This window comes from Streptomyces sp. IBSBF 3136 (assembly GCF_036815105.1).
In the GTDB taxonomy this organism is placed as follows: domain Bacteria; phylum Actinomycetota; class Actinomycetes; order Streptomycetales; family Streptomycetaceae; genus Streptomyces.
On the sequence record NZ_JAJSZC010000025.1, the window covers coordinates 1 to 54,369 of the forward strand.

The 54,369-nt window shown below is 73.2% G+C and carries 52 protein-coding genes; 25 read left to right on the forward strand and 27 right to left on the reverse strand.

Annotation, left to right across the window (positions count from 1 at the left end; translation table 11 throughout):
- Nucleotides 1-58 precede the first annotated feature (58 nt).
- The 3 genes from ureG (at nt 59) to V7E45_RS08150 (ending at nt 3,222) form a co-directional block, all read left to right on the forward strand.
- On the forward strand, nt 59-736 hold the full coding sequence (gene ureG, locus V7E45_RS08140; RefSeq protein ID WP_333773411.1) for an urease accessory protein UreG: 678 nt from the start codon (nt 59-61) through the stop codon (nt 734-736).
- On the forward strand, nt 733-1,512 hold the full coding sequence (locus tag V7E45_RS08145; RefSeq protein ID WP_333773412.1) for an urease accessory protein UreD: 780 nt from the start codon (nt 733-735) through the stop codon (nt 1,510-1,512). Before ureG ends, V7E45_RS08145 begins: the two co-directional genes overlap by 4 nt.
- Before the next feature lie 114 nt (nt 1,513-1,626).
- Nucleotides 1,627-3,222 carry an alpha/beta hydrolase gene (locus V7E45_RS08150; RefSeq protein ID WP_333773413.1) on the forward strand — a complete coding sequence of 532 codons (1,596 nt, stop codon included), beginning with the start codon at nt 1,627-1,629 and terminating at the stop codon, nt 3,220-3,222.
- A gap of 50 nt (nt 3,223-3,272) precedes the next feature.
- On the opposite strand, the gene V7E45_RS08155 is transcribed toward V7E45_RS08150, so the two are convergent.
- The 3 genes from V7E45_RS08155 to V7E45_RS08165 all read right to left on the reverse strand — a co-directional run bounded on the left by V7E45_RS08155 (nt 3,273) and on the right by V7E45_RS08165 (nt 5,734).
- Nucleotides 3,273-4,292: an NAD-dependent epimerase/dehydratase family protein gene (locus V7E45_RS08155; protein WP_443055979.1), complete on the reverse strand. Its 1,020-nt coding sequence runs from the start codon at nt 4,290-4,292 to the stop codon at nt 3,273-3,275.
- An 81-nt stretch (nt 4,293-4,373) separates the two neighbouring features.
- Nucleotides 4,374-5,096: a lysophospholipid acyltransferase family protein gene (locus tag V7E45_RS08160; RefSeq protein WP_333773415.1), complete on the reverse strand. Its 723-nt coding sequence runs from the start codon at nt 5,094-5,096 to the stop codon at nt 4,374-4,376.
- Between the two features lie 179 nt (nt 5,097-5,275).
- Complete coding sequence (locus V7E45_RS08165; RefSeq protein ID WP_333773416.1) at nt 5,276-5,734, reverse strand: hypothetical protein; 459 nt, start codon at nt 5,732-5,734, stop codon at nt 5,276-5,278.
- Between the two features lie 420 nt (nt 5,735-6,154).
- Between V7E45_RS08165 and V7E45_RS08170 the strand changes: the two genes are divergently transcribed.
- From V7E45_RS08170 to V7E45_RS08180, 3 genes are all read left to right on the forward strand, one after another.
- The gene (locus V7E45_RS08170) at nt 6,155-7,384 is read left to right on the forward strand and encodes a sensor histidine kinase (protein ID WP_333773417.1); all 1,230 of its coding nucleotides are present in this window, start codon (nt 6,155-6,157) and stop codon (nt 7,382-7,384) included.
- Entirely contained in the window at nt 7,381-8,085 is a 705-nt protein-coding gene (locus tag V7E45_RS08175; RefSeq protein WP_333773418.1) for a response regulator transcription factor, read from the forward strand. The genes V7E45_RS08170 and V7E45_RS08175 overlap by 4 nt, the downstream gene beginning before the upstream one ends.
- A gap of 155 nt (nt 8,086-8,240) precedes the next feature.
- Nucleotides 8,241-8,561 carry a zf-HC2 domain-containing protein gene (locus V7E45_RS08180; protein ID WP_333773419.1) on the forward strand — a complete coding sequence of 107 codons (321 nt, stop codon included), beginning with the start codon at nt 8,241-8,243 and terminating at the stop codon, nt 8,559-8,561.
- A 15-nt stretch (nt 8,562-8,576) separates the two neighbouring features.
- Here V7E45_RS08180 and V7E45_RS08185 read toward each other — a convergent pair whose 3' ends face one another.
- The gene (locus V7E45_RS08185; protein WP_333773420.1) at nt 8,577-9,113 is read right to left on the reverse strand and encodes a DUF4396 domain-containing protein; all 537 of its coding nucleotides are present in this window, start codon (nt 9,111-9,113) and stop codon (nt 8,577-8,579) included.
- A gap of 152 nt (nt 9,114-9,265) precedes the next feature.
- Between V7E45_RS08185 and V7E45_RS08190 the strand changes: the two genes are divergently transcribed.
- From V7E45_RS08190 to V7E45_RS08200, 3 genes are all read left to right on the forward strand, one after another.
- Nucleotides 9,266-10,453, forward strand: a complete 1,188-nt coding sequence (locus V7E45_RS08190) for a hypothetical protein (RefSeq protein ID WP_333773421.1) — start codon at nt 9,266-9,268, stop codon at nt 10,451-10,453.
- The gene (locus tag V7E45_RS08195; RefSeq protein WP_333773422.1) at nt 10,450-10,944 is read left to right on the forward strand and encodes an RDD family protein; all 495 of its coding nucleotides are present in this window, start codon (nt 10,450-10,452) and stop codon (nt 10,942-10,944) included. Before V7E45_RS08190 ends, V7E45_RS08195 begins: the two co-directional genes overlap by 4 nt.
- A gap of 81 nt (nt 10,945-11,025) precedes the next feature.
- On the forward strand, nt 11,026-11,211 hold the full coding sequence (locus V7E45_RS08200; protein WP_333773423.1) for a DUF305 domain-containing protein: 186 nt from the start codon (nt 11,026-11,028) through the stop codon (nt 11,209-11,211).
- 74 nt (nt 11,212-11,285) lie between these two features.
- On the opposite strand, the gene rocD is transcribed toward V7E45_RS08200, so the two are convergent.
- The 8 genes from rocD to V7E45_RS08240 form a co-directional block, all read right to left on the reverse strand.
- Nucleotides 11,286-12,512: an ornithine--oxo-acid transaminase gene (gene rocD / locus V7E45_RS08205; RefSeq protein WP_333773424.1), complete on the reverse strand. Its 1,227-nt coding sequence runs from the start codon at nt 12,510-12,512 to the stop codon at nt 11,286-11,288.
- Nucleotides 12,512-13,321, reverse strand: a complete 810-nt coding sequence (ddaH, locus tag V7E45_RS08210; RefSeq protein WP_333773425.1) for a dimethylargininase — start codon at nt 13,319-13,321, stop codon at nt 12,512-12,514. The genes rocD and ddaH overlap by 1 nt, the downstream gene beginning before the upstream one ends.
- Nucleotides 13,322-13,475: 154 nt before the next feature.
- On the reverse strand, nt 13,476-13,961 hold the full coding sequence (locus tag V7E45_RS08215; protein WP_333773426.1) for an Lrp/AsnC family transcriptional regulator: 486 nt from the start codon (nt 13,959-13,961) through the stop codon (nt 13,476-13,478).
- 37 nt (nt 13,962-13,998) lie between these two features.
- Complete coding sequence (locus tag V7E45_RS08220) at nt 13,999-14,178, reverse strand: hypothetical protein (RefSeq protein WP_333773427.1); 180 nt, start codon at nt 14,176-14,178, stop codon at nt 13,999-14,001.
- A 96-nt stretch (nt 14,179-14,274) separates the two neighbouring features.
- Entirely contained in the window at nt 14,275-15,225 is a 951-nt protein-coding gene (locus V7E45_RS08225; protein WP_333773428.1) for a cytochrome c oxidase assembly protein, read from the reverse strand.
- A 103-nt stretch (nt 15,226-15,328) separates the two neighbouring features.
- The gene (locus tag V7E45_RS08230) at nt 15,329-16,354 is read right to left on the reverse strand and encodes a 6-phosphofructokinase (protein WP_333773429.1); all 1,026 of its coding nucleotides are present in this window, start codon (nt 16,352-16,354) and stop codon (nt 15,329-15,331) included.
- 254 nt (nt 16,355-16,608) lie between these two features.
- Complete coding sequence (locus V7E45_RS08235; protein ID WP_133920895.1) at nt 16,609-17,337, reverse strand: type 1 glutamine amidotransferase; 729 nt, start codon at nt 17,335-17,337, stop codon at nt 16,609-16,611.
- A 21-nt stretch (nt 17,338-17,358) separates the two neighbouring features.
- Entirely contained in the window at nt 17,359-18,597 is a 1,239-nt protein-coding gene (locus tag V7E45_RS08240; RefSeq protein WP_133920894.1) for a MurT ligase domain-containing protein, read from the reverse strand.
- A gap of 150 nt (nt 18,598-18,747) precedes the next feature.
- On the opposite strand from V7E45_RS08240, the gene def reads away from it, so the two are divergent.
- A complete protein-coding gene (def, locus tag V7E45_RS08245) occupies nt 18,748-19,287 on the forward strand; it encodes a peptide deformylase (RefSeq protein ID WP_333773430.1) in 540 nt (179 codons plus the stop codon).
- Between the two features lie 510 nt (nt 19,288-19,797).
- Here the strand turns inward: def and V7E45_RS08250 are convergent.
- The gene (locus tag V7E45_RS08250; protein ID WP_333773431.1) at nt 19,798-20,442 is read right to left on the reverse strand and encodes a TetR family transcriptional regulator; all 645 of its coding nucleotides are present in this window, start codon (nt 20,440-20,442) and stop codon (nt 19,798-19,800) included.
- Between the two features lie 183 nt (nt 20,443-20,625).
- On the opposite strand from V7E45_RS08250, the gene V7E45_RS08255 reads away from it, so the two are divergent.
- Nucleotides 20,626-21,852, forward strand: coding sequence for an acyl-CoA dehydrogenase family protein (locus V7E45_RS08255; protein WP_333773432.1), 1,227 nt, complete (start codon nt 20,626-20,628; stop codon nt 21,850-21,852).
- 97 nt (nt 21,853-21,949) lie between these two features.
- Here V7E45_RS08255 and V7E45_RS08260 read toward each other — a convergent pair whose 3' ends face one another.
- The 7 genes from V7E45_RS08260 to V7E45_RS08290 all read right to left on the reverse strand — a co-directional run bounded on the left by V7E45_RS08260 (nt 21,950) and on the right by V7E45_RS08290 (nt 28,862).
- The gene (locus V7E45_RS08260) at nt 21,950-22,447 is read right to left on the reverse strand and encodes a cupin domain-containing protein (protein ID WP_333773457.1); all 498 of its coding nucleotides are present in this window, start codon (nt 22,445-22,447) and stop codon (nt 21,950-21,952) included.
- Between the two features lie 118 nt (nt 22,448-22,565).
- A complete protein-coding gene (locus V7E45_RS08265) occupies nt 22,566-23,792 on the reverse strand; it encodes a cytochrome P450 (RefSeq protein ID WP_333773433.1) in 1,227 nt (408 codons plus the stop codon).
- Nucleotides 23,789-24,853, reverse strand: a complete 1,065-nt coding sequence (locus V7E45_RS08270; protein ID WP_043474887.1) for a type III polyketide synthase — start codon at nt 24,851-24,853, stop codon at nt 23,789-23,791. The genes V7E45_RS08265 and V7E45_RS08270 overlap by 4 nt, the downstream gene beginning before the upstream one ends.
- 283 nt (nt 24,854-25,136) lie before the next feature.
- The gene (locus V7E45_RS08275) at nt 25,137-25,367 is read right to left on the reverse strand and encodes a DUF6213 family protein (protein WP_043477773.1); all 231 of its coding nucleotides are present in this window, start codon (nt 25,365-25,367) and stop codon (nt 25,137-25,139) included.
- 25 nt (nt 25,368-25,392) lie between these two features.
- Nucleotides 25,393-26,778, reverse strand: coding sequence for an NADP-dependent succinic semialdehyde dehydrogenase (locus V7E45_RS08280; protein ID WP_333773434.1), 1,386 nt, complete (start codon nt 26,776-26,778; stop codon nt 25,393-25,395).
- Between the two features lie 75 nt (nt 26,779-26,853).
- Nucleotides 26,854-27,327 carry an NUDIX domain-containing protein gene (locus tag V7E45_RS08285; protein WP_333773435.1) on the reverse strand — a complete coding sequence of 158 codons (474 nt, stop codon included), beginning with the start codon at nt 27,325-27,327 and terminating at the stop codon, nt 26,854-26,856.
- Nucleotides 27,324-28,862: an ATP-dependent DNA ligase gene (locus tag V7E45_RS08290; RefSeq protein WP_333773436.1), complete on the reverse strand. Its 1,539-nt coding sequence runs from the start codon at nt 28,860-28,862 to the stop codon at nt 27,324-27,326. Before V7E45_RS08290 ends, V7E45_RS08285 begins: the two co-directional genes overlap by 4 nt.
- Nucleotides 28,863-29,112: 250 nt before the next feature.
- On the opposite strand from V7E45_RS08290, the gene V7E45_RS08295 reads away from it, so the two are divergent.
- The 4 genes from V7E45_RS08295 (at nt 29,113) to V7E45_RS08310 (ending at nt 32,667) form a co-directional block, all read left to right on the forward strand.
- The gene (locus V7E45_RS08295) at nt 29,113-30,084 is read left to right on the forward strand and encodes an NADPH:quinone oxidoreductase family protein (protein WP_333773437.1); all 972 of its coding nucleotides are present in this window, start codon (nt 29,113-29,115) and stop codon (nt 30,082-30,084) included.
- Nucleotides 30,081-31,262, forward strand: a complete 1,182-nt coding sequence (locus tag V7E45_RS08300) for an acyl-CoA dehydrogenase family protein (RefSeq protein WP_333773438.1) — start codon at nt 30,081-30,083, stop codon at nt 31,260-31,262. The genes V7E45_RS08295 and V7E45_RS08300 overlap by 4 nt, the downstream gene beginning before the upstream one ends.
- Complete coding sequence (locus V7E45_RS08305; protein ID WP_333773439.1) at nt 31,259-32,341, forward strand: acyl-CoA dehydrogenase family protein; 1,083 nt, start codon at nt 31,259-31,261, stop codon at nt 32,339-32,341. The genes V7E45_RS08300 and V7E45_RS08305 overlap by 4 nt, the downstream gene beginning before the upstream one ends.
- A gap of 131 nt (nt 32,342-32,472) precedes the next feature.
- On the forward strand, nt 32,473-32,667 hold the full coding sequence (locus V7E45_RS08310; RefSeq protein WP_020938562.1) for a hypothetical protein: 195 nt from the start codon (nt 32,473-32,475) through the stop codon (nt 32,665-32,667).
- A gap of 42 nt (nt 32,668-32,709) precedes the next feature.
- Here V7E45_RS08310 and V7E45_RS08315 read toward each other — a convergent pair whose 3' ends face one another.
- From V7E45_RS08315 to V7E45_RS08325, 3 genes are all read right to left on the reverse strand, one after another.
- Nucleotides 32,710-33,945, reverse strand: a complete 1,236-nt coding sequence (locus tag V7E45_RS08315; protein WP_333773440.1) for a phosphodiester glycosidase family protein — start codon at nt 33,943-33,945, stop codon at nt 32,710-32,712.
- 75 nt (nt 33,946-34,020) lie between these two features.
- Entirely contained in the window at nt 34,021-34,380 is a 360-nt protein-coding gene (locus tag V7E45_RS08320) for a DUF779 domain-containing protein (protein ID WP_333773441.1), read from the reverse strand.
- A 76-nt stretch (nt 34,381-34,456) separates the two neighbouring features.
- On the reverse strand, nt 34,457-34,822 hold the full coding sequence (locus V7E45_RS08325; RefSeq protein WP_333773442.1) for a VOC family protein: 366 nt from the start codon (nt 34,820-34,822) through the stop codon (nt 34,457-34,459).
- 143 nt (nt 34,823-34,965) lie between these two features.
- On the opposite strand from V7E45_RS08325, the gene V7E45_RS08330 reads away from it, so the two are divergent.
- Entirely contained in the window at nt 34,966-35,712 is a 747-nt protein-coding gene (locus V7E45_RS08330) for a DUF3592 domain-containing protein (RefSeq protein WP_333773443.1), read from the forward strand.
- Nucleotides 35,713-36,118: 406 nt separating this feature from the next.
- Here the strand turns inward: V7E45_RS08330 and V7E45_RS08335 are convergent, their stop codons facing one another.
- On the reverse strand, nt 36,119-38,047 hold the full coding sequence (locus V7E45_RS08335; RefSeq protein WP_333773444.1) for an N-acetylmuramoyl-L-alanine amidase: 1,929 nt from the start codon (nt 38,045-38,047) through the stop codon (nt 36,119-36,121).
- Nucleotides 38,048-38,304: 257 nt separating this feature from the next.
- Entirely contained in the window at nt 38,305-39,852 is a 1,548-nt protein-coding gene (locus V7E45_RS08340; RefSeq protein WP_333773445.1) for a M1 family metallopeptidase, read from the reverse strand.
- 255 nt (nt 39,853-40,107) lie between these two features.
- Between V7E45_RS08340 and V7E45_RS08345 the strand changes: the two genes are divergently transcribed.
- The 3 genes from V7E45_RS08345 (at nt 40,108) to V7E45_RS08355 (ending at nt 43,692) form a co-directional block, all read left to right on the forward strand.
- Nucleotides 40,108-41,586: an exopolysaccharide biosynthesis polyprenyl glycosylphosphotransferase gene (locus V7E45_RS08345; protein WP_333773446.1), complete on the forward strand. Its 1,479-nt coding sequence runs from the start codon at nt 40,108-40,110 to the stop codon at nt 41,584-41,586.
- Between the two features lie 214 nt (nt 41,587-41,800).
- A complete protein-coding gene (locus tag V7E45_RS08350; protein WP_333773447.1) occupies nt 41,801-42,391 on the forward strand; it encodes a putative colanic acid biosynthesis acetyltransferase in 591 nt (196 codons plus the stop codon).
- A complete protein-coding gene (locus V7E45_RS08355) occupies nt 42,388-43,692 on the forward strand; it encodes a glycosyltransferase (protein ID WP_333773448.1) in 1,305 nt (434 codons plus the stop codon). Before V7E45_RS08350 ends, V7E45_RS08355 begins: the two co-directional genes overlap by 4 nt.
- Nucleotides 43,693-43,745: 53 nt before the next feature.
- On the opposite strand, the gene V7E45_RS08360 is transcribed toward V7E45_RS08355, so the two are convergent.
- Together V7E45_RS08360 and V7E45_RS08365 are read right to left on the reverse strand one after the other, a co-directional pair.
- Nucleotides 43,746-44,945: a glycosyltransferase family 4 protein gene (locus tag V7E45_RS08360; protein ID WP_333773449.1), complete on the reverse strand. Its 1,200-nt coding sequence runs from the start codon at nt 44,943-44,945 to the stop codon at nt 43,746-43,748.
- 32 nt (nt 44,946-44,977) lie between these two features.
- Entirely contained in the window at nt 44,978-45,958 is a 981-nt protein-coding gene (locus tag V7E45_RS08365; protein WP_333773450.1) for an NAD-dependent epimerase/dehydratase family protein, read from the reverse strand.
- A 282-nt stretch (nt 45,959-46,240) separates the two neighbouring features.
- On the opposite strand from V7E45_RS08365, the gene V7E45_RS08370 reads away from it, so the two are divergent.
- The 6 genes from V7E45_RS08370 to V7E45_RS08395 all read left to right on the forward strand — a co-directional run.
- Nucleotides 46,241-47,707, forward strand: a complete 1,467-nt coding sequence (locus tag V7E45_RS08370) for a hypothetical protein (RefSeq protein WP_333773451.1) — start codon at nt 46,241-46,243, stop codon at nt 47,705-47,707.
- A complete protein-coding gene (locus tag V7E45_RS08375) occupies nt 47,704-49,290 on the forward strand; it encodes a hypothetical protein (protein ID WP_333773452.1) in 1,587 nt (528 codons plus the stop codon). The genes V7E45_RS08370 and V7E45_RS08375 overlap by 4 nt, the downstream gene beginning before the upstream one ends.
- Nucleotides 49,287-50,831, forward strand: a complete 1,545-nt coding sequence (locus V7E45_RS08380; RefSeq protein WP_333773453.1) for a lipopolysaccharide biosynthesis protein — start codon at nt 49,287-49,289, stop codon at nt 50,829-50,831. The genes V7E45_RS08375 and V7E45_RS08380 overlap by 4 nt, the downstream gene beginning before the upstream one ends.
- 82 nt (nt 50,832-50,913) lie before the next feature.
- Entirely contained in the window at nt 50,914-52,455 is a 1,542-nt protein-coding gene (locus V7E45_RS08385) for a fibronectin type III domain-containing protein (protein WP_333773454.1), read from the forward strand.
- A complete protein-coding gene (locus V7E45_RS08390; RefSeq protein ID WP_333773455.1) occupies nt 52,452-52,919 on the forward strand; it encodes an adenylyltransferase/cytidyltransferase family protein in 468 nt (155 codons plus the stop codon). Before V7E45_RS08385 ends, V7E45_RS08390 begins: the two co-directional genes overlap by 4 nt.
- A 23-nt stretch (nt 52,920-52,942) precedes the next feature.
- Nucleotides 52,943-54,369 (forward strand): glycosyl hydrolase family 28-related protein (locus V7E45_RS08395; RefSeq protein ID WP_333773456.1); only part of this gene is annotated, 1,427 nt, incomplete at its 3' end.

The window sequence follows — 54,369 nt, forward strand, 5'->3', positions numbered from 1 at the left end:
CCTATGCCCCCACCCCGTGGCCGCCACCACCCGGCCACCCCCCTGATCGGAGCCGCACATGCATCTCGACCACGCTCACCACGGACCCTCCGCCGTCAGTGCCGACGCTCGCCGTCCGGACGGCTCGCGCCGGGCGTTGCGGATCGGGCTCGGTGGGCCCGTCGGGTCCGGGAAGACCGCGACCGTCGCCGCGCTGTGCCGGGCGCTGCGCGACGAGTTGTCCCTGGCCGTCGTCACCAACGACATCTACACCCGCGAGGACGCCGAGTTCCTGCTTCGGGAGGCCGTGCTGCCGCCCGAGCGGATCACGGCCGTGGAGACCGGCGCCTGCCCGCACACCGCGATCCGCGACGACATCTCCGCCAACCTGGAGGCCGTGGAGGACCTGGAGGACGCGGTCGGGCCGCTGGACCTGATCCTCGTCGAGTCCGGTGGCGACAACCTCACCGCCACCTTCTCCAGGGGACTCGTGGACGCGCAGATCTTCGTGATCGACGTCGCCGGCGGTGACGACATCCCGCGCAAGGGCGGTCCCGGGGTCACCACCGCCGACCTGCTGGTCGTCAACAAGACCGACCTCGCGCCGTACGTCGGGTCCGACCTCGCCCGGATGGCCGCGGACGCCAAGGCGCAGCGCGCCGAACTCCCCGTCGTTCTGCAGTCGTTGCGCGGCGGCAGCGGGGTCGCGGACGTCGCCGCGTGGGTCCGGGGGCGGCTGGCCGCGTGGACCGCATGACAGCCGGCGTCACGGCACACGCGCGGATCGTCGCCCGTGCCGACGGACGCGGCGGTACGGCGCTGCCCGTGCTGGACGGCGACGGCCCGCTGGCCCTGCGCCGCACCCGGGGCAGCGGCGACGAGGCCCGGGTGATGGTCGTCGGGGCGATGAGCGGCCCGCTCGGCGGCGACCGGTTCGCGCTGGACGCCCGGGTGGAGGAGTGCGCGCGGCTGCGCGTCGGCTCGGCCGCAGCCACCATCGCGCTGCCGGGCCAGGCCAAGGGCGACGCCCGTTACGACGTACGGCTCGACGTCGCCGACGGGGCGGAACTGTGCTGGCTGCCCGAGCAGTTGATCTCGGCCCGCAACAGCGACCTGCGCGTCACCACCCGGGCGGAGGTGGGTGCCGGGGCACGGCTGGTGCTGCGCGAGGAACAGGTGCTGGGCCGGACCGGGGAGCAGTCCGGACGGCTCGTCAGCCGGCTCACGGTGCGCGTCGCGGGCCGGACCGTGCTGGACCAGCAGCTGTCCTGCGGACCCGGTGCGCCGGGCGGCTGGGACGGTCCGGCCGTGCTCGCGGGACACCGCTCGGTGGGCCAGCTCGTCGTCGTGCGGCCGGAGTTCGCGGATCGGCCGGTCGCCGCCGGGATGCTGGGGGAGTGCGCCGCGCTGGTGCCGCTGCCCGGGCCGGCGGTGCTCGTCAGCGCTGTCGCCCCCGACGCGCTGACGCTGCGCCGGCTGCTGGATGGGGCGCTGACCTCGCTCGATCGGAGTAATGAGCCCCATCGGACGTGATCATCCGTTTATCGGATTGGTAAAGATGGTCCACGACCCCTGTTCTCAGGCACCTCACAGCCGGAAGGATCCCCGGCGGACATCAGAAGCGAAGTAGTAGGGGGAGGGGCCCACTTGAGGGACAACAGACCCAAGAGCCGTCTGCTGGCGCTCGGTTCTGCCGGAGCGCTCGTCACCGCGACTCTGATCGCCGGTGCGGTGTCGGCTCCCGCGGCCAGCGCCGACAGCCGCCACGGCCGTGACCGTGAGGCCCGGGGTGCCGAGATCGCCGCCGCCCGCGCCGCCAAGGCCGGTATCGACTGGCAGGACTGCCCCGCCGACTGGGGGCTGGAGAAGCCCATCCAGTGCGGCTGGGTGAGCGTCCCGATGGACTACGCACACCCGTACGGCAAGCAGATCAAGCTCGCCGTGGACCGCATCGGCAACACCGGGACCGCGAAGGAGCGCCAGGGCGCCCTCGTGTACAACCCGGGCGGCCCCGGCGGCTCCGGTCTGCGCTTCCCGCGCCGGGTCACGACCAAGAACGCCATCTGGGCGAACGTGGCGAAGGCCTACGACTTCGTGGGCTTCGACCCGCGCGGCGTCGGCCACTCGGCACCCATCTCCTGCATCGACCCGCAGGAGTTCGTCAAGGCGCCCAAGGCCGACCCGGTGCCGGACAGCGAGGCGGACAAGAAGGCGCAGCGCAAGCTGGCCCGCGAGTACGCCGAGGGCTGCGGTGAGCGCAGCGGCGCGATGCTGCCGCACATGACGACGCCCAACACCGCCCGCGACCTCGACGTCATCAGGGCCGCGCTGGGCGAGAAGAAGCTCAACTACCTGGGCGTCTCCTACGGCACCTACCTCGGCGCCGTCTACGGCACGCTCTTCCCGGGCCACCTGCGCCGCATGGTCGTGGACAGCGTGGTCGACCCCGCGCGCGAGAACATCTGGTACCAGGCCAACCTGGGCCAGGACATCGCGTTCGAGGGCCGCTGGAAGGACTGGGAGGACTGGGTCGCCGCGAACGACGCCGCCTTCCACCTCGGCACCACCCGCGCCGCGGTCCAGGCCAAGTGGCTCGAACTGCGCGCCACCGCCAAGAAGAACCCCATCGGCGGGGTCGTCGGCCCGGCCGAGCTGATCTCGTTCTTCCAGAGCGCGCCGTACTACGACTCCTCGTGGGTGCCGGTCGCCGGCGTCTTCAGCAAGTACGTCGCCGGGGACACCCAGGCGCTCGTCGACGCCGCCGCCCCTGACCTGTCGGACACCGCGGGCAACGCCGCCTCGGAGAACAGCAACGCCGTCTACACCGCGGTCGAGTGCGCCGACGCCAAGTGGCCCACCAGTTGGCAGAAGTGGGACCGGGACAACACCCGGCTCAACAAGGACTACCCGTTCATGACCTGGGCCAACGCCTGGATGAACCTGCCTTGTGCCACCTGGCCGGCGAAGCAGCAGACCCCGCTCGACGTCAAGACGCACCGCGGCCTGCCGCCGGTGCTGATCGTGCAGTCCACGCGTGACGCGGCCACCCCGTACCAGGGTGCCGTCGAGCTGCACAAGCGCTTCAAGGGCTCCCGCCTGATCACCGAGAAGGACGCGGGCTCCCACGGTGTGACCGGTCTGGTCAACCCGTGCATCAACGACCGGGTGGACGCCTACCTGGTCGGCGGCAAGCTGGACACCTCCGACGTGACCTGCGCGCCGCACGCCACGCCCAAGCCGTAACCGCTCGGGTACGGCGACGAGGGGCGGCCGGGCTCTCCGGCCGCCCCTCGTCATGCGCCCGCCCGCCAGGCGTCCTCGGCCGCGTAGGCGAAGGCGTCGGGAAAGGCCCTGGCCATCAGCGGGAAGCACTCCCGCCAGTCCCGGCCGCCGCGCAGCACGCCGGTCAGCCACTCGACCGTCGCCGGCAGGCTGTCCTCGTACGACACCACGGGCCGGTAGCCCAGTTCCCGCTCGGCGGCGGACATGTCGCAGACGAGCGGCAGCGGCACCGACCACGGGCTCGCGCCCACGGTGCCGCCGGGCGGCGGCCCGTCCACGAGCGTGGTCCGCGTCCGCGCCCCCATGACCGCGTCGACGGCCGCCCCGATGCGGGCCACCGACGGCGCCTCAGGGTCGACGGCGTTGAGCACCCGCGACCCGGGCCGGTCCGCCGCAAGCCGGACCAGCTCGGCGATGTTCAGGGCGCTCGACGGATGGAACCGGCTCTCCCCGCGGTGGGCGAGCACCCGCTCGTGCCGCCCGTCGAGGTTCCGCTTCACGAAGTACAGTTCGCGCGGGAGCGGGCTGTGCGGCCCGTGCACGGCCCCCGCCCGCAACAGGGTTGTCGGCAACGTGTCACCGGCGGTGAGGAGTTCGCGCTCCAAGGCGGCCTTGCGGGTGCTGTAGGTCGCCTCGCCCGGTGCCACCGTCGGCTGGGTCTCCGCCACCGGCACCGGATAGACCGGGAAGCCCCCCGGCTCGTCCTGGGTGTCGAAGCCCCGCCCCTCGCCGTCCTCGTAGACGCTCACGCTGGAGACCACCACCGCCGAGCCGATCCGGCCCGCCAGGGCGGTGAGCTGCCGGGCATGGCCGGCGTCGTACGCGACGACGTCGACCACCAGGTCGCAGCCGTCGCCCACCACGGCCGCCAGCGCCGCGTCGTCCGAGCGGTCCAGCCGGACCGCGCGCACCCCCGCGTCCCACGACCCGTCCCGGCCGCCGCCCCGCGACGCGGCCGTCACCTCCCAGCCGTCCCCGGCCAGCGCGTCCACCACGGGACGGCCGATCTGTCCACTCGCCCCGATCACCACAGCACGTCTCATGGGGCGACCCTAGACAGCCGCGGCGCCCACGACGGAGATCTTCTGCCGAGGGCAGAGTCCGGGCCGGGGTCAGCTGAGCGGCGCTCTCGGGAACCGGCGCTCCTTCTTCTTCTCCGCCGCCTGCTCCGCCTTGGCGACGGCCGCGTACTGGTCGACGTACTCCTGCTCGGACAGCGAGAGGATGGCGTACATGATCTCGTCGGTGACGGCCCGCAGGACGGCCTTCTCGTTCTCCATGCCGTCGTAGCGGGAGAAGTCCAGCGGCTTGCCGAAGCGGATGGCGACGGGTCGGATGTTCGGGATGACCTTGCCGGGCGGCTGCGCCTCGAAGGTGCCGATCATCGCGCAGGGCACCACCGGCACCCCGGCCTTCAGCGCCATCACGGCGACCCCGACCTTGCCCTTGTAGAGCCGTCCGTCGTGGGACCGGGTCCCCTCCGGGTAGATGCCCAGCAGTTCGTCCTTGGCGAGCACGCCGAGCCCCTCGCGGATCGCGGCCTGCCCCGCCTCCTTGCCGGACCGGTCCACCGGGATCTGCCCGGCGCTGCGGAAGAAGAACGCGGTGAGGCGCCCCTTGACGCCCGGCCCGGTGAAGTACTCCGCCTTGGCCAGGAAGGTGATGCGCCGCTTGAGGATCGCCGGCATCAGGAAGTGGTCGGAGAAGGACAGGTGGTTCCCGGCGACGATCGCGGCCCCCGACGCCGGCACGTTCTCCAGCCCCTCGATCCGGGGGCGGAAGACCAGTCTCAGCAGGGGGCCCAGCAGGACGTACTTGAGCAGGTAGTAGAACAAGGAGTCGCTCCTCACTCTGGCGGATCGGCTCGACCGCCACGTTCTCGCACGTCAACCGGCATCTGCTGGGGTGTCAGTGTAAGGGCAGGGGCAGGCGCGGGGAACCGCGTCCGGCCATGCCCGTGCGAGGGGCGGCCGCCCGCCGGGCACCTCTCGGCGGCCCGTCGGCTGTTCGTCGGCTATCCGTCCTGACAGGCCGTCTCCCTGAACTCGGCCAGGGAGACGGTGACCCCGGACTCGTCGCCGTCGGCCGAGACGCGGTCGTAGCGGACCTGTCCGGGGGTGAGCCGGTCCCGGTCGGCCAGGGTGAACGTGACGTCGCCCGAGGACCACGAGTCGTCCTTGGTCCAGCCGTAGAGCGCGTAGGAGGTCCGGGCGGTGAGCGGGCTGTGCCACCTCGTCGCCCGCCAGCCGGGGGACGGGGATTCGAGGGGCCAGGTGGTCAGGCCGGCCGAGAGGTGACGATCGGCGGTCCACGAACGGACCGTCACCGCGCGGTCGGTGTCGTCACTGTCCACGTAGAGGGTCGCGCCGTCGATCCGGTGCCCGCATACCATCATGACGCCGAGCAGCCGGCCGTCGGCGGTCACGGAGACACCGGCGACGGCGTCGACGGGGACCGTGCACCCCGACGTCACGGCCGGCGCGGCGCAGACCGCGACGACCGCGGCGGCGCCCCGCGACAGCCGTCTGACATGCCGTCCTGCATGCCGCAGGGAGAGCCGCTGGGAAAGCCGCTGGGAAAGCCGCTGGAAAAGGCGCTGGAAAAGGCGCTGGAAAAGCCGCTGGGAAAGTCGTGGTGACGGTCGTCGTGAAAGCGTCGCCCGCATGGAAGCCCCCCAACCCCTCGGGGGAACTCGCTTCGTCGGCCCCCGTGTACGAATCGATCCTACGAAGGCCGCGCCCACCACGGCGGGGGGCGCCATCCACCCGTTGCGCCCTCGTTGCGGCCCCGTGTCCGCCGGCCGTGACGGCGGGGACGACGACCCGTCACCCGAAGGGCGCAGGGACGCGGCAGCCGCGCGGCGCGGCGCGGGCGGCGTCCTTACGGTGGTGCCATGGCGGCGATCAGCGGTGGCGGGAACGGGCGGCGGCTGACGAGCGGGATGCGCAACGCGCTGGGGGCGACCGGACTGTTCGTGCTGTCGGTCGTGGCCGCGTCCATAGTCCCGCACGAACACCGGTTCTCGCTGCGCTGGCCCGCCCTGCTGCTCGCCGCGCTCGGCTGCTTCGCGCTGCTGTGGCGCCGCAGGCACCCCTTCGCCGTGGCGGCCGTCGCGGTCGCCTGCGGCATCGGGTTCCAGCTCCTCGGGTTCCGCGAGAGCCCGTTGGTGACCAGCCCCATCATCGTGTCCGTCTACACGGTCGCGGCCCGCACGGACCGGCGGACCGCCTGGACCATGGCCGCGGCCTCGGCCGCCCTGCTCGTCGGGGCGGACGTCCTGCACGCGCCGGACTCCTGGCTCGAGCCGGACAACGCCGCCCTGCTGGCCTGGACCGCCCTGCCGGCGGCGGTGGGGGACGGGGTGCGCTCGCGCCGCGCCTACGTCGCGGCCGTGGAGGAGCGGGCCGAGCACGCCGAGCGGACACGTGAGCAGGAGGCAAGGCAGCGGGTGGCGGCCGAGCGGGTGCGCATCGCGCGCGAGCTGCACGACGTCGTCGCCCACCACATCGCCCTGATCAACGCGCAGGCCGGTGTCGCCGTCCACCTGGGGGAGCGGCGCCCCGGGCAGATACTCGCCGCGCTGACGGACATCCAGGAGGCCAGCCGGTCCGCCCTGGACGAACTGCGGGTCACCGTGGGCCTGTTGCGTCAGTCCGGCGATCCCGAGGCACCGCGCGACCCGATTCCCGGTCTGGCCGAGGTGCCCGCCCTGCTGGCCTCCTTCGAGCGGGCGGGGCTCGCCGTACGGCACACCCGCGACGGTGCGGTGGAGCCCTTGGCGCCGGCGGTGGACCTGGCCGCGTACCGCATCGTGCAGGAGGCCCTGACCAATGTGCGCAAGCACGCGGCGGCCGACCACGCACGGCTGTTCCTGCACTACCGCCCGCAGTGGCTGACCATCACCGTCGAGGACGACGGGCGTGCCGGGCCGCACGAGCCCCGCGCGGGAACCGGGCACGGGCTGATCGGCATGCGTGAGCGGGCGGCCAGCGTGGGCGGACGGCTCACCGCGCGGGCGCGGCCCGAGGGCGGCTTCACCGTGACCGCGGAACTGCCGCTGCGACCCGGCTCGGCGACGGGGGAGCCGGTGGCTGACGGACTGCTTGAGGAGAGACGGGCGTGACGATCCGGGTACTGCTGGCCGACGACCAGGCGCTGCTGCGCGGCACCTTCAGGATGCTGTTCGACTCCGCCGACGACATGGAGACCGTGGGGGAGGCGTCGAACGGCCGGGAGGCCGTGGAACTGGCCGCGGCCGAGCGGCCCGACGTGGTCCTGATGGACATCCGCATGCCGGAGCTGGACGGACTGGACGCCACCCGCCTGATCAGCGAGTCCGACGAGCTCGCGGCGGTGAAGGTGCTCATCCTGACCACGTTCGAGAACGACGAGTACGTCGCCCAGGCGCTGCGGGCGGGCGCGAGCGGCTTCCTCGGCAAGGGAGCGCGGCCCGAGGAGCTGCTCGACGCCGTCCGCACGGTCGCCGCCGGTGAGGCGCTGCTGTCGCCCGGCGCCACCCGGGCGTTGATCACGCGCTTCCTGGCCCAGCCGGAGCCCTGCTCGACCGTGGTGCACGAGCGGCTGGAGTGCCTGACCCCCCGAGAACGGGACGTGACCCGGCTGGTCGCCCTGGGCCAGTCGAACGAAGAGATCGCCGAACGTCTGTTCGTCAGCCCCTTGACCGCGAAGACGCACGTCAACCGGGCCATGACCAAGCTCGCCGCCCGCGACCGGGCTCAGCTCGTGGTCGTCGCGTACCAGTGCGGACTGGTCAGTACGACGACGGAACCCGCGGGCTACTGCGGCCGCAGTACCCAGGACTGACTGCGCCGGGACGACGCGCCGAGGGGGGTTCCTGGGCGAGTCTGGAGGCACGACGCAGGGGACTGGTCCGGGCCGGTATCGCCGGACCCCCCTCGGAGCCCCTCCGGGCGTGTCACAGCGCGCCTCGCGTCGCAGCACGGAGAGGAGTCGCCCCCATGTCCGCTTCCCTCGAGGACTGCCGCGCGTACCGGGACCTGCTGGCCGGACACGCCCTGAAGCTGCTGACCCCGCAGGAGGCCGCCGCCGTGGTCCCGCACCTGGCGGAGTGCCCCGCGTGCCGGGACGAGTACGACTGCCTCGCCGCCGTGGCCGGCCACCTGTCCACGCTGCGCGAGGCCCTGACCGACGACGGCTCCGAGCGGCGGCCGCGCCACCCCTCGCCGCAGCGGTGCCGGCGCAGCGGCTCGGCCCGCAAGGCCCTGGCCGGGTCGCTCACCCTGTCGCAGTGGGTGGACCGCATGGCGTACGTGAGGTGACCGCGGGGCCGCGCGTCAGTGGTAGGCGTGCACCACGGCGTGCCCCTTGCCGCGGCCGATCATCCACCGGTTCACCGGCGTCGTCAGCGCGAAGGCCAGGACCAGGGACACCGCGAGCGAGATCCAGAACAGCGCCTGCGGGAGACCCGCGTCCATGGCGCCCGGGACCCCCACCATCACCGTGTTGTCGATCAGTTCCATCACCGCGATCGACACCGTGTCCGCGGCCAGCGCCACCTTCAGGGCCTGCCGCACGGGGAGCCCGGCGCGCAGGACGCCCCGCATGGTCAGCGCGTAGCCGAAGACGAAGGCCAGGGCGATCGAGACGACGACGGTGCCCGCGTTGCTCAGCCCGGCCGCCGTGCCGACGACCATGCCCAGCACCTCGCCGATGGCGCATCCCGTCAGGCAGTGCAGCGTCGCCTGGGCGGCCGTGCGCCAGGACGCGCCGGGGGAGTGCTGCTGGTGGTGCTCGTGCCGCTCTTGCTGCTCGTGCTCGTGGTGACCATGGCTCGCGTGGCTCTCCTGGTGCCGGTGCTCACTGTGTTCCATCGTCGGCCTCCCCGTGTCGGTGTGGTTCACCAGGTGCCAACGCTATACCCCTAGGGGGTATTCCGAAAGGTGTGCGAGTGGGCCCGGACGAGTGTGGAGATCACCCTCGACGGGTGAGGGCGGCCGGGGGTGCGGTGTGGTCCGATGCCGGTGTGAGCGGCACCGCGGGCGACTCGCCCCTCTCGTCCCCGGCGGGTGGGACGGGCGGGGACGCCCTGGCCCGGCCCCTGGTCACCGGTGTCACACGACTGGTCGTGGGTCTCGCCGACATCGCCTCGCAGACCGTGGCCGCCGCACGCCCCCGCTACCCGCGCCCGGGTCGGCCGGGGCCGCTCGGCGACGCCGTGCTCGGTCTCGCTCTCGAGCTCCAGCGGCGCTCCGCGTCCGCCGTCGCGGACACGGCCGACCGGGCCGGAAACTGGGCGCGCGCCACTACGCGGCTGCTCGTGCCCCCGACCGTGCTGAACGCGGTGGACCGCAGGGTCGCCTACTGGAGCGCGCGGGGAGCGGCGGAACGGGAGCGCGCCCGCAACGAGGCGCGGCCGCTGGCGCGGGCCGTGGTCAGGGCCCTCACGGCGGCGGTCGTCGACGAGATCGACCTGGACGCGGTGACCGACCGGCTGGACGTCGACCGGGTCGCCCGGCGCATCGACCTCGACGCGGTCCTGGCCCGGCTCGACCTGGACGCGGTGCTCGCCCGGATCGATCTGGACGCCCTCCTGGCCCGGGTCGACGTCGACACCCTCCTGTCCCGCGTCGATCTGGACGCGGTGGCGGGCCGACTGGACGTGGACGGAGTGGCCGGGCGTATCGACCTGGACGACCTCCTGTCCCGCGTCGATCTGGACGCGGTGCTCGCCCACGTCGATCTGGACGCGGTCCTGGCCCGGGTCGACGTCGACACCCTCCTGTCCCGCGTCGACCTGGACGCCGTCATCGGCCACATCGACGTCGACGCCCTGATCGATCGCGTCGACGTGGACGCCGTCGTCGACCGTGTCGACCTCGACGCGGTGGCCGACCGGCTGGACGTGGACCGTGTCGCCCGGCGGGTCGACGTCGACGCGGTCCTCGCCCGGGTGGACCTGGTGACGTACGCCGAGCGGGTCCTGGAGGACCTGGACGTCGGGCGGATCGTCCGGGACACCGGGGGCAGCATCACGGCGGAGACGCTGGACACGTTCCGCGAGCAGAACGCCCGTGCCGACCGGTTCGTGGACCGGATCGCCGAACGGCTGCTGCACCGCGGCGGCCCGGACGGCAACGGGGCGGGGCCGGAACCCGCGCCACCGCCCGGGGAGCGGCCCGGTGGCCCGGGCGGCGGAGCGGAGGCGCCATGACCTCGGTGGCGCGTGTCCATGACCCGACGGTCGTCCAGGGGCGGCCGGCCGGGATCGTCTCGCGTGTGATCGCCACGGCGGTCGACGTCCTCGTGGTCCTCGCCGTCGTCGCGGCCTTCGAACTCGGCTGGGCGGCGGTCAGCCATCTGCTCCTCGGCCCGCCGGGCGGCTTTCCCGACCTGGGCCTCGGGGGTGGCGCGATCCTCGGTTCCGCCGTCGCGCTCGTCTACCTGGCGGGCAGTTGGGGCACGGCCGGGCGCACCGTCGGCGACCATCTGATGGGCCTGCGGGTGACCCGCGGGTCGGGGGCGCGGCTCGGACCGGCCGCCGCCGTGCTGCGGGCGCTGCTCTGCCTGGCCTTCCCGCTGGGCCTGTTGTGGATCCCGGTCAGCCGGCGCCGGGCGTCCGTCCAGGACCTCGTGGTGGACAGCGCGGTGGTGCACGACTGGTACGGGCGCTCCCGGCCCTCCGCACACCCTCCGCGTGCCTGAGCGGCCCGAGCGGCCGTCCGGTGCGGGCCGGCCGCTCGGAGTGGGGCAGCCGCTGTACCCCGCGAAGGTCCCGGCGAACTCGTGGGGCGACCGCACCGCTTCCTGCCCCTGAGGGTCGAACACCACCAGGGCGCCGTGGCGATGGCCGCCACCGAGCGCGGCAAGGCCGAGCACGGCACCGCCAAGCGCGCGGCCGCCGACATCGCCGGCGCCCGGAAGGCCGGGAGCGCGGAGATGAGGCGGCTCCTCGGCGCAAGTGCGGGCTGAGGACGGACCGGGGGGGGGGGGGGGGGGTGGGGGGGGGGGGTGGGGGGGGGGCCCGCCCCCCCCCCCCCCCCGTCTCAGTTCCCCTGGGTGAGCACCTTCTCCAGCGCACCCAGCGCGGAGCGCAGCTCCTCGGCCGAGATGGTCAGCGGGGGCGCCAGCCGGATCGTGGAGCCGTGCGTGTCCTTGGCCAGCACACCCTCCCGCATGAGGCGCTCGCTGATCTCCCGGCCGGTGCCGAGGGCCGGGTCGACGTCGACACCCGCCCACAGGCCGCGCGAGCGGAAGCCGGTCACGCCCTTGCCGACCAGCTCGGTGAGGCCGCCGCGCAGCACGAGCCCCAGCTCGGCCGCCCGGCGCTGGAACTCGCCGGTCTCCAGCAGCTCGACCACCGCCGTGCCGACCGCCGCCGCGAGCGGGTTGCCGCCGAAGGTGGAGCCGTGCTCGCCCGGGTGCAGCACTCCGAGCACCTCGCGCCGTGCCACCACCGCCGACACCGGCACGATGCCGCCGCCGAGCGCCTTGCCGAGCAGCAGCACGTCCGGGACGACGTCCTCGTGCTCGACGGCGAGGGTGCGGCCGGTGCGGCCGAGGCCGGACTGGATCTCGTCCGCGATGAACAGACAGCCCTTCCGGCGGGTCAGCTCGCGCACCCCCGCCAGATAGCCCTCGTCCGGGATGATCACCCCGGCCTCGCCCTGGATGGGCTCCAGCAGCACCGCGGCCGTCGTCTCGTCGACCGCCGCCTCCAGCGCGGCCAGGTCGTTGTACGGCACGACCCGGAATCCCGGTGTGAAGGGGCCGAAGCCCGCCCGGGCCTGCTCGTCGGTGGAGAAGCTGACGATGGTCGTCGTACGGCCGTGGAAGTTCTCCGCCGCCACCACGATCGTGGCCCGGTCGGCGGGGACGCCCTTCACGTCGTACGCCCACTTGCGGGCCACCTTGATGCCGCTCTCCACCGCCTCGGCGCCGGTGTTCATCGGCAGCACCATGTCGAGGCCGGTGAGTGCGGCGAGCCGCTCCGCGAAACCGGCGAGCCGGTCGTTGTGGAAGGCCCGCGAGGTCAGCGTCAGCAGGTCCAGCTGGCGGTGTGCGGCCTCGATCAGCGCGGGGTGCCGGTGACCGAAGTTCAGCGCCGAGTAGCCGGCCAGCATGTCCAGGTAGCGGCGGCCCTCGACGTCCTCGACCCAGGAGCCCTCGGCCCGGGCGACGACCACGGGCAGCGGGTGGTAGTTGTGCGCGAGGACCGGCTCCTCCGCCCGGATGAGGTCGTCGGACGTACGCGTGCGCGCGGGTGCGGTCATCAGCGGATCTCCTGGGTGCAGCACTTGATGCCACCGCCGGCCTTGTGGAACTCCGACAGGTCGACGGGGACGGGGACGTAACCGTGGTCGGCCAGGCGCTCCGACAGCGCCTCGGCCTGGGGGGCGATGAACACGTGCCGGCCGTCGGACACGGAGTTCAGACCGAACGCCATCGCGTCGTCGCGGGTGGCGAGCACCGCGTCCGGGAACAGGCGCCTGAGCACCTCACGGCTGCCCGGCGAGAACGCCTCCGGGTAGTAGACGATGTTGTCCTCGTCGAGGACGAACAGGGCCGTGTCCAGGTGGTAGAAGTACGGGTCGACCAGGGTCAGGCCGATCACCGGGTGGCCCAGAAACTCCTGCGCCTCGCGGTGCGCCTCCCGGGTGGTGCGGAACCCGGTGCCGGCCAGCACGTACCGGCCGGTCCACACCAGGTCGCCCTCGCCCTCGGTGACCGACTCGGGGCGGTGCACGGCGTACCCGGCCGCCTTGAACCAGGTGTCGTAGTGCAGCGACTCGGGGCGTCGCTCCGGGGCGTGGAACAGCGAGCCGAAGACCCGGCCGCCGACCACGAGCGCCGCGTTGGCGGCGAAGACCATGTCGGGCAGGCCCGGCACCGGCTCCACCGCGTCCACGGTGTGACCGTGGGCCCGGTAGGTGCGGATCAGCTCCTGCCACTGCTCCCGGGCGAGATCGACGTCGACCGGCCGGTCGGGGTGCATCCAGGGATTGATCGCGTACTGCACGGCGAAGTGTCTGGGTTCGCAGACGAGGAAGCGCCGACTGCGCGGCACACGGCTTTCGGCCACAGAGGGTTCCCTCCGCTTTCCTGTGTGTCACTGAGGGGTGAGACCACGGTAGAAACGGAGGTGTACGCGCGACAAGAAAGGAAAGCTGCGCGCACGCGCAGCATCGCTGCGTACTTCTTTCGTGCAACGCACGACTTCTGCGTTTGCCTGCGGGCTACTCCGGTGCCGGATGGGTGGCGCCCGCTTCCGGGCTTTCCGGGAGAAGGTGGGACAGCACCATCACGCTGATGGTCTTCCGGATGAACGGCTCGACGCGGATCCGCTCCAGCACCTCCTCGAAGTGCTCCACGTCCCGCGCCCGCACGTGGAGCAGCGCGTCCGCGCCCCCGGTGACCGTCATGGCCGCCGTGATCTCCGGATGGTTGCGCACCACCTCCGCCAGCCGCCGGGGCGGGGCCGCGCCCTCGCAGTACACCTCGACGTACGCCTCCGTGCGCCAGCCGAGCGCGGCGGGCCGCACGGTCGCCGTGAACCCGGTGATCACACCGGTCTCGCGCAGCCGGTCCACGCGCCGTTTGACCGCGGTGGACGACAGCCCGATCGTCGCGCCGATCTCGGCGAAACTGCTCCTGGCGTTCGCCATCAGGGCGGTGACGATCTTGCGGTCGAGGTCGTCGAAGGGCACGGTCCTGCTGTTCATGCGGGCACTGTAATCAGCGGCGCCCGGGGACGCGGCGCTAGGGCTGGGTGACGACCATGGTGAGTGTCAGCAGCCCCAGCACCACCCAGCCGAACCACAGCCAGCCGTTGCTGCCGAGGGCGACCGTGTAGGCCGTGACGAGGACCAGCCCGCCGACGGTCATCGCCCCCATCGCCTTGGTGGCGCCATTGGTGGAACCGCTCGTGGAACCGGGCATCGCGACACCCTCCTCATGGTCCGTCGCCCACCATGGTGCCCCGATTCCCGCCCCGGCGGGATACCGCGCGTCCGAACCGCGCCCTGGGGGCGTTGTTCAGCCCTCGCGCGTGCTGAGGGAGGCCAGATAGGCGTTGTACGCCTCCAGCTCCTTGTCGCCGTCCCGGTCGGCGGCCCGGTCCTTGCGCCTGGCCTGCCGCTGTTCCGAGCCGTACCACTGGAACAGGAGGGCGATCAGCACCAGCACGGACGGGATCTCGCTGAACGCCCAGGCGATGCCGCCGGCCGCGTTCTGGTCGGACAGCGCGTCGATGCCGAGCGAGGCCGGCGGGTTCCGGAACGTCGCCACCATCGGCGTCGAGCCCATCATCAGCGCGATGCCGAAGAACGCGTGGAACGGCATGCCCGCGAACAGCTCCAGCATCCGCATCAGATGACCCGGCCGGTGCGGGCCCGGGTCCACGCCGATGATCGGCCAGAAGAACGCCACACCCACGGCGAGGAAGTGCACCATCATCGCGATGTGCCCGGTCCGCGACCCCATCAGGAAGTCGAAGATGGGGGTGAAGTACAGCGCGTACAGGCTCGCGATGAACAGCGGGATCGTGAACGCCGGGTGGGTGACGATCCGCATGTACCGACTGTGCAGCAGCGCCAGCAGCAGTTCGCGCGGACCCCTGCGGCCCTTGCCGGCCACCGGCAGCGCGCGCAGCGCCAGCGTGACCGGCGCGCCCAGCAGGATCAGGATCGGCGACAGCATGCTGATCACCATGTGCTGGACCATGTGCACGCTGAACATGACCATGCCGTAGTCGTTCAGCCTGGTGCACATCATCAACGCGATGGTCAGCACCCCGACGACGTACGACACCGTACGGGCCACGGGCCACGCGTCCCCCCGCCGCCGCAGCCGCAGCACGCCCCAGCCGTACAGGCCGAGCCCGAGCAGACACGCGACGAGGAAGAACGGGTCCGCGGACCACTCGAGCCCCCGCCCCAGCGTGAACGGCGGCAGATCCATGTTCATGCCGTGCCCGCTGTGATCCATCCGGCGGCTCCTGATTCGTGGGGGTTGTGCGATTCTGTCCGCCCCCAGATTAGAACCGCCCCCGGTCACGAACGTGACCGGGGGCGGGTTGTACCGGGGTGAACTACAGCACGCACTCCGCCTCGTCGTACCGCTCGGCGGGCACCGTCTTCAGCGTCTCGACGGCCTCGGCGAGCGGCACCATCACGATGTCGGTCCCCCGCAGGGCGGTCATCATCCCGAACTCGCCCCGGTGCACCGCCTCCACCGCGTGCCACCCGAACCGGGTGGCCAGCACCCGGTCGTAGGCCGTCGGCGTGCCACCGCGCTGCACATGGCCCAGGATCACCGGCCGCGCCTCCTTGCCGAGCCGGTGCTCCAGCTCGACGGAGAGCTGGCGCGCGATCCCCGCGAAGCGCTCGTGACCGTAGATGTCCTTGCCGCCCTCGTCGAACTCCATGGAGCCGCGGCGCGGCTTGGCGCCCTCGGCGGCGACCACGATGGCGAACCGCTTGCCCGCCTCGAACCGGGCGCCGACCCGCTTCGTCAGCTCGTCGATGTCGAAGGGGCGTTCCGGCACGACGATGGCGTGCGCGCCGGCCGCCATGCCGGAGTGCAGCGCGATCCAGCCGGTGTGCCGGCCCATGACCTCGACGATGAGCACGCGCTGGTGCGACTCGGCGGTGGTCTTCAGCCGGTCGAGGGCCTCGGTGGCGACCCCGACGGCCGTGTCGAAACCGAAGGTGACGTCCGTGACAGCGATGTCGTTGTCGATGGTCTTGGGCACGCCCACGATGGGCAGCCCGTTGTCCGACAGCAGCCGGGCCGCCTTCAGCGTGCCCTCCCCGCCGATCGGGATGATCGCGTCGAGGCCGAGCTCCGCGACATGGCCCCGGGCCCGCTCGACACCGTCCCGCAGGTGCTCGGGACGGACCCGCGAGGAGCCGAGGATCGTGCCGCCGCGCGCCAGGATGCCGCCCACGGCATCGAGGTCGAGCTTCGTGTAGTCGCACTCCAGGAGGCCCTTCCAGCCGTCCCGGAAACCGATGACCTCGTCGCCGTGGTCGGCGACGGCACGGTGCACGACGGACCGGATGACGGCGTTCAGGCCGGGGCAGTCGCCGCCGGACGTGAGGACACCAATGCGCATAGCCCGATTTACCTTCTCAACGTGGGCCGGGAAACCGGACCACGGCGTCCGGCGGATTCCCGGCCACCCTACCGGCGGGAGGGGGTGGCTCCGTAGCGGGCGTCCGCCTGCTGGACGCGCCCGCACATGTGAGCGGACGGCCTGTCAGGCGGGCTCCCACGAGCATGCCGGAAGACGCTGACAGCAGCCTGAGACGGCACCCGCCCAGGCTGCTGCACAAAGGTTTCTACGCAGGCTGCCGCACGCAGCGGTACCTACGCAGGCTGCTGCGCGGCCGCGATGCGCTCGTCGCGGAGCGCCTCGTACCACCGGTCGTCGATCGGGGGCAGCGCGTTGACGTCCAGCGCCAGCTTCAGCAGCAGGTCGGCGATCTGCGGGTTGCGGGCGAGTACCGGGCCGTGCATGTACGTACCGAAGACCGTGCCGTTGTACGCGCCCTCCGTGCCGTCCCCGGTGCCGTTGCCCTTGCCGATCTGCACGCGCGCGAACGGGCGGGCCGCGGGACCGAGATGGGTGACGCCCTGGTGGTTCTCGAAGCCGGTCAGCTGGGGCAGGCCGAGCTGCGGGTCGATGTCCCCGAGCACGTCACCGACGCACCGCTCGCCCTCCCCGCGCACCGACACCACGTCGAGCAGGCCGAGGCCCGGCTCACGCTGGCCGAGGTCGTTGATGAACTCGTGGCCGAGGATCTGGTAGCCGGCGCAGACCGAGAACACGATCGCGCCGTTCTGCACCGCCCGCTGCAGATGGCCGTCGCGGCGCAGCCGCTCGGCCGCGAGCCGCTGCGGACGGTCCTCGCCGCCGCCGATCAGGTAGATGTCGCCGGAGGTCGGGATCGGCTGGTCGCTGCGCACGTCGAGCCGTGCCACGTCCAGACCGCGCTGCCGGGCCCGGCGCTCCACGACGAGGGCGTTGCCCTGGTCGCCGTAGGTGCTCAGCAGGTCCGGGTAGATCCACACCAGCCGGAGTTGGTTGTCGCTCATGAGGTGATGGCCCTTTTCCGATCAGTTGCCGACGCGGCGGCGCAGGTCCTGGAACGCGGTGTAGTTCGCGATGACCTCGATGCGCCCCGGCGGGGCCTGCTGCACGGCCTGGTCGAGGTTCTCGCAGACCTGGAAGTGCTGGTTGGCGACCTCCAGACGGACGGCGAGGTCCAGCTTGCGGTCACCGATGACGAAGATCGGGTGACCGGTCAGCCGGGTGTAGTCGACGTCCCACAGCCAGGAGGTGTCCGTGCCGTCGGCGCCGCGCGCGTTCACCGAGAGGATCACCGGGGTCGGCGGCGGGTCGATCAGGGAGAACGTCTCCAGCCAGCCGGCCGGGTTCTTCGCGAGCAGCAGCCTGAGGTCGCGGTTCTGGAACTGGACCACGTCGTAGCGTCCGGCCACCGCCTGCACCTGGTACATCCGCTCCAGCGCGACCTGCGGCGGTACGCCGAAGACGGCGGCGACGGCCGCGGAGCTGGCCGCGTTCGCCTTGTTGGCGCGGCCCGGCAGCTGGAGGTGGATCGGCCAGGCCGACCCGTGCGGGTCCAGCACGTGGTCGCCGGAGAGCGCCCAGGTCGGCGTCGGCCGGCGGAAGCCGCACTCGCCGCAGAACCAGTCGTCGCCGGGGCGCTGCATCACGCCACCGCACGACGGGCAGGACCAGGCGTCGTCCTTCCACATCTGCCCGGCCGCGACCCAGACCACGTTCGGGGAGGAGGAGGCGGCCCACACCACCAGCGGGTCGTCGCAGTTGGCGACGACCACGGCCTTGGAGCCTGCCAGGCCCTCACGCCAGTTCTCGGCGAGCATGCGGGTCTCCGCGGCCCGGTCGAGCTGGTCGCGGGAGAGGTTCAGCAGGGCGATGCACTTCGGGCTGGTGTCCCGGGCCACCCCGGCCAGGTACTTCTCGTCGACCTCGATGACCCCGAACTTCGACTCCGTGCCGCCCGCCAGTGCCGAGGTGATGCCGGCCGGCATGTTGGCGCCGAGCGCGTTCGACACGACCGGGCCCGCGGCGCGCAGCGCCTCGGCGATGAGCCGGGTGGTGGTGGTCTTGCCGTTGGTGGCGGACACCAGGACGACGTCCAGGTTCTGAGCGAGCCGTCCGAGGAGGTCGGGGTCGAGTTTCAGCGCGACCCGGCCGCCGATCACCGAACCGCTGCCGCGTCCCGCGGCGCGCGATGCCGCAGCGACCGCCTTGCCCGCGGTCACGGCCAGCTTGGCCCGCGGCGAGAGCGGGTCCGAGTTGCCTGCCATCAGTTCTCGATCCTCCTTGCGTACGCGCCGCGCCAGGGGGCATCCGGCAGCGTGGTGTGGACCTCAGCCTATCGAGATCCATTCGCACACCCGAATCCCGGCCCGTACCGTGCGGCCTGCATGAGCTGAACGAACCGTACCCTTGCCGCCATGCGACACGGCTCGATCCCGGGCGCCCACGGGCGCGTCCGGCCGCTTTCCCTGCTCCCGGACCCCGTTCTGCGCGCGTCCTGCGAGGACGTCACCGACTTCGGCCCCGAACTGGCGGCCCTCGTGGAGGACTTGTTCGCGACCATGTACGCGGCCCAGGGGGTGGGGCTGGCCGCCAACCAGATCGGTGTCCCGCAACGGGTGTTCGTCTACGACTGCCCGGACGACGACGATGTGCGACATCTCGGACATGTGGTGAACGCGCGGCTGGTGGAGAAGGACGGCGTGGTGGTCCGGGGGCCGGAGGGCTGCCTCTCGCTGCCGGGTCTGGAGGCGGGCACGGAGCGGTACGACCACGCGGTGGTCGAGGGCTTCACGGTGACGGGGGAGCCGGTCACCGTGCACGGCACCGGGTTCTTCGCCCGGTGCCTCCAGCACGAGTACGACCACCTGGAGGGCACGGTGTACGCCGACCGCCTGACGGGCTGGCGCCGCGGCAGGCTGCTGCGGCAGGCGGCCCGCGCTCCGTGGCACCGCTGAGCGGGGTGCCGGGCGGCGGGGTGCCGGGCTCCGGCGAGCCCGTGCGGCCGGCACGCACCGGCCCGCGCCCACCCCGCGCCGCCAGGGCTTCCGGCCCACGGTCGTCCTGCGCGGGCGGTCCCGGGCTTCGGTCGTGCCGCGCGGGCCTGAGTCCCGGTCCTGAGCCGTCCCGTGCGGGCCTGGGTCTCGGACCTGACTCGTCCCGCGCCGGTATCGATCCGGCCTTCGGCCGTGGTGCGCCGGCCGGGGCCCGGCCTCGGCCGTCCCGCGCGGGCGTGGTCTCGGCCTGAATCCCGGATCCCGGGCTTCGGTCGTGCCGCGCGGGCCTTGGTCCTGGCTCGGGGTCCGTCCGGCGCCGGTATCGATCCGGCCCTCGGGCTCCCGTGCGGGCCTGCGTCCTCCGGCCCTCGGGCGTGGTGCGTGGGCCTGGACGGCGGTCCTGAGTCGTCGCGCGGCGGCCTGAATTGCGGCCTTCGGCCCGCCCGCGCCGGCCTGGGGCCCCCGTGGCCGTCAGAAGCCGGGGCCGCCGACCTTGTCGCCCGCGGCCGCGAGGCGTCCCCACAGCAGGTCGGCGAGGGAGCGCACGAGTTCGGCCCGGGAGCAGGGCCGCTCGCCCAGCCACCAGTCACCGGCCGCGTGCATCATCCCGACGATCCCGTGCCCCCACACCCGGGCGAGCTGCTGGCTGCCGGGGCCGAGGTCGAGCCGCTCCTCGATGACCTGGGCCAGCTCCTCGCCCATCCGCCGCAGCAGCGGGGCCGAGTGCTTGCCCACGTCGAAGCCCGTGTCGCCGCCGGTGCTGCCCTCGGCGGGGTGCATCAGGAACCGGTACACCTGGGGCCTGGCCTCGATCGCCGCGAGGTAGGTGTCGAGCGTGGCCTCGACCCGCTCGCGCCGGTCGGCGGGGGCGTCGAGGGCCGCCCGCAGCGAGGCGAGGAGCGCGTCGGTGTGCCGGGTGGCGAGCGCGGCGTAGAGGCCGCCCTTGTCGCCGAAGTGGCGGTAGAGGATCGGCTTGGTGATGCCCGCCTCGGCGGCGATCGCGTTCATCGAGGCCTGCGGGCCGTCGCGCAGCACCACCCGGTCGGCGGCCTCCAGCAGTTCGCGCCGTCGGCGGTCGGCTGATCGCTGCTGATCGGTCCGCTGTGTGGTGTCCATGTGCTCTCCCCACCCGTGCTGATTCGGTGACGCCTGCGCAAACTAACACTGTCGGTGTGCCTGACATCGAACGGGATGCCGAGGCGTCATCGGGAGTTGACTTTCACTACCGGTCGGTAACACACTCGCGTTACCGCTAGTAACATCACTGGCAACAGTGCACGCACCGCCGCTGGAGGGGACATGGCCGAGTTCACCATGGAGCTCAACGACGAACAGAAGGAGGTCCGGGACTGGCTGCACGGCTTCGCCGCCGACGTGATCCGCCCCGCGGCCGCCGAATGGGACGAGCGTGAGGAGACTCCCTGGCCGGTCATCCAGGAGGCCGCGAAGGTCGGCATCTACTCCCTCGACTTCTACGCGCAGCAGTACTTCGACCCCACCGGCCTCGGCATCCCGACGGCCATGGAGGAGCTGTTCTGGGGCGACGCGGGCATCGCCCTCTCCATTGTGGGCACGGGGCTGGCCGCCGTGGGCGTTCTCGCCAACGGGACCGAGGAGCAGATCGGCACCTGGATCCCCCAGATGTACGGCGACGCGAACGACGTCAAGGTGGCCGCGTTCTGCTCCTCCGAGCCCGACGCCGGCTCCGACGTCGCCTCCCTGCGCACGCGCGCCGTGTACGACGAGGCCAAGGACGAGTGGGTGATCAACGGCACGAAGACCTGGGCGACCAACGGCGGCATCGCCAACGTCCATGTCGTCGTGGCCTGCGTCGACCCGGAGCTGGGCTCCAAGGGCCACGCATCCTTCATCGTCCCGCCGGGCACCCCGGGCCTCGCCCAGGGCCAGAAGTTCAAGAAGCACGGCATCCGCGCCTCGCACACCGCCGAGGTCATCCTGGACAACGTCCGGGTCCCCGGCTCCTGCCTGCTCGGCGGCAAGGAGAAGCTGGACGAGCGCCTCGCCCGCGCCCGCGAGAAGGCCAGGGCGGGCGGCGAGCGGGTGAAGAACGCGGCGATGGCCACGTTCGAGGCGTCCCGGCCCGCCGTGGGCGCGATGGCCGTCGGCACCGCCCGGGCCGCCTACGAGGTCGCCCTCGACTACGCGAAGACCCGGGAGCAGTTCGGGCGCCCGATCATCGACAACCAGGGTGTCGCCTTCCAGCTCGCGGACATGCGGACCCGGATCGACGCGGCCCGGTTGCTGGTGTGGCGTGCCTCCTGGATGGCGGTCAACGGCAAGCCGTTCACGGCGGCCGAGGGCTCCATGTCCAAGCTGTTCGCCAGTGAGACCGCCAAGAAGGTCACCGCGCAGGCCATCCAGATCCTGGGCGGCAACGGCTACACCCGGGAGTACCCGGTGGAGCGGATGCACCGGGACAGCGCGATCTACACCATCTTCGAGGGGACCAGCGAGATCCAGCGGCTGGTCATCGCGCGGACCCTGGCGGGCATGCCGATCCGCTAGCGCCGGCGGCGCCGACGGGGCGCGGGAGCGCGGTCGGCCGTCCGTCGTGACGTGCCGCGCGGCTCCCCGCGCCCCTTGCGGCCGACGTGCCGCGTGCTCACCGGTGCCTGAGGGGGGTGAGCTGCTGGATGTCGTACTTCGCCCGCAACTCTTCGATGGCGGCCTGGTCCGGAGGACCGCCGTTGCCCAGGATCTCCAGCAGTTCCTCGAAGTAGCGCTCGTGGTCCGGCGGGGGAGACGCCTGGAAGAACATCTTCGCGGGCGTGTCCGTCGGGTTGGCGAACGCGTGCGGACACCCGGGGGGTACGACGATCACCGTGCCCGGCGTCGCCCGGACCACCCGGCTGCCCGAGACGGACTCCCAGCGCTGCCAGTGGTCGGGGGTGCGGATGCGCGGCTCGAAGGCGAGCACGTCCAGTTCGCCCTCCAGGACGTAGAACAACTCCTCGCTGCGGGTGTGCACATGGGCGCCGACGTCGAAGCCCGGCGGGACCTCCACCTCGAAGGTGGAGGCCATCCGCGAGTGCGTCCCGGTGACCTTGAACGTCACGCGCTGGGCGGGCGTCTCGACGACGCGGCCGTGCCCCGGCGGCACCAGCAGCCCCTCGGGCGGTGCCGCCTCCTGCGCCGGCGCCTCCGCCTGCGCCGGTGTCACTCCCCGGGCCGCGGGCCCTTCCGGTACCGCCAGCCCCTCGGTCGTCGTCATCGGTCGCTCACCACGTCACGGGCAGGGCCTCGGGGCCACGGATCAACGCGCCCTTCCTGAAGGGCACCTGCTCCGGCGGCACGGCCAGCTTCATGCCGGGCACCCGGTCCAGCAGGGCGTCCACCAGCAGCTCGGACTCCAGCCGGGCCAGCATCCCGCCGGGGCAGTAGTGCGGGCCGAAGCCGAACGCCACGTGCGGATTCGGGCTGCGGGAGAAGTCGATCTCCTGCGGATCGGGGAAGACCTCCGGGTCGCGGTTGGCGGCCAGGTACGACACGTACACCGCGTCACCGGCCCGGATCCGCACGCCCCTGACCTCCACGTCCTCCAGGGCGATCCGGGACAGGCCGACGGCGTTGCGGTGCGGGATCCAGCGCAGCAGCTCGTCGATCGCCCGCGGCCGGATCCCGGGGTCGAAGCGCAACCGCTCCGCCAGCTCGGGGCGGCTCAGCAGCAGATGGAACATCTGGCCGCTGTTGTTGGTGACCGCCTCGCCGCCGATCTGCAGCAGCACCGCCAGACCGACGGCCTCCTCCAGGGTGATCTCGGCCCGGCCCACGGCGGCGCCCAGCAGCGAGGCGACGTCCTCGCCCGTGCTGCCCTCACGCAGCCCGACCAGGTCGGAGAAGTACGCGCTCATCTCGCGCTTGGCCTTCTCGCTGACGTCCTTGCCGTGCGAGGAGGACAGGATCAGCTGGGTCCAGGTGTGCATGGAGTGCCGGTCGGCGGCCGGGACCCCCATCAGCTCGCAGATCACCGCGATGGGGAACGGTCCGAGCACCGTCGCCGTCAGGTCGGCGGGCGGGCCGTCCTGGAGCAGCTCGTCGACCAGCTCGTCCAGCATCACGCGCGCCTTGTCGCGGATCCGCTCCACACCCTTGGAGGTGAAGGCGGCGGCGACCGCCCGGCGCAGCCTGGTGTGGTCGGGCGGGTCCAGGAAGCCGACCGCGCCCCGGTCCGGTATGAAGTGCGGGGCGAGCCGGGTGACCTGCCGGCCCATCACCGCCTCGCGGCTGAAGCGGGGGTCGTTGGTCACCATGCGCACGTCGTCGTACCGGGTGACCAGCCACGCCCAGCCCTCGCCGTTGGGCAGCTGGACGCGGGTGAGGGGACCCTCGCTCATCAGCTCGGTGAGCACCGGGTCGAAGTCCGAGCCGGCCAGGTCGACGGCCGGCCAGTGCCGCACCGGGGGCAGTGCCTCGCCGGCCGTCTCGGTCAGGGTCTCTTCGCTCATCGCGTCATCTCACCGTCCCGGACCCAGCGGCCCACGGTCATCTCGGCGGTGATGCCCGGGCCGAACCCGGCGAGCAGGCCGCGCGCCCGGTGCTCGGCACCGCCCTCGTCGAACAGGCGGCGCAGCGCGTCCAGTACGACGGCGCTCGCGATGTTGCCGTACTCGGTGAGCGTGGACCGGCTGAACCGGAACGCGTGCGGGTCGACCTGGAGGAACTTGCTGAGGTCGTCGAGTATTCGGGGACCGCCCGCGTGGATGATGTAGAAGTCCAGGTCGGAGGCGTCCCAGCCGTGGTTGCCCGCGAGTTCCTGGAGCGCCGGGGCGAGCGGCTCCATCGTGGTCGGCACCCGCTTGTCCAGCAGGAAGTGGAAGCCGGTCGCCCGGACGTCGTAGGCGATCCAGTCCTCGGTCTTGGGGATCAGGTACGACCCGTTGCGCTCCAGCTGCACGCCGGTGCCGCCCCGGCCGCGCACCACGGCGGCCGCGATGCCGTCGCCGAACAGGCCGTTGGACAGCAGCGAGCCGACCCCCAGGTCGGTGGGCTGGTAGCACAGCGAGCAGAACTCGCAGGCCACGATGAGCGCGTTGCCCTCGGGGTAGGCCGAACAGAAGTCGTGGGCCCGGTTGATGGCCGCGCCGCCGGCCGCGCAGCCCAGCTGGGCTATGGGGAGCTGGCGGGTGGTGCTCGAGAAGTCCATCTCGTTGATCAGCCACGCGGTCAGCGAGGGCATCATGAAGCCCGTGCACGACACGTAGATGATGACGTCGATGTCCGTGGTCAGGAGCTCCGCCTCGTCGAGCGCCTGCTGGATCACCGCGGGGACCCGGGCCTTCGCCTCGGCCTCGTAGAGCTTGTTGCGGTCCTCGAACCCGGGGTGCTTCAGGGTCTCCTCGATGGGCTGCACGATGTGCCGGGTGCGGACTCCCGTGTTCTCGATCAGCCGGAGGGCCAGGGGGAGCTGGGGGTGGTCCGCGTGGTGCTCACGCGCCAGGTCCAGCGTCTCCTCCATCGTGATCACGTGTTCGGGTACGGACACCGAGGGTCTGCACAAAGTAGCCATGAGCCGTCCCTGCTTTCGCCGTCCGGCAGACCTGCGCCCGCCGGTCAGAAGGTGGTCCACCCGGAGGTGGTCCACCCGGAGGTGGTCCACCCAGGTTCACCCGAGGGGCTGACGATCTCTCGTCGGATTACTCCGAACCGGGGACAACGGACTGTGACCGGTCCCGGCCCCGGGACGGCTCGGGGAGGGCACGGAAAGAGGGCCGCGACAGCTGCCGCGGCCCTCAACTTCTCTCTGTGCAGCAGGTGTTGGGGTGTGAGAGGCGCCGGGTCGGCGGGAGCCGCTACGGCGCCCCGCTGCTGTGTGCGATGCAGGCCACGTCGATACGGTCCGCCAGCTTCGCCAGCTCGATGGTCAACGCGGCCACGGTGTCCTCGTCGAGCTGCTCCCCGGCCTCGACGAGATGCAGCCACCGCCCGCCCACGGTCCGCAACAACTTACTCACGTCGGCCGCCGCCACCTGCAAGGTACCGCGGTCGTCGACGATCAGAGGCAGAGTCACTTCGCGGTTCACAATCGGGATGGTAGCCGCGCGGCGCTCACGCACCCTGCCAAACCGTGGTGATGTTGCAGAACTCCCGGATTCCGTGCCCGGACAGCTCACGCCCGTACCCGGACCGCTTCACGCCACCGAACGGGAACGCCGGGTGCGAGGCGGTCATCCCGTTGACGTACACCGCGCCGGCCTCCAGGTCCAGGGCGAACCGCTCCACCTCGTTCTCGTCCCGGGTCCACACGTTCGAGCTCAGTCCGAACGGGGAATCGTTCGCGATCAGGAGCGCCTCCTCCAGGTCGGCGGCCCGGTACAGCGTGGCGACCGGCCCGAACGCCTCCTCGCGGTGGATGCGCATCTCCCGGGTGATGCCGGCCAGCACGGTCGGCGGGTAGTACCAGCCCGGCCCGTCCGGCCGCTCCCCGCCGCACAGCACCCGGGCCCCGCTGCGCTTCGCGTCGTCGACCAGTTCCTCCAGGTCGGCGCGTCCCCGCTCGCTGGAGAGCGGCCCGACCTCGGTGTCCTCCTCCAGCGGGTCGCCGATCCTGAGCGCCTCCATGCCCGCGACGAACTTCTCGGCGAAGGCGTCGTAGACGTCGGTGTGCACGATGAACCGCTTGGCCGCGATGCAGGACTGCCCGTTGTTCTGCACCCGCGCGGTCACGGCGACCTGCGCCGCCCGGTCGAGGTCGGCCGAGGGCATGACGACGTACGGGTCGCTGCCGCCCAGTTCCAGCACCGTCTTCTTGATCATCTCGCCGGCGGTGGAGGCGACCGCGCGGCCGGCCGGCTCGCTGCCCGTGAGCGTCGCGGCCTTCACCCGCTCGTCGCGCAGGACGTCGTCCACCGCCCCCGAGCCGATCAGCAGGGTCTGGAAACAGCCCTCAGGGAAGCCCGCCCGGTGGAAGAGGTCCTCCAGGTACAGGGCGGTCTGGGGGACGTTCGAGGCGTGCTTGAGCAGGCCCACGTTGCCCGCCATCAGCGCGGGCGCGGCGAACCTGACCACCTGCCACAGCGGGAAGTTCCACGGCATGACGGCGAGGACCGGGCCCAGCGGCCGGTAGGTCACCCGCACCCGGGAGGCGCCGGAGTCGCTCACGTCCACCGCGGGCGGCTCCTCGTCGGCCAGCAGCCCCTCGGCGCGCTCGGCGTACCAGCGCATCGCCTTGGCGCACTTCGCGGCCTCCGCGCGGGCCTGCGTGACCGGCTTGCCCATCTCGGTGGTCATCACCCTGCCGATCTCCCGCTGGTCCTCGTCCAGCAGGTCGGCGGCCTTGTTCAGCATTCGGGCGCGTTCGGCGAAGGAGGTCGTCCGGTACGTGCGGAACGTCGCCTCGGCGAGCTGGAGCCGGCGTTCCAGCTCCTCCTCACCCATGGGCTCGTACGTCTTGAGCGTCTCGCCGCTGGCCGGGTTCACCGTGGCGATGGGCATGGCTGGCCTCCCTGGGAACGGGCTTGCTTCGACCTTCGCGCGCGACCGCGCCCGTCGCAACGCGTAGGCCCCTGTTCAGGCCGAGTGCTCCGCCAGCCGGTCCAGAAACGCGGCCTGGGCCGTGATGATCACGGCACGGGCCCGGTCGAGTCCGAACCAGGCCACCCGGTCCAGCTCCGGGAACTCCCGCATCCGGCCGGACCTGGGCGGCCACTCCATGGTGAAGGTCCCCGGCACGATCGCCGCCGGGTCCAGGTCCGCCTCGACCGCCCACGCCGTGACGATCTTGCCGTTGGCCTGCGCGACCTCGCCGAGCGCCAGGGCCGCCCCGTCCGGCGGCGCGAGACCCAGCTCCTCGCGGAACTCGCGCCGGGCCGCCTCCCAGGCGGGCTCGTCCGGTTCGTACTCGCCCTTGGGCACGGTCCACGCGCCCGCGTCCTTCTTCGCGAAGAACGGTCCGCCCATGTGGCCGAGCAGCACCTCGAGGCCGTCGCCGGTGTGCCGGAACAACAGCAGTCCCGCACTGCGCCTGGTCGCACGCACCGTCACGGTCCGACCTCCGGGTGAGCCGCCAGCAGGGCCTCCACGGTATCGGCGTCCTCGGGCCGCTTGTCCTCGCGGTAGCGGATCACGCGCGCGAACCGCAGGGTGACGCCGGCCGGGTAGCGGGAGGAGCGCTGGAGACCGTCGTAGGCGATCTCCACGACGAGCTCGGGGCGCACCGTGACCCCCCAGCCGTGCTCCTCGACGGCCAGTTCCGCGAGCTTCCCGGTCTGCCAGGCGAGCATCGCGTCGGTCATGCCCTTGAAGGTCTTGCCGAGCATCGCGAAGCCGCCGTCCGGGGTGCGGGCGCCGAGATGGAGGTTGGAGAGCCGGCCGGTCCGGCGGCCGTGTCCCCACTCGGCGGCCAGCACCACCAGGTCCAGCGTGTGCACGGGCTTGACCTTCAGCCACGACGCGCCGCGCCGGCCCGCGCTGTAGGGGGCGTCCAGCGCCTTGACGACCACGCCCTCGTGACCCCGGGCCAGCGTTTCGGCGAGGAAGCGCTCCGCCTCGGGGATGTGCTCGGGACCGGAGGCGACCGCGCGGCGCACCCGCATCGGCGTGGGCACCAGATCGCTCAGCATCGCGTGCCGCTCGGCGAAGGGCAGGTCGAGCAGGTCCACGCCGTCCACCGACAGCAGGTCGAAGAAGACGGGCGAGACGGGCACCTCTTCGGCCGCCCGCGCCACGTCCACCCTGGAGCCGACCCGCCCCGCGGTCTCCTGGAAGGAGCGCGGCCGGCCCTCCGCGTCGAAGGAGAGCACCTCGCCGTCGAGGATGAACCGCTCGCTCGCCAGGGTCAGAGCAGCGCGGGTCACCTCGGGCAGCCGGTCGGTGATGTCGTCCAGGGTGCGGGTGTGCACCCGTACCGCGCTGCCCTCCCGGTGCACCTGCACCCGGATGCCGTCCAGCTTCTCCTCCACCGCGCACGCGCCGAGCTTCTCCACCGCCTCGGCGACCGAGGAGGCGCTGTGGGCCAGCATCGGCAGCACCGGGCGGCCGACGGTGAGCCGGAACCGGTCCAGGGCCCCGGGCCCGTCGGCCAGCAGGGCCTGCGCCACCGTCTGCAGCGACCCGGCGAGCATCACCGCCCGCCGCACGTCCGCCGGGCCGGCGCCGGTCGCCCGGGCCAGGCCCTCCACCGCGACCGCGTCGAGGGCACCCTGCCGGACCTCGCCGGTCAGCAGGCCGAGCAGGAAGCGCTGCTCGCCCTCGGTGGCCGCGCCCATCAGCTCGCCGACCATCCGGGCCCGCTCCGCCTGGGAGCCGGGACCGGACACCTTGCCCAGCTCGCTGAGCCGGGCGTCGACCTCCCGCACGGTGAGCGAGGGCTCGGCGGCGGGCGGCACCGGGCGGCCCAGCACCTTCCAGCCGACGCCGAGCCGTCCCTGCGGGAGCCGTCCGGCCAGGTAGGGGATGACGATGGGCACGTCGTCCGCCTCCGCGTCCCGGAACAGCTCCGCGAGCAGGGCGGTCTTGCGGGACCTGGCCGCCGTGGCGGCGACCTCCCGGGAAACCTCCGCGAGCCGGGTCAGCAGCATGCAGTCAATGTGACCCGGCGGCGCGCGCTCTACACCCGCCGACGGGGGAGGGCCCGGCGGGTCCCGTGGGCCGGGCTAGTCCGGTGGAGTCGCGCGCCCTGTCCGGACCGCGGGGCCGGGCGCGGGGCGAGAGGATGCGGGTAAGGCGGCGGTCGGCGCGCGAGTGACGCGATCGACTGTTCCCGGATCGGCAAGCGACCGCTTAGTATGCGGTGGACCCGGTCAGACGAGCAGTCCCGTGGAGGCCCCCATGCAGGCATGGCAAGTGCACGAGAACGGCGAGCCGGGCGAGGTGATGCGCCTGGCGGAGGTGGAGCGGCCGACGCCCGGCGAGGGCCGGGTGCTGCTGCGCGTGCGGGCCGCCAACATCAACTTCCCCGACGCCCTGCTCTGCCGCGGCCAGTACCAGGTACGGCCCCCGCTGCCCTTCACGCCCGGCGTGGAGATCTGCGGCGAGACGGAGGACGGCCGCCGCGTGCTCGCCAACCCCGCCCTGCCGCACGGCGGCTTCGCCGAGTACGCCCTCGCCGACGCCCGCGCCCTGCTGCCCGCGCCCGACTCGCTGGACGACGCCGAGGCCGCCGCGCTGCACATCGGCTACCAGACGGGCTGGTTCGGCCTGCACCGCAGGGCCCGCCTCGAAGCCGGGGAGACCCTGCTCGTGCACGCCGCCGCCGGCGGTGTCGGCAGCGCGGCCGTGCAGCTCGGCAAGGCCGCAGGCGCCACCGTGATCGGCGTGGTCGGCGGCGCGCACAAGGCCGCCGTCGCCCGCGAGCTCGGCTGTGACGTGGTCGTCGACCGCCACGCCGAGGACGTGATCGCGGCCGTGAAGGAGGCCACCGGCGGCCGGGGCGCCGACGTGATCTACGACCCGGTCGGCGGCGAGGCCTACACCCAGTCCGCCAAGCTCGTCGCCTTCGAGGGGCGGATCGTCGTCGTCGGCTTCGCCAGCGGCACCATCCCCAGCCCGGCCCTCAACCACGCGCTGGTGAAGAACTACTCGATCCTCGGCCTGCACTGGGGCCTGTACGCCACCAAGAACCCGAAGCTCATCCTGCGCTGCCACGAGGAGCTGACCGCACTGGCCGCGAGGGGTGCGATCAAGCCACTGGTGAGCGAGCGGGTGCCGCTCGACGGAGCCGCCGCGGCCGTGCAGCGCGTCGCCGACGGTGTGACCACCGGCCGGGTGGCCGTGGTCATGGACAAGGGAGCCGCCGTATGACCGACGCGAACGACCTCAGGCGCCGCACCGCCGAACTGCTGGCCGCCCACCCGCCCGCCGAAACCGACCGCCTGGAGTTCCTCCGGGCCCGCTTCGACGCCGGTCTGGCCTGGGTGCACTACCCGGAGGGCCTCGGCGGACTCGGCGCCCCGCGCTCCCTCCAGGTCGTGGTCGACACCGAACTGGAGGCCGCCGGCGCCCCGGACAACGACCCCCGGCGCATCGGCATCGGCCTCGGCATGGCCGCGCCGACCATCCTGCGCTACGGCACCGAGGAGCAGAAGCGGCGCTTCCTGCGGCCCCTGTGGACCGGCGAGGAGGTCTGGTGCCAGCTGTTCAGCGAGCCCGGCGCCGGCTCCGACCTGGCCGCGCTCGGCACCCGGGCCGTACGGGAGGGCGACGACTGGGTGGTCAACGGGCAGAAGGTGTGGACCTCCAGCGCCCACGTCGCCCGCTGGGCCATCCTCATCGCCCGCACCGACCCGGACGTACCCAAGCACGCGGGCATCACCTACTTCCTGTGCGACATGACCGACCCCGGTGTCGAGGTGCGGCCGCTGCGCCAGATCACCGGCGAGGCCGAGTTCAACGAGGTCTTCCTGACCGATGTCCGCATCCCCGACACCCGCCGCCTCGGCGGGACCGGCGACGGCTGGCGGGTCGCCCAGACCACCCTGAACAACGAGCGCGTCGCCATCGGAGGCATGAGGCTGCCCCGCGAGGGCGGCATGATCGGCCCCGTCTCCGCGACCTGGCGCGAACGCCCGGAGCTGCGCACCCACGACCTGCACCAGCGGCTGCTTACCCTCTGGGTCGAGGCCGAGGTGGCCCGGCTCACCGGTGAACGCCTGCGCCAGCAGCTCGTCGCGGGCCAGCCCGGCCCCGAGGGCGCGGGCATGAAGCTCGCCTTCGCCCGGCTCAACCAGGCGATCAGCGGCCTGGAGGTCGAACTCCGCGGCGAGGAGGGGCTGTCGTACGACGACTGGACCATGCGCCGCCCCGAACTGGTCGACTTCACCGGCCGCGACGCCGGCTACCGCTACCTGCGCTCCAAGGGCAACAGCATCGAGGGCGGGACCAGCGAGGTCCTGCTGAACATCGTCGCCGAGCGGGTTCTCGGCCTGCCCGCCGAACCGCGCACCGACAAGGACGTCGCATGGAAGGACCTGGCCCGATGAGCGAACAGCGGGATCTCCTCTACACGGAGGAGGAGGAGGCGCTGCGCGCGGCCGTCCGTGACCTGCTCACGGACCACTGCGCCCCGGCCGACGTGATCAACCGCACCGAGTCGGACGCGCCGCACGATCTCGCCCTGTGGAAGTCGCTCGCCGAGGGCATGGGCCTGGCCGGGCTGCTGGTGCCCGAGGCCCACGGCGGCCAGGGCGCCACGCACCGGGAGGCGGCCGTCGTCCTGGAGGAGCTGGGCCGGGCGGTCGCCCCCGTGCCCTACCTGACCAGCGCGGTCGTGGCCACCGAGGCCCTGCTGGCCGGTGGGGACGAGGAACTGCTCGGCCGGCTGGCCTCCGGGCGGACCATCGGCGTCCTCGCCGTCGGCCTGCACCGCGCCCCGGGCGCCGCGTTCCCCGCCGTACGGCTGGAGAACGGCACCCTGCACGGTGAGCTGACCGGCATCGCCGACGCGGCCGCCGCCGACGTGCTGCTCGTCCCCGCCGACGACGGCGGTCTGTACGCCGTCCCGGCCGACGCGGTGACCGTCACCCCGCAGATCTCCCTCGACCTGACCCGCCCGCTCGCCACCGTCACCCTCGACGGGGCGGCCGGCCGCCGGATCGGCGACGCGGAACCCGCGGTGCGACGGGCCCTGCGGGCCGCCGCGGGCCTGCTCACCTCCGAGCAACTCGGCGTCGCCGACTGGGCGCTGACCGAGACCGTCCGCTACCTGAAGGACCGCAGGCAGTTCAACCGGCAGGTCGGCGGCTTCCAGGCGCTCAAGCACCGGCTCGCCCAGCTCTGGCTCGAGGTGGTCAACCTGCGGGCCGCCGCCCGCGCCGCCGCCGACGCGCTGGCCTCCGGCCGCGACACCGACGTCTCGGTCGCCGTCGCACAGGCGTACGCGGCGCCCGTCGCCGTCCACGCCGCCGAGGAGGCGCTGCAGTTGCACGCCGGAATCGGCATGACCTGGGAGCACCCGATCCACCTGTACCTCAAGCGGGCCAAGGCGGACTCCCTCGCCTACGGCACCGCGGGGGCCCACCGCTCGGCCCTGGCCGCACTGGTCGACCTCCAGGCGCCCTGACCCGAGCGCCCGCGAAGCACATTCACGCAAGACCACACGATCGGAGGACATGTCAGCCGCCCGGACGAACCCCCCGCTACGCCACACTTGCGGCCGAACGCCGCTCATGGGGCGTGGCGGAGGAGGTTCCAATGGCCATTTCCATCTCTGTGGTGCTGCTGCTCCTGATCCTGGCGGTGGTGTTCATCCGCAACGGCGCGCTGAAGATCTCGCACGCCCTGGTCTGCATGCTGCTCGGCTTCTACCTGGCCAGCACCAGCATGGCGCCCACCATCCACAGCGGGCTGACCGCGACCGCCGACCTGGTGAGCAGCCTGCGGCCCTGACCGGGCACCGGGTCGGAGCCGTCCGGGGCCGCGGTGGCCCGGTCAGGACGAGAAGACGCCGATACCGTTCGCCACGGGGCGCTCGGTGCCGCCGCTCGGGTGGTTGCGGACCTTCACCGCGCGCGCTCCCGCGGCGCGGGTGACCATCTCGGAGGAGCCGCCGCCGTCGAGGTTGAACGCGTCGGTGGCCCCCAGGTCGTCCATGGCGGCCGCCTCCTCGGCGACCGTCATGCCGGACCGGTAGGCGGCGGCCCCGTCCAGCGCGAGCAGCAGCATCCGCCGGCCGCCGTCCGCGAAGCCGACGACGGTGCGCACGGCCGAGGTGGAGTCGTCCAGCCCGGACAGCGGCCTGCCGTCGCGCAGCACCGGGTAGCCGCCGATCGCGAACGTGTAGGGGACCTTGGCCCTGGCCGCCACCAGGGCGTGGGTGACGGTCACCCGGTCGCCGGGCGACAGCTCGCGCAGCCGGCGCGCGCCCTCCTCGCGACCCACCAGGACCGTGGTGCCCGCGGCGATCCGCCCGCTGCCCGGGGTGGCGGCGGTGGAGGTCACCCGGCCGCCGCGCACCCTCACCTCGTAGGTGTCCGCGCTGCACCCGGCCGCCCGGTTCGTGTCCGTGCCGCAGGTGGCGCGCACCCGGGAGGCGCTGCCCCAGCGTGCGGTGAAGGCGCCGACCGAGTTCTGCGGCAGCGCGTACTGGTTGAGGCCCTTGAGCGGGAACCGCTCCCGCGGTGTGGTCACGGTGCCGGTGAGGGTGAGGCGGTCCAGGTGGGCGCGCCGGTCGGTGCCCACCCCGAGGACGTCCCGGGTGCCGGTGCCGGGCGGCAGCGCGGGCCCGAACCGCTGGCCCGTCGGGACCGCCGCCTTGAGCACCTTCCCCGCCGCGACCGCCGGTCCGACGCTCGCCCCCGTCGCCTCGACGCCCGGGTGCTGGGTCTCACTGATGTTGAAGAAGTCGCCGTTGACCCCGCCGACGGCGCCGGCCGCGTCCGCCATCCCGGAGACGGTCGCCCGGGCCGCCACCGTCCCCGGGTACAGGAGGTCGAGGTGGACGTGGCGGTTCGTCAGGTCGACGGTCAGCAGATGGGCGCGGGTCCTGCCCGCCGCCGCGCGGATGTCGAACTGCCGGTACGTGACCCCCGGTGCGATGCGTCCGCCCGGTGTGGCGGCGCCGGCCGGTGCGGCGCCCGCGAGGGACGCACCGGCCAGTACCCCGAAGGCCGTGAGAGTGGAGAGAACCGACCTGCCTGCTGCCGTCTGCCGCCGATCGCGCGCCACTGCGCCCCCTGATGTCTCGTCAACTGTCCCAGGACTCAGGGGAAGTGCAGCAGACGGTGGTGGCGCGGAGGGCGGCTAGGCGTCGACTACGCGAGAACGGGTGAGAAAACGCACCCCCTCGGGTGCTTCCAGCGAGAAACCGCTACCCCGTCCGGGTACCACGTCCACGATCAGCCGGGTGTGGCTCCAGAGCTCGTACTGACTGCGCGACATCCAGAAGGTCACGGGCTCCTCGACACCGTCCACGGCCAGCTCCGCCAGCAGCACGTCCGAGTCGCCGGTGCGGAACTCGCCGTCGGGGTAGCACATCGGCGCGCTGCCGTCGCAGCAGCCGCCGGACTGGTGGAACATCAGCGGGCCGTGCTCCGCGCGCAGCCGGCGCAGCAGTTCGGCGGCCTGCGGGGTCAGTTCGACGCGGGGGAGTACCTCTTCCATGGTCACCGTCCTGGGAGCCGGGGCGTCGGGCGCGATCCAGTCTCACGGCTCGTCAGGGCGCCGTCCAGCGGGCGTCCTACGGCGCGGCCGGAGGGGAGTGGTGGCTGAGGACGTTGACGACCGTGCCGTTCGGGTCGCGTACGAAGTACCGCCGTACCCCCCACTCCTCGTCGGTGAGCGGGTACACGATCTCCGCGCCCCGTTCCCGCATCGCCGCGTACACCGCGTCGACGTCCGCCACCTCGACGCTCAGGCCGGGGACGACGGGCGCGGTGCGGTCCTCGCTCATGAGGCTGAGCTGGACGGTGGGGTTCCGGGCGGAGGCCAGCGTCATGATCCAGCCATGGTTCATGACCTCCTCGAACCCCAGCACCCCGTAGAAGTCGGTGCTCTCCTCCGGTGCGTTCGACCGGATGTTGGGCACGACACGGCGTACGTACATCTCACGGCTCCGTTGGTCGGTCGGACGGTCGGGCGGCGATGGGACGGTGCGGGCAGCGTATCCGGAGCAGGCTGTCGCCCGTCGGCGCTACAACCGGTGCGGCGGTCGAGGAGTCTCATCCCGTGACGGGGTGGGGAGGCGCCATGGACGAGCGCGGAACTGTGCGGGGCCGGGGCCGGGACGAGCCCGGGTCTTCCTTCGGGTGGAGTGTGCCGGCGGTCGTCGTCGCCGTCCTGGTGTGGCCGGCGTTCGGACCGTTCGGGTCCCTGTGGCTCTATGCCCTCGGCTGGACGGTGGCACTGGCCGCCGGGGACGGTCTCCTGTGGCTGCTACGCCGTCAGGGCCGGGCCGTTCCACCGCCGGGACGGCTCGTCGCCCGGCTGCTGCGGCTCGGACCGGAGTCCTGGCTGGTGGCGCCCGGCTGGGCCAGGGTCCGGCTGGCCGCCGGGGGCTTCGTGGTGTTCGCCGTCCTGGCCGGATACATGGGCCGGCAGGCGGGTCTGGAATACCAGGCGGTGGCCGACCTCCGGGACCACGGCCGCAGGACCGACGCGACCGTGGTCGAGGTGACCGACCGGTCGGAGGAAGGCCGGGCGCTGTCCGTGGCCGTCCGCTTCGACACGCCGTCCGGCCCCGTGCGGGCGGAGGTCGACATCCCGTCCGGCTCGGCGGACGACGCGCGGCCGGGGGCGGACGTACGCGTGGCGTACGATCCGGCGCGTCCCAGCGAGGTCCGTCAGGTCGCGTTCCTCGACGGCCGCGAGGCCGACGGCATCCGGACGGGTGCGATCGTGGTGGGGCTGCTCGCGGCGGGCTTCCTGGTGGGGGCCACCAGGGAGGTGCTCCGTGCCAAAGGGCCGACGGAACCGGGCGGGGCGGCCGTGTCATGATCCTCGGACGCGAGGGACCGACGAGTCGGCGCGGGTGGACGATCCGGCCGGGCCCCATGTGCGGGAACCGCTCGACGGCAGCCCGGGGCGGCGAGGAGTGCGCCGGGCGCGCCTTCCGCTGCCGTGACCTGTGGGCGGCCGGGGCGCGGGTGGTGCTCGGCTCCGACCGGCCCAGCACGCCGTACCCGCCGCCGCAGGTCGTGGCCGGCGCCCGGCACCGCCGCCCTCTCGCTGCCCCCGCACGGGCCCGGCCAGGCCCTCACCCCGCCGCAGGCGCTGCGGGGCATCGCCGGTCACCATGGAGCTCCCGACGACGAGCCGGCCGGGCTGCCGGTCGTGCTCACCGTGGTGGGGGGCCGCCCGACCCACCGGGCCGCCGGCCTCAGAGAGCCGGGCCCCCGCCGGGTCAGTGACGGTCGGTCGCGGCCGGGTGCCCGGGCTGCCCCGCGGCGGCCGGCGGGTCCACCACGTCCACGTCGCCCGCCCGGACGTAGGCCAGCCGGTGGTCGAACTGGATCTCGTAGTACGCCTCCTGGCCCTTCACCACCGGGGCCGGGGAGTCACCGAAGGACGACCGGTCGATGTAGGAGCCGAGGACGCGGGACTGGGTCACGTACCGCTGGCCGGCGCGCAGGGAGTAGGGGAGCGGCGCCTCGGGCTGCTCGTCCACCCCCTCCGGGTAGGCGTCCTTCTCGGGGAGGGCGCGGCCGAACACGGAGATCTCCTTCACGCCCTCCTTCGGGGTCACCACCCGGCCGCGCGCGCCCACCGCGGTCGGCCGCGACTTCGGGTTCCTGAACCACGCCTTGTGGCCCTGGAACCAGATGGCCGTCCAGTCGCCGCGGCGGCCGGCGACCGCGAAGGTCTGGCCCGCCGAGACCCGCGAGCCGAGGTCGTTGACGTCCTCCGTGGAGTCCTCGCCGTCCGGGCGCCGGCCCGGGTCCTGGATGAGCGGGGCGTCGTCGGCCGGCTCACTGCGCAGCCGTACGGCGCTGGAGCCGTGCGGCGCGCAGGGCACCCCGCCCTTGGCGCACCCGGTGAAGCGCGGCTTGTGCTTGGCGTAGTCCGGCAGGATCATCACGACGTCGCTGTCGGGCCCGGCGGTGGCCCGCAGCGGCGCGCCGAGCAGGTCGAAGTAGTGCCGCCAGTCCCAGAAGGGGCCCGGGTCGTCGTGCATGTCCGGGATGCTGTCCTCGGTCGGGGCCGGCACGTTGTCGTGCCCGAAGATGTGCTGCCGGTCCAACGGGACCTGGTACTTCTTCGCCAGGTACCGCACCAGGCGGGCCGACGACCGGTACATCTGCTCCGTGTACCAGGCGTCCGGGTGCCGCAGGAAGCCCTCGTGCTCCACGCCGATCGAGCGGGCGTTGACGAACTGGCTCCCGGAGTGCCAGGCCGCGTCCTTGGTCTTGATGTGCTGGGTGACGTGACCGTCGCTGGAGCGGATGGAGTAGTGCCAGGACGCCTCCTCGGGGTCCTGGATGGTCAGGAGCATCGACGCCAGGGGCGCCTCGGTGTCGTGGATGACGATGTAGTCGATCCGCTGGTCCTTGGGCCGGTCGGCCAGGTCGTGGTTGCCGTACGCGTCGTCGTCGATCCGGACGTAGGGCGCGCCGAGCCAGGAGCAGGACAGCTCGGGCGGGCACTCGACGTTCTTCGGCCGGGCGCCGCCCTGCGTGGTGGGCGCGTGCGGGCGGACTCCGGGGCTCGCGGTGAGGGTGACGTGCTGTCCCGCGTCGGTGGTGCGCTGCGCGCCCCGGCGGATCACGTCGAAGACGTCGTTCGCGTAGATCGAGGCGGAGACCTTGTCGCTGGTGCCGGGGAAGCGGGCCACGGCCTCCCACCAGTCCGCCGGGTTGGCGCTGAGCGGCTTGCCCAGCTGGCGCTGGGTCGCCGCCAGGAGGGCCGCGCCGCCCCGCACGTTGGCGGCGTCGTCGGTCCGCAGCTGCGCGGCCGGCAGGCCGGTCAGGATCGCGGCCCGTTGCAGGTCCGCCGACTGCGCCGCGGGCTTGTCGGGGGTGCCGGTGTCGTGCTTGGCGGGCGGCCCGGCCGCCGCGGCGCTCGGCCGTGCGGGGTCGTGCGGGGCTTCGGGCGCCGGGGCCTTGCGGGTGTCCACCAGGTGCATCGGCCCGTAGCCGCCGACGACACTCGGGGCGCCGGGGTGGGAGTCCCACCGCGACTGGAGGTAGGACACGCCCATCAAGACGTTGCGGGGCACGTGGTACTCGTCCGCCGCGGCGGTGTAGTCGTCCTGGAGCCGTTGGTCGGGCGGCGAGCCCGCGTCGGCCGAACGGTCGATCAGCAACGGCACCAGCAGTGCAGCCGACGCGGTCACGCAGATGATCCGCCGGTGTCCGCGTACGGTTCCTAGGACGCGTGGGGCGACGCGTTTCTTCATGCGGGCTGCCTCCAACGAGGTCGGTGAGGCCAGGACAAACGCGGCCGGGGCGAAGGGGGATCGCCCCGCGCGTCACCCCTCGTACGTTTCCGTGCCTCGCGCGCCGCGTCGCGCCGAGCGTCACCGGCGTGGACCAGCCACGGGGTGCAGGCCACCCGGTCGGCGGCAGTCGCGCCGGGCCGGGCGGGGGGCCCTCAGTCCTCCTCGACGGGGTCCACGCGCCAGTCGGGACGGCCGGGCATGGGCGGGGTGTGCGGCCCGTACAGCCACGCCGTCAGAAAGGGGCTCAGGTCCTGACCGGCCACGGTGGAGGCCAGTCTGACGAAGTCTCGGGTGCCGGCCACCCGCCCCCGGTAGGTCGTCACCCAGGACCGCTCGATCCGGTCGAAGGTGGCGTCACCGACCTTCTGGCGCAGCGCGTAGAGCACCAGCGCGGAGCCGTCGTAGCGCATCTGGCGGAACAGGGTCCGTTCGGTGGGTTCGGCGGGCGCGCCGTCGTCGTGCCGCCACTGGTCGTGCTGCGCGTAGGCGTCCCGCATCGCGTCGTCGAGGTCGGGGCCGCCGTGGCCGTCGGTGTAGAGGCGTTCGTAGTAGCGGGCGTGACCCTCGCTCAGCCACAGGTCGGACCAGCGGCGGATCGCCACGCTGTCGCCGGTCCAGTGGTGGGCGAGTTCGTGCACCAGGTTGCGTTCGGCGTCGACCCGGTCGCCGAGCAGGTCGGAACTGGGCACCACGGACAGCGACTGGGTCTCCAGGGCCACCGGCAGGTCGGTGTCCCCGACCAGCACGCCGTAGCGGCCGAACGGATAGGGGCCGAGCCGCTGTTCCAGCCAGGCCAGGTGGTCCGGGGTGAGCGAGCGGTAGGCCCGGGTGCCGCCGACCAGGTCCTCGGCGACCACGTCGCGCACGGGCAGTCCGTGCGGCCCCGTGCCGTCCACGAGGGTGAACCGGCCGATGGCCAGCTGGACCAGCTGGGGCGCGACCGGGTGCTCGGAGTCGTACGTCCACCGGGTCCGTCCGTCGGGCTGCCGTACGCGCCGCACGAGCCGGCCGTTGGCGACGGCGGTCAGTCCGGGCGGGGTGGTGACGTGGAAGGTGAACGGCGCGCGCAGGCTGGGGTGGTCGTCGGCCGGGAAGACCATCCGGGCCCCGTCGGGCTGCGGGGACAGCAGGGTGCCGTCGGCCGTGGGGACCCAGCCGTAGTCCTGGATGGCGTCGTCGCGGTGCCGGCGCAGCGTGGGGTCGGCGGTGTAGGCGACCCGGACGGTGAACGTGCCGCCGCGGGGGATCGGCCGCGCCGGGGTGACGACCAGTTCGTCACCGTCGCGGGTGAACCGGGCCGGGGCGCCGTCCACGCCGACCGTGCGCAGCGTGTTTCCCGCGAAGTCGAGGTCGAAGCGGGACAGCGCCTGGGTGGCGGTGGCGCGCAGGGTGGTGGTCGCTGGGAACGGCGTGCCGGGCGCGCGCCAGTCGAAGTCGAGGGTGTAGCGCCGCACGGTGTATCCGCCGTTGCCGTCGAGCGGCACGAGCGGATCGCCGATGCCCGGGGCCCCGGGTGACGGCACCTCGCCGGACGCGCGGGTGGAGCCGCCGGGCGCCGGACGCCCGGCGCGGGGTGGCGCGGCCCGGTCCCCGGCGGGGAGGACGACGGTGAGGACGGCGGCGGTGACACCCGCGGCGCCGGTCAGGGCGAGCGCCACGCGGCGGGCGCGGGAGCCGCGCCGGACGGAGGACCGCCTCACCGTACGGGCCTCGGGACGGGGCGAGTTGCGGGGATCGGTCGACCGCCGGCAGGCGTCAGGTCCATGGCCGCACCTTCGGAAGGAGTGAGCTTACGGGGCATATGTCAAACATCATCCTAAGAACGGCGTATATCTAAATCGGACATGCTGTCCCATACCTTGATATAAAGATCGCATGAACGCGTGGCCGTCCCCCGGGCGACCTGTGCGAGGCCGCGCCCCCCTTGTCTGCGGTTGGAGCCCCCGAGGAGTGGCATGAGGCCGTTCAGAGTCGCGGCATCCCGGCAGGCACCGGTACCTGTGGTGCGCAGGCCCGCCCATCCGGACGGCGCGCGGGCGCGCTGGTACGGGTTCCTGTCGATCGGCACGGACCTGGCCGGGGCGGCGCTGCCGGTCGCGGCGGCCATCGTGGAGGTCCGCGAGCCCCATCCCCTGCGTCTCGCGCTGGCCGCCGCCCTGCTGTGGCCGCTGATCAGGGTGGCCGGCAAGCGGTACACGCCCGCCGCCTGGGGTGACGGTGGAGTCCTGCGGGCCGTCACGCGCGACTGGCTGGTGCTGGTCGGCGCCCTCGCGACGCTGCGGGTGCTGTGCGGTCTGGACAGCGTGCCGGCCGGGGCCTTCACGGCGCTGATCCCCGCGCTGGTCCTCACGGCGGCCTGCCAGAAACTGATCCACCGTCATCTGCGGGCCGCCCGCCGGGCCGGCCGCGCCCTGCGGCACGTCCTGGTGGTCGGCGAGGGCCCGACCGTCGACGCGGTGGTCGCCCAGCTCGCCCAGCGCACCGACCACGCGTACGTGATCGTCGGCTGCTGTCCGGTCGGGGAGCGGGAGGTGCTCTCCGGCGTGCCCGTGGATGCGGACGCGCGGCTGTCCTGCGAGCCGCCCGAGACTCCGGACCAGGACGCCGCGGTGGTGCTCGCGGCCGCCGACACCTTCTCGGCCGACCTGGTCTTCGTGGTGCCCGGCCCCCACCTGTCCGGGGAGCGGCTGCGCCGGCTGTCCTGGCACCTGCACGACCGGGAATGCCCGCTCGTCGTGCTGCCCGGCATCGTCGACGTCGCACGCCGGCGGGTCCGCCTCACCTCCGCCGCCGGCCTCACCCTGCTGCACATCGTGCCGCCGCTGCGCCGGGGCGCGCCGGCGGTGCTGAAGGCCGTCGTGGACCGGGTCGGGGCCGCCCTGCTGATCGTGCTGCTCGCGCCGCTGCTGCTCCTGCTGGCGCTCGCCGTCCGGCTCGGCTCGCCCGGACCCGCCCTGTACCGGCAGACGCGGGCGGGCCGGCACAACGTGCCCTTCGCCATGTGGAAGTTCCGCACCATGGTCGTCGACGCGGACCGGCTCAGGACCGAACTGGAGGCCGCGAACGAGAACGACGGCCACATGTTCAAGATGCGCCGCGACCCCCGGGTCACCCCGCTGGGGCGCGTGCTGCGCCGCTACTCGCTGGACGAGCTGCCCCAGCTGTTCAACGTCCTGCTCGGCCACATGTCCCTGGTCGGCCCCCGCCCCCCGGTGCCCGAGGAGGTCGCCAAGTACGACCAGGTCGAGATGCGCCGGCTCAGCGTCAAGCCGGGCCTGACCGGCCTGTGGCAGGTCAGCGGCCGCTCGGACCTGTCCTGGCACGAGACGGTCGCGCTCGACCTGCGCTACGTCGACAACTGGTCCCCGGCCGTGGACATGAACGTCATGGTGCGCACCGTACGCGCGGTGCTCGACGGCCAGGGCGCCTACTAGCCCCGGCGCGCCTCCTCGGCGCCCCGGCGACCCGGCGATCCGGCGTCTCGGCGTCTCGGCGTCCCGGCGACCCGGCGTCCCGGCCCATGCGCCGGGGTGCTCCGCCATCCGGGCAGCCCTGCCGCCAACACGCCCCCATCGCGGGTCACCGCCCCCGCGGGCCGTGAAGGATCACGCACGTGGATGCCTCGGCCCTTCCGAAAGGGACACATTGATGGCGCAGACCGCCGCCGCCCCGCCGCCCGGTGACTCCGCACCGGTCACCGCGGACCGGCCCGTGACCACGCGCTCCCTGCGCGGCTTCACCGGCAGGGGATACGACAAGGGGCGCCCGCTGCTCGCCCAGGCCGCCTGGTTCGCCGCCCTCCACCTCCTCTTCCTCAAGTGGTGGTTCCCGGCCCGCTGGCGCCCGGCGCTGCTGCGGGCGTTCGGCGCCCGCGTCGGGCGGCGGGTGCTGATCCGGCACGGCGTGCGGGTGCACTGGCCGTGGAAGCTGGAGATCGGCGACGACGTGTGGATCGGCGAGGGCGCCTGGATCCTCAACCTCGAACCGGTCACCATCGGCAGCGACTGCTGCGTCTCCCAGGGCGCTCTTCTGTGCACCGGCAGCCACCGCCGCCGTTCCGCCACGTTCGAGTTCGACAACGGGCCCATCCGCCTGGAGCCGGGCAGTTGGGTCGCGGCCCGTGCCGTCGTCCTGCGCGGCGTCACCATCGGCCGGGGCGGCCTCGTCGGCGCCGGTGCCGTCGCCCACCGGGACCTGGCGCCCGGCGCTGTCCTGACGACGAGGGGAGCCGCGGCATGAGACTGCTGCACGTGGTCACGCTCGTCAGCGACGACGGCGCGTTCGGCGGCCCGACCAGCGTGGCGGTCGCCCAGCTGGAGGAACTGGCCGCGCGCGGCCACGACGTCACGCTGATGTCCCTGTGGCGGGGCCGGGGCCGGGGACCGCGACGGATCGGCTCCGTCCGGCTGCGGACCCGGCCCGCCCGGGCGCTGCTGCCGGGACGCGGGTTCCTCGCCCTGCTGCACCCCCTGCTGGTACGCGACCTGTGGCGGGCCATGCGCGACGCGGATGCCGTCCACGTCCACGCGGGCCGCGACCTGGTGTCCCTCGCCGCCCTCGCGGTGGCCGCCCTGCGCCGGGTCCCGTGCGTGGCCCAGACCCACGGCATGGTCGAGCCCCGCACCTCGCCCGCCGTCCGGCTGTTCGACCTGGTGTACCTGCCGCTGCTGCGCCGGACGCGCACCTGTCTCGTCCTCACGGAGCACGAGCGGCGGACGGTGGCCCAGGTGCTCGGGCCCGACGGCCCGCCGTTGCGCGTCCTGCCCAACGGCATCCGCCCGGCCCCGCCGGAGCCGGGGCGGCGGCAGCCGCGCCCGCCCCATGTGCTGTTCCTGGCCCGGCTGCATCCGCGCAAGCGCCCGGAGGCGTTCGTCGAGATGGCGGCGCTGGTCCACAAGGAGATGCCCGGGGCCCGGTTCACACTGCACGGCCCGGACGACGGGTCGCTGCCCGCCGTGCGCCGGCTCATCGCCGGCGGACTCGACGGCGTGGTCCGCTACGGTGGGGCGCTCGACCCCGCCGAGGCGCGCGAGGCCTACCGCGGCGCCGCCGTGCACGTGCTGGCCAGCGTGAACGAGCCGTTCGGCATGACGGTCATCGAGGCGCTCGCCGTCGGCACGCCCGTCGTGTGCACCGACACCTGTGGAATCGCCGGTGAACTGGAGCGCAGGGGCGCCGCGGTCGTCACCGACGGCAGCCCCCGGGCGATGGCGGACGCGGTGCGCGCGCTGCTCGGCGATCCGGAGCTGTGCGACCGGATGGCGGAGGCGGGTCGGCGCGTGGTCGAGGAGGTCTTCTCCATCCACGCCGTGGTGGACCGGCTGGAGGAGGTCTACCGGGGGAGGGACGCGGCCCACGCGGAACGCCCTGGCCAGGACGGCCGGAACGGCCGCGACGATCGGGACGGCCAGGGCGGCCGTGACGATCGGGACCGCCAGGGCGGCCGCGACGATCGGGACGGCCAGGGCGGCCGTGACGGTCGGGACGGCCGAGGCGGGCAGGACTCGGCGGCGGCCGCTTCGGGGCCGGTCGCCGGTTAGCCGATCAGGGCTGTACGCCCACGGAGGGGCCGGCGGCGGGTACCGCCGCCGGCTCAGCGTGCCGATGCGCGGCTCACGCTCCAGAGGATGTCCTCGAAGCGGCCGGCGCAGCCCTCCAGCGCGAACTCCCGCTCGGCCAGCGCACGGCTCTCCTTGCCCAGCCCCTCGGCGCGTGCCGGGTCCGCGAGGACCTGCCGGACCCAGGCGGCCGCGTCGTCGAGCGCGGACTCCTCGGGCGGGAACACCGCTGATCCGGCCTCGTGCAGCAGCCGGGCGGCGAGGTTGTCGGCGGGCATCAGGCCGAGCACCGGCCGCCCGGCGCACAGATAGGACAGGGTCTTGGAGGGGACCGAGAACTGCCCCGCGTCCGGGCCGAGAAGGACGACGAGGACGTCGCCCGTGCCCAGCACCTCGGGCAGGCGCTCATAGGGCTGGAAGGGCAGCAGGGTCAGGTCGACACCACGGGCCACGGCCGCCTCCCGGAGCACGGGCACGGCCGGACCGTCGTTGACGACGACCAGCCGCACCGGAGCGCCCTGGTCGCGCAGTCGTTCCGCCAGCCGCACCAGCAGGGCGGGGTTGTGCTTGAGCCCCAGGGTGCCCGAGTACAGCACCGTCCGCACGCCGTTCAGGCCGTGCTCGCCCGACCATGCGTTGGACCGCGCCACCGGGACGATCTCGTCCAGCGGCGCCCAGTTGGGGATGACCGAGACCTTGTCGGCGGTGCCCCAGGTCTCGTGGACCCGGACGAAGGAGTCGGCGATCACCACGACGGCCGAGGCGCGGCGTGCCGACCACTTCTCGCCCGCGCCGATGACCCTGGCGGCCAGGCCCATGGACCGCGCGACACCGGCGGCCGCGAAGCTGCGCAGCGCGACCGCCGTCACGTCCTGGTGCCACAGCACCCACGGCACGCGCAGCCGGTTCAGCGCGGCGGCGGTCACCACCAGCGCCGGCACCGGCAGGTTGGACAACAGCGCCACGTCGGGGTTCTCCCGGCGTACCTGACGGGCGAGTTCGAGGCCCAGCCGGGTCTCCTGGTGCAGCCGGTGGAAGTACGCCTCCTTCCGCAGCCGCGTGCCCTCGCCGATGGTGAGGAAGCGCAGTCCGCCGGTGTCCGCGGCCAGGTTGCCCTTGCCGGAGACGTACGCCGTGCACGTCGAGTGGGCGACGTCGTGCCCGCGGCGCGCCAGTTCCCGGCTGAGCTGGGCCTGGAACGGGTGGCCGCTGTAGTCGTGGACGAAGATCCGCATCGGCCGCGCGCGCCTCTCTGCTCGGTCCGGCATCACTGCTGGGAGCGCTTGACCTGGTCGTAGACCCAGGCGTAGGTCTTCTCCAGGCCGTCGGCCAGGGAGACGGAGGGCTCCCAGCCGTGGATCTCGCGGATCAGGGTGTTGTCGGAGTTGCGGCCGCGCACGCCCTGCGGGGCGTCGAGCCGGTGGCTGCGCTCGCAGCGGATGCCCGCGATCTCCTCGACGATGTCGACGAGTTGGTTGATGGTCACCAGCTCCGAGGAGCCGAGGTTGACCGGGACGCCACTGGCCCCGTCCATGATCATGCGGCTGCCGTGCAGACAGTCGTCGATGTACATGAAGGAGCGGGTCTGCAGGCCGTCGCCCCAGATCTCGATGCGGTGGTCCCCGGAGAGGACCGCCTCCGCCACCTTCCGGCACACCGCGGCGGGTGCCTTCTCCCGGCCGCCGTTCCAAGTGCCGTTCGGGCCGTAGACGTTGTGGTAGCGGGCGACGCGGGTGGTGAACCCGTAGTCCTCCGTGTAGTGGCGGCACATGCGCTCGGTGAAGAGTTTCTCCCAGCCGTAGCCGTCCTCCGGCTGTGCCGGGTAGGCGTCCTCCTCGCGCAGCGCGGTCACGTCCGGGTCGGTCTGCTTGCCGGCGGCGTAGACGCAGGCGGACGAGGAGTAGAAGTAGCGCTCCACGCCCGCCTCGTGCGCGGCCTGCAGCATGTGGGTACTGGTCAGGACCGACATCATGCAGGCGGCCTTGTTGTTCTCGATGAAGCCCATGCCGCCCATGTCGGCGGCCAGCATGTACACCTGCCGGGCGTCCCGGACGCCGGCCCGCGCGTGCTCCAGCAGCGACAGGTCGGCGACGACGTTCTCCGCGGCGTCGTGGACCTGGTACCACTCGTGCCGCGGCTTGATGTCGATCGAGCGGACGGTCAGCCCCGCGGCCAGCAGGTCACCCACCAGGTGACCGCCGATGAATCCCCCGCCCCCGGCAACGACGACGTCGACCTGCTTGCTCATGGGCAACTCCTCAGTCCGATCAGTACGAGATCCGTTCTGTTGTGATCAGCAATACATATTTGTGGTGATTTGCCATAAATGGCACGCCGTCCGCCGGTCCGCGTCACCCCTGATGACGGCATTTCGCGCGTGACTCCGCGGAGCTTGGGATTCGCGCGCGCCTGGGGTGATTAGCGAAGAATGGGCGTTATAAAGCTGTTGATGATGTATCAGCAGAAATGCCGGAGTGGCAGACAAGCCGGGACGCGGGATGCCGGGGAACGGCATGCCGAAGTCCGCGGCGTGACCGCGGTGTCCCTGTGGGCCGTGGTGCTCATCGTCCTGCTGCCGGTCCTGGTCCTCCAGTCGGGCGGCGGGCACGTGTCGGCGGCGCTCGCCCTGCAGGGCGTCGTCGTGGTGCACACCGGCGTGGCGCTGACCCGCGTGCTGACCGGGACCCGGGTGCGGCTCGTCGCCCTCGGCTTCTGGGTCTTCGCCTACATCTGGTTCGGCCTCGCGCCGCTGGCCATGCTCGCCACCGACGCCTACCCCTGGGCCTACCGGGCCGGCGAGGGTACCTCCCTCATGGCCGTGGCCGTCGTCGAACTCGGGCTCCTCGCCCACAGCGCGGGCACGGCCGTCGCCGCCCGCCGGGAACTCGCACGGGCCGCCCGGCCGCACACCACCCCGCCCGGACCGGTGGAACGGCTGCTCTCCCGCCGTCTGGCGCCCTGGCGCGTCGTGGCGCTCTGCGGCCTGGCGCTCGCCCTCGCGGCCGTCGTGATCCCCGCCCAGCAGGGCGGCCTTGAGGCGTATTTCACGAGCCGTCAGGCCCTGCACGAGGCGGGCGCCATGGACGCCTCGCAGGACGCCTTCCTCCAAACCCTGCGCAACTGGTCGCTGTCCGTGCCCGCGTTCTGGGCGCTGCTCGGCCTGCTGCGGCTGCCGACCCGGCCCCGTGGCGACCGCCTGCTGCGCGGTGTCCGCCGGCTGCTGCTGCCCCTGCTCCTGGCCCTGAACGTCGTCGTCAACAACCCCGTCAGCAAACCGAGGTTCTGGGCCGGCACGGTGCTGCTCACCCTCGTGTTCGCCATGCCCCGGCTGTGCCGCCCGCGCGCCTTCCGGGTCATCGCGGCCACCGTCATGGCGGCCGTGCTCCTCGTCTTCCCGTACAGCGACTACTTCCGCTACAGCGATCGCGAACAGGTCGCCGTGGTCTCCCTCGCCGAGCAGTTCACCACCAACGGCGACTACGACGCCTTCCAGCAGGTGCAGACCGGCATCGACTACGCCCGCGACAAGGGCTTCTCACCGACGGACGCGCTGGGGGCCCCGCTGTTCCTGGTCCCGCGCTCGGTGTGGCCGGACAAGCCGAAGGACACCGGCATCGCCCTCGCCGAGTACGCCGGCTACGACTTCCTCAACCTCTCCGCGCCGCTGTGGATCGAGAGCTACCTGTGGGCCGGGCCGCCCGCGGTGGCCCTGGTGTTCTTCCTGCTCGGCGCCGTCGCCCGCCGCATGGACGACGTACGGCACCGGCTGCGCGGCCGCCCCGGCACCCTCGCACCGCTCCTGGTCCCGGCCTTCGGCTTCTACCAGATGATCTTCCTGCGCGGCAGCCTGCTCGGCATCGTGGGCCCGCTGACACTCCTGATGACCGTCCCGCTCCTCGTCACCGCCCGCACCGCCCGGACGTCCCGGCTGCCGTCGGCGCTGCCGGCCGCACCCACCCCGCAAGCATCGATCCCCGGAACAGGAGGGCACTCGTGACCGGCCCCACCCACTTCGACGACCGGTACGACGAGCCGGTCCAGCTGCGCGACCAACTGCGCCGACTGCTGCGCCACCGCGTCATGATCGCGCTGGGCATCGTCCTCGGCCTGCTCGGCGGAGGCGCCCTCGCGATGGCCCGCGCCCACACCTACACCTCCACCAGCGAGGTCCTCGTGCGCTCCACCGCCGACCCCTTCGGCACGGTCGCCGTCGCCGCCGACAACCAGGTCAGCATGGGCACCGAGCAGCAGATCGCCGCCAGCGCGGCCGTCGCCATCCGCGCGGCCCACGCCCTGGGGGAGCCGGACGGCCGCGCGGCCGCCCTCGAGGACGACCTGCGCATCACCAACCCCGCCAAGTCCCAGGTGCTCCGCTTCGAGTTCACCGCCACGACCCCCAAGCGCGCGGCGCGCGGCGCCAACGCCTTCGCCGAGGCCTACCTGGCCGACCGCAAGGACCGCAACGACGCCGCCGTGAAGCGGGCCACCCACGGCGTGGAGCAGCAGATCGCCGCCGTCACCCTGCAGGCCAAGAAGAAGACGGACGACGACGACGCCACCAGCGCCGCCCAGAGCGAGCTGGCCACCCTGCACAAGCGCGTCTCCGACATCAACTCCCGGGACACCGACGGGGGCGACATCGTCCGCCGGGGCGAGGCCCCGGCCCGGCCCTCGGGACCCGGCCGCCCGGTCCTGCTCGTCCTGGCCCTGGCGAGCGGTCTCGCCCTCGGCCTCCTGCTGGCCTGGCTGCGCGCCGCTCTCGACTCCCGGGTCCGGTCCGCCGAGGAGGTCCGGTCCGCGCTGCGCGCCCCGGTGCTCGGCATGCTGCCCGACGACAAGGACCACGACGGCACCCTGCCGGGTGTCGGCCGGACCGGCGGGGACCGCACCGAGGCCTACCGCGCCCTCGCCTACCGCCTGCGCGGGACCGGGCTCCCGTCCGGCCCCGGCCGGATCCTCGTGGTGGCGCCCCGCCGCTCCGCGGCCGCCGGTGAGGTGGCCGTGAACCTGGCCGCCGCCCTGACCGAGTGCGGGGACGAGGTGCTCCTGGTGGACGCCGACCCCGACGCCCCGGGCCTCGTGGCGGACCTGCCACGGGTGCCCGACGGGGAGCGCACGGCGGGGGAGCAGTCCCTGCCCGAGGGCAGCGTCCTCGTCGACGCGGGCACCGCCGGGCAGTTCGCCTGCTGCTCCAGCGGCGGTACCGGCGCGCACGCCCGGGCCGGGGTGTCCGCCGCGGTGCACCGGATGCTGCCCGCCGCCGGCGCCCGCACCGCGGTCGTCGTCACCCGGCCGCTCCTGGAGCACGCCGACGCGCTCGCCGTCGCCCAGCGCGTCGACGGCGTCCTGCTGGTCACCGCCCTCGGCGTCACCCGCCGGGACGACCTCGACCGGGTGCACGAGCTGATCGGCTGCTCGGGCGGCACCCTCCTCGGCGCCGTGCTCGACTCCGGCCGTCGGCGCCCAGGGCCGCGCGCCCTCCTGCGCCGCCGCCGGACGCGCGGGTCCACGCAGGTGCCCGCCACGCGGCTCGTGGAACTCCCCGTGAAGGACGACACGCTCACGGCCTCCCGCGGGTGACCGCCACCGGAGAGACGGCACCCGCCCCCGCCGGGGCAGCCGCCCCGAGCGGGGTCGCCGCCGCAGCGCGCGGCGGGTGGTACGGAGTGGCGGGTTCGGCCACCAACGCCGTCTTCGCCTTCGTCTTCGTCGGCCTGATCACCCGCGCCGTCGGCGCGCGCGGCGCCGGAGCGGTCTTCACGGGCGTGGCCCTGTTCACCATCCTCAGCAACACCTGCAAGCTCGGTGCCGACACCGGGCTCGTCCGCTTCGTCTCCCGCGACCTCGCCGTCGACGGCGGCCGCTCGGTGGGCGCGCTGCTGCGCACCGCCCTCGTGCCCGCGGCCGTCGCCGGCGTCGCCGCCGCCCTGCCCCTGCTGTGCTTCCCGGCGGTGGCGACCACGCTCCTGCCCCACCTGCCACCCGCCGACGCGGTCACCCTGGTCCGGCTCTTCGCGCTCTTCCTGCCGGTCGCCACCGTCGGCCTGGTCCTGCTCGGCGCCACGCAGGGCCACGGCACGGTCCTCCCGTTCGTCGGCGTCGAGCAGATCGGCAAACCCGTGCTGCGGGTGCTGATCGCCGTACCCGTGGCCTGCTACGCGCCCGGGATGGTGTCCCTGGCCGCGGCCTGGCTGCTGCCCGCCCTGGCCGGCACCGTCGCCGCCTGGGCGGCCCTGCGCCGCTGCCGGGCCGCGCACGGCACCGCGGCGCCCGCAGCCCGGCGCGGGCCCACGCCCTGGCGCGCGTTCTGGCGGTTCTCGACACCTCGCGCGGTGTCCTCGGTCTTCGACATCAGCGCGGTCTGGGTCGGCGTCATCCTGCTGTCGGCGCTGGCCACCAGCACCGAGGCGGGCGTCTACACCGCCATCGGCCGTGTCGTCACCGCGGGCACCCTCCTGCAACTCGCCGTCCGGCTCGCCGTGGCCCCCGAGATCAGCCGGCTGCTCGCCGTCGACGAGGTCGGCGAGGCCCGCCACCTGCACCACGTCTCCACCTGCTGGGTCGTGCTCTTCTCCTGGCCGCTGTTCGTCCTCATCGCCGGCTTCCCCCGGACCGTGCTGTCGCTGTTCGGACCCGAGTTCACGCACGGGGCGCCCGCCCTGGTCGTGCTGTGCGTGGCCTCGATGATCAACGTCGCCGTCGGCAACGCGCAGACGGTGCTGCTCATGGCGGGCAAGAGCTCCTGGCATCTGGTCATCACCGCCGTCGCGTTCACGGTCCAGGTGACGGTGGGGCTGCTCGCGGTGCCGGTCTGGGGCGCCCTCGGCGCCGCCGTGTCCTGGGGCGCGGCCATCATCGTGGAGAACCTCTCGGCCGCGGTCCTCATCCGCACGCGCCTCGGCTTCACCACCGTTGACCGCGGCTACACCACCGCGTTCGGCGTGGGCCTCGTGGTCTCGGTGGCTCTGGCGGCCGCCCGCGCCCTGGCCGGTGACACCTCGTCAGGACTCGCCGTGGCAATTGCCTTCGGAATGTGCACATTCGGTACTACTTTGTGGTGGTATCGGAAAGTGCTTGGCGTGAGCGAGCTGGTCGGAGTGCTCCGCCGGCGCGCCGCATGAGCCCCGGCGAGGCGCTCCGGACTCGCCGGGCCCCGCGCAGCTCACCCCCGCCGTCCACACCACTGCCATCCGGGATGTCCAATTGCGTCTGAGAAAGTCCGCGACGAAGGCGGCCGCCAGCGCGGTGGCCGCCGCTCTGCTCTGCTCCGCCGCCCTGACCGACGCCTCCGCCACCGACGCGGCACCCGCGATCTCCTTCACCGCGGACCCGCTGAGCACCTGGCAGACGAACGGCATCGTCTGGTCCCTGGCCTACGCACGCGGTGTCGTCTACGTCGGGGGCACCTTCGACTCGGTACGGCCGCCCGGCGCCGCGCCGGGCCGGCGGGAAGTCGCGCGGCGCAACTTCGCCGCCTTCGACGCCAGGACCGGGGCCCTGCTGCCCTGCGCACCGACGTTCACCGGCGGCGAGGGGACCGTACGCGCCCTCAAGGCCTCGCCGGACGGGCGGGTGCTGTACGTGGGCGGCTCCTTCAGCCACGTCGGCTCCACCGGCGTGGCGAGCGCGGTCGCCCTGGACACGGCCGGCTGCGCCCTGCGCCGGGACTTCCGGCCCGCGGTGTCCGCGACCGTACGGGCCATCGAGGCCACCGGCGACACCGTGTACCTCGGCGGTGACTTCGACCGGGTCAGCGGCCGCAGCAGGCACCGGGTCGCCGCCCTCACCCCGGCCGGCGCGCTGCTGCCCTTCACCGCCGACCTCGACCGCCCGGTGCGTGCCCTGTCGGCCGTCACCTCGCGCCACCAGCTCTACGTGGGTGGCGACTTCGACTGGGTCGACGGCCGGCCCGCGCACGCGCTGGCGACGCTGGACTCCGGCACCGGGGCCACGGTGCGCACCTATCCGGGCTGGATCCCGGACAACTCCTCGGTGCGGTCGATCACCCATGACGACACCCGCTTCTACCTGGGCGGCGACGGCCACGGCCGGGGTTCCTACGACGGCCGCATCTCGGGCCGGCTGGACGACGGCGCCCTGGTGTGGAAGGACCACTGCCAGGGCGCCACCCAGGCCGTGCTCATCCACCGCGGCGTCCTCTACAGCGGCTCCCACGCCCACAACTGCAGATGGACGCCCGGCGGGTTCCCCGAGCGGCACGACCGGCAGCACCTGCTGGCCCAGGAGCCGGGAACCGGGGAGATCCTGCACTGGTTCCCCGACACCGACGACGGGCTGGGCGAGCCGGTGGGACCCCGCGCCCTGACGCTGGCGGGCGACATCCTGTGGGTGAGCGGCGAGTTCACCCAGGTCAACGACCGGCCGCAGCAGAGCCTCACCCGCTTCGGCGCCGGTCCCGACACCGGCGCGCCGGAGGTACCCGCCCTCTCCCTGGCGACCACGAACCCCGGCCGGGTCACCCTGCGCTGGCAGACCTCCTGGGACCGGGACACCGCCTCGCTGAGCTACCGGCTCTACCGCGACGGGCGGGTCGTCTCCCGGCAGCGGGCGTCCTCCACCTTCTGGAACCGCCCGTGGCTGACCTACACCGACTCCGTGCCCGCCGGCACGCGCCACCAGTACCGGATCGAGGTGACGGACGGGACGAACACCTCGCCGAAGTCGGCCGTCCTGACCGTCGCCGTGCCCGCGAAGCCCGCCACCGCGGCGGCGGGTGCCCCGTGAGCCTCACGCGCGTCGGGTACGCGCCGGGGGTCTGGGACCTGTTCCACATCGGCCACCTCAACATCCTGCGCGAGGCGCGCCGGCACTGCGACCGCCTCGTCGTGGGCGTCACCTCCGACGGCCTGGCCCGGCGCATCAAGGGCCAGGCACCGGTCATCCCGCTCGCCGAGCGCCTGGAGATCGTCCGCAGCGTGCGCCATGTCGACGATGCCGTCGTCGAGGAGGAGGACGACAAGTACGCGCGGTGGCAGGAGATCGGCTTCCACGTCGTCTTCAAGGGCGACGACTGGCGGGGAACGGCCAAGTGGGAGGAGCTGGAGCGGCGCTTCGGCGAGGTCGGCGTCGAGGTCGTCTACTTCCCGTACACCATGCACACCTCGAGCACGCTGCTGCGCGGCGCCCTGGAGCTGGTGGTCCCGGACGAACTCGCCCCGCGGGACGACGAACTCGCCCCGCAGGAATAGGACAGCGCCGAGAGAGGGACATCATGACCGAAAGGGACGGCGACCCGTCCGGTGTCAGCCGCCGGCGCCTGCTGCGCGGCGGGGCGTCGGTGCTGGCCGCGACCTCCCTGACCGCCGCGGGCGCGTCCGCCGCCGCGGGCGCCGCGCCCGGCCGGCGGCGCTCCGCGGCGACGGCGGCCACCGTGGTCGACGTCGCCGACCTCGGGGCCGTGGGCGACGGACGCACCGACGACACCGGCGCCTTCGAGATCGCCTACTCCATGGCGGCCGCGCGCGTCACCGACGGGGTCGGCCGCGTGGTGATCCGGATCCCGGCCGGAGAGTTCCTCATCACCCGCCCGCACGCCCTGCTGAACGGCACCGCTCCGCCCCGGCCCGCGAGCGGTCTGCGGTTCTCCGGGGCGGGCAAGCGCATGACGACACTCGTCTTCCGCCCGCAGGCCGGGCCCGGCTCGTACCTGTGCCGCAACGAGGACGTCTGGTCGAACCTCTCCTTCGAGCGCATGGAGTTCCGCTCGGCCACCCCGGGCGCCTCCTTCTTCGCCTCGTACTCGACCGGGCAGGCGCAGGACTACCGCTTCTCGGAGTGCGAGTGGTCGGGGGAGTGGGAGTACGGCCTGGCCCTGGACGGCACGGACACCAACTCGGAGATGCGGTGGGAGGCGTGCCGGGTCGGCGGAAGCTACCGCCGGGCGTTCCTCTACTCGGGCCTCACCCAGCGCGGGCAGAAGACTCCGAACGACCAGGACCAGTTCCTCAACTACTGGTTCACCGACATGAAGGTCGAGTACGAGTGGGGGAACTTCCTGGAGTTCCCCTACGGCGGATCGATCGCCTGCCGGGGCGGCTCGTACATCATCACCGGCGTACGGCCCGCGAGCACCGAGCCGTACGGCAGGACGAGCACCTTCTTCCGCTTCCCCGTCGGCACGCACCACGACTCGGTGCAGCGGTTCCATGCCGAGGACATCCGCTTCGAGGTGCGCGATCCCGACGCGGTGGTCATCGACTGCGCGTGGAGCCGCGGCACGGTCCACTTCAGCGACTGCGACGACACCGCGTTCGCCTTCAAGGACTTCTCCACCGACGTCCGCCCGCACCGCTACACCGTGGGCCCGCGAGGACCGCTGATCCGTTACGACTCCTGCCAGCTGGTGGGCCACCACCTGTACCGGACGGCCTCCGCCGGGGCCGTCCCCGCGGCCGTCGTCCGCTACGACATGTGCCTGCTGCGCAGCCATGGGACCCGGGACTTCGCGGTGGCGGAGGGCACCACCGGGCCGCCCGGCTTCGTCCGCTTCGTCGACTGCATCGGGGAGCGGGACACGAGCGCCGCCGAGCCGCAGCCGGCGTCCCCCACGACCCCGCCGCCCTGCCTCGGCCCCGGTCAGGCGCCGAGCCGGTCCCCCGAGCAGTCCGCGGCCCCGTCGCCGGGCGCGCCGTCGGCCCC

Bases quoted from the DNA above. Each gene is read 5' to 3' on its own strand.
- ureG (WP_333773411.1), top strand. From the start codon at position 59: ATGCATCTCGACCACGCTCACCACGGACCCTCCGCCGTCAGTGCCGAC.
- V7E45_RS08145 (WP_333773412.1), top strand. From the start codon at position 733: ATGACAGCCGGCGTCACGGCACACGCGCGGATCGTCGCCCGTGCCGAC.
- V7E45_RS08170 (WP_333773417.1), top strand. From the start codon at position 6,155: ATGGCGGCGATCAGCGGTGGCGGGAACGGGCGGCGGCTGACGAGCGGG.
- V7E45_RS08180 (WP_333773419.1), top strand. From the start codon at position 8,241: ATGTCCGCTTCCCTCGAGGACTGCCGCGCGTACCGGGACCTGCTGGCC.
- V7E45_RS08185 (WP_333773420.1), bottom strand. From the start codon at position 9,113: ATGGAACACAGTGAGCACCGGCACCAGGAGAGCCACGCGAGCCATGGT.
- V7E45_RS08195 (WP_333773422.1), top strand. From the start codon at position 10,450: ATGACCTCGGTGGCGCGTGTCCATGACCCGACGGTCGTCCAGGGGCGG.
- rocD (WP_333773424.1), bottom strand. From the start codon at position 12,512: ATGACCGCACCCGCGCGCACGCGTACGTCCGACGACCTCATCCGGGCG.
- V7E45_RS08215 (WP_333773426.1), bottom strand. From the start codon at position 13,961: ATGAACAGCAGGACCGTGCCCTTCGACGACCTCGACCGCAAGATCGTC.
- V7E45_RS08220 (WP_333773427.1), bottom strand. From the start codon at position 14,178: ATGCCCGGTTCCACGAGCGGTTCCACCAATGGCGCCACCAAGGCGATG.
- V7E45_RS08225 (WP_333773428.1), bottom strand. From the start codon at position 15,225: ATGGATCACAGCGGGCACGGCATGAACATGGATCTGCCGCCGTTCACG.
- V7E45_RS08230 (WP_333773429.1), bottom strand. From the start codon at position 16,354: ATGCGCATTGGTGTCCTCACGTCCGGCGGCGACTGCCCCGGCCTGAAC.
- V7E45_RS08235 (WP_133920895.1), bottom strand. From the start codon at position 17,337: ATGAGCGACAACCAACTCCGGCTGGTGTGGATCTACCCGGACCTGCTG.
- V7E45_RS08240 (WP_133920894.1), bottom strand. From the start codon at position 18,597: ATGGCAGGCAACTCGGACCCGCTCTCGCCGCGGGCCAAGCTGGCCGTG.
- def (WP_333773430.1), top strand. From the start codon at position 18,748: ATGCGACACGGCTCGATCCCGGGCGCCCACGGGCGCGTCCGGCCGCTT.
- V7E45_RS08250 (WP_333773431.1), bottom strand. From the start codon at position 20,442: ATGGACACCACACAGCGGACCGATCAGCAGCGATCAGCCGACCGCCGA.
- V7E45_RS08255 (WP_333773432.1), top strand. From the start codon at position 20,626: ATGGCCGAGTTCACCATGGAGCTCAACGACGAACAGAAGGAGGTCCGG.
- V7E45_RS08265 (WP_333773433.1), bottom strand. From the start codon at position 23,792: ATGAGCGAAGAGACCCTGACCGAGACGGCCGGCGAGGCACTGCCCCCG.
- V7E45_RS08270 (WP_043474887.1), bottom strand. From the start codon at position 24,853: ATGGCTACTTTGTGCAGACCCTCGGTGTCCGTACCCGAACACGTGATC.
- V7E45_RS08280 (WP_333773434.1), bottom strand. From the start codon at position 26,778: ATGCCCATCGCCACGGTGAACCCGGCCAGCGGCGAGACGCTCAAGACG.
- V7E45_RS08290 (WP_333773436.1), bottom strand. From the start codon at position 28,862: ATGCTGCTGACCCGGCTCGCGGAGGTTTCCCGGGAGGTCGCCGCCACG.
- V7E45_RS08295 (WP_333773437.1), top strand. From the start codon at position 29,113: ATGCAGGCATGGCAAGTGCACGAGAACGGCGAGCCGGGCGAGGTGATG.
- V7E45_RS08300 (WP_333773438.1), top strand. From the start codon at position 30,081: ATGACCGACGCGAACGACCTCAGGCGCCGCACCGCCGAACTGCTGGCC.
- V7E45_RS08305 (WP_333773439.1), top strand. From the start codon at position 31,259: ATGAGCGAACAGCGGGATCTCCTCTACACGGAGGAGGAGGAGGCGCTG.
- V7E45_RS08310 (WP_020938562.1), top strand. From the start codon at position 32,473: ATGGCCATTTCCATCTCTGTGGTGCTGCTGCTCCTGATCCTGGCGGTG.
- V7E45_RS08320 (WP_333773441.1), bottom strand. From the start codon at position 34,380: ATGGAAGAGGTACTCCCCCGCGTCGAACTGACCCCGCAGGCCGCCGAA.
- V7E45_RS08325 (WP_333773442.1), bottom strand. From the start codon at position 34,822: ATGTACGTACGCCGTGTCGTGCCCAACATCCGGTCGAACGCACCGGAG.
- V7E45_RS08330 (WP_333773443.1), top strand. From the start codon at position 34,966: ATGGACGAGCGCGGAACTGTGCGGGGCCGGGGCCGGGACGAGCCCGGG.
- V7E45_RS08345 (WP_333773446.1), top strand. From the start codon at position 40,108: ATGAGGCCGTTCAGAGTCGCGGCATCCCGGCAGGCACCGGTACCTGTG.
- V7E45_RS08350 (WP_333773447.1), top strand. From the start codon at position 41,801: ATGGCGCAGACCGCCGCCGCCCCGCCGCCCGGTGACTCCGCACCGGTC.
- V7E45_RS08355 (WP_333773448.1), top strand. From the start codon at position 42,388: ATGAGACTGCTGCACGTGGTCACGCTCGTCAGCGACGACGGCGCGTTC.
- V7E45_RS08360 (WP_333773449.1), bottom strand. From the start codon at position 44,945: ATGCGGATCTTCGTCCACGACTACAGCGGCCACCCGTTCCAGGCCCAG.
- V7E45_RS08365 (WP_333773450.1), bottom strand. From the start codon at position 45,958: ATGAGCAAGCAGGTCGACGTCGTCGTTGCCGGGGGCGGGGGATTCATC.